General features: G+C 68.1%; 46 protein-coding genes, 1 tRNA gene and 2 pseudogenes. 21 read left to right on the forward strand and 28 right to left on the reverse strand.

The annotated features are described in order from the left end of the window. The coding region (locus tag VQ042_RS15995) for a YqaA family protein (RefSeq protein WP_331821045.1) at positions 1-381 on the forward strand (381 nt) is incomplete at its 5' end. Between the two features lie 919 nt (positions 382-1,300). On the opposite strand, the gene VQ042_RS16005 is transcribed toward VQ042_RS15995, so the two are convergent. Then, entirely contained in the window at positions 1,301-2,083 is a 783-nt protein-coding gene (locus tag VQ042_RS16005) for a glutaredoxin (RefSeq protein ID WP_331821049.1), read from the reverse strand. Positions 2,084-2,140: 57 nt separating this feature from the next. On the opposite strand from VQ042_RS16005, the gene VQ042_RS16010 reads away from it, so the two are divergent. Beyond that, entirely contained in the window at positions 2,141-2,566 is a 426-nt protein-coding gene (locus tag VQ042_RS16010; RefSeq protein WP_331821051.1) for a MerR family DNA-binding protein, read from the forward strand. A 29-nt stretch (positions 2,567-2,595) separates the two neighbouring features. On the opposite strand, the gene VQ042_RS16015 is transcribed toward VQ042_RS16010, so the two are convergent. The 4 genes and pseudogenes from VQ042_RS16015 to VQ042_RS16030 form a co-directional block, all read right to left on the reverse strand. After that, positions 2,596-3,069 (reverse strand): GlxA family transcriptional regulator, encoded by a 474-nt coding sequence (locus VQ042_RS16015; RefSeq protein WP_331821053.1) that lies wholly within the window; start codon positions 3,067-3,069, stop codon positions 2,596-2,598. A gap of 24 nt (positions 3,070-3,093) precedes the next feature. Beyond that, positions 3,094-3,276 (reverse strand): annotated as a pseudogene (locus VQ042_RS16020) (DJ-1/PfpI family protein); the annotation flags it as partial. Between the two features lie 176 nt (positions 3,277-3,452). Next, positions 3,453-4,100, reverse strand: a pseudogene (locus VQ042_RS16025) (magnesium chelatase domain-containing protein); the annotation flags it as partial. A gap of 196 nt (positions 4,101-4,296) precedes the next feature. Continuing rightward, the gene (locus VQ042_RS16030; protein ID WP_331821055.1) at positions 4,297-5,679 is read right to left on the reverse strand and encodes a hypothetical protein; all 1,383 of its coding nucleotides are present in this window, start codon (positions 5,677-5,679) and stop codon (positions 4,297-4,299) included. Between the two features lie 165 nt (positions 5,680-5,844). Here VQ042_RS16030 and trhO point away from each other — a divergent pair, with 165 nt between their 5' ends. Beyond that, a complete protein-coding gene (gene trhO / locus VQ042_RS16035; RefSeq protein ID WP_331821057.1) occupies positions 5,845-6,729 on the forward strand; it encodes an oxygen-dependent tRNA uridine(34) hydroxylase TrhO in 885 nt (294 codons plus the stop codon). Positions 6,730-6,745: 16 nt separating this feature from the next. On the opposite strand, the gene pobA is transcribed toward trhO, so the two are convergent. The 6 genes from pobA to pcaC are packed head-to-tail and all read right to left on the reverse strand — an operon-like array spanning position 6,746 to position 11,337. Beyond that, positions 6,746-7,927, reverse strand: coding sequence for a 4-hydroxybenzoate 3-monooxygenase (gene pobA, locus VQ042_RS16040; protein WP_331821059.1), 1,182 nt, complete (start codon positions 7,925-7,927; stop codon positions 6,746-6,748). Further along, positions 7,924-8,706 carry a CoA-transferase subunit beta gene (locus VQ042_RS16045; protein ID WP_331821061.1) on the reverse strand — a complete coding sequence of 261 codons (783 nt, stop codon included), beginning with the start codon at positions 8,704-8,706 and terminating at the stop codon, positions 7,924-7,926. The genes pobA and VQ042_RS16045 overlap by 4 nt, the downstream gene beginning before the upstream one ends. Further along, a complete protein-coding gene (locus tag VQ042_RS16050; protein ID WP_331821063.1) occupies positions 8,706-9,563 on the reverse strand; it encodes a CoA transferase subunit A in 858 nt (285 codons plus the stop codon). Before VQ042_RS16050 ends, VQ042_RS16045 begins: the two co-directional genes overlap by 1 nt. A 17-nt stretch (positions 9,564-9,580) precedes the next feature. After that, positions 9,581-10,207, reverse strand: a complete 627-nt coding sequence (gene pcaG, locus VQ042_RS16055) for a protocatechuate 3,4-dioxygenase subunit alpha (protein ID WP_331821065.1) — start codon at positions 10,205-10,207, stop codon at positions 9,581-9,583. After that, positions 10,208-10,933, reverse strand: coding sequence for a protocatechuate 3,4-dioxygenase subunit beta (gene pcaH / locus VQ042_RS16060; protein ID WP_331821067.1), 726 nt, complete (start codon positions 10,931-10,933; stop codon positions 10,208-10,210). It abuts the gene before it with no gap. After that, positions 10,930-11,337: a 4-carboxymuconolactone decarboxylase gene (pcaC, locus tag VQ042_RS16065; RefSeq protein ID WP_331821069.1), complete on the reverse strand. Its 408-nt coding sequence runs from the start codon at positions 11,335-11,337 to the stop codon at positions 10,930-10,932. Before pcaC ends, pcaH begins: the two co-directional genes overlap by 4 nt. Positions 11,338-11,435: 98 nt before the next feature. On the opposite strand from pcaC, the gene pcaQ reads away from it, so the two are divergent. Together pcaQ and VQ042_RS16075 are read left to right on the forward strand one after the other, a co-directional pair. After that, positions 11,436-12,359, forward strand: a complete 924-nt coding sequence (gene pcaQ, locus VQ042_RS16070; RefSeq protein ID WP_331821071.1) for a pca operon transcription factor PcaQ — start codon at positions 11,436-11,438, stop codon at positions 12,357-12,359. A 73-nt stretch (positions 12,360-12,432) separates the two neighbouring features. Further along, entirely contained in the window at positions 12,433-13,032 is a 600-nt protein-coding gene (locus tag VQ042_RS16075; protein ID WP_331821073.1) for a hypothetical protein, read from the forward strand. On the opposite strand, the gene VQ042_RS16080 is transcribed toward VQ042_RS16075, so the two are convergent. The 3 genes from VQ042_RS16080 to ribB all read right to left on the reverse strand — a co-directional run bounded on the left by VQ042_RS16080 (position 13,013) and on the right by ribB (position 15,227). Continuing rightward, a complete protein-coding gene (locus tag VQ042_RS16080; protein ID WP_331821075.1) occupies positions 13,013-13,432 on the reverse strand; it encodes a hypothetical protein in 420 nt (139 codons plus the stop codon). The genes VQ042_RS16075 and VQ042_RS16080 overlap by 20 nt on opposite strands. A gap of 71 nt (positions 13,433-13,503) precedes the next feature. Then, positions 13,504-13,809 carry a hypothetical protein gene (locus VQ042_RS16085; protein ID WP_331821077.1) on the reverse strand — a complete coding sequence of 102 codons (306 nt, stop codon included), beginning with the start codon at positions 13,807-13,809 and terminating at the stop codon, positions 13,504-13,506. Positions 13,810-14,099: 290 nt separating this feature from the next. Further along, positions 14,100-15,227: a 3,4-dihydroxy-2-butanone-4-phosphate synthase gene (gene ribB / locus VQ042_RS16090; protein ID WP_331821079.1), complete on the reverse strand. Its 1,128-nt coding sequence runs from the start codon at positions 15,225-15,227 to the stop codon at positions 14,100-14,102. 307 nt (positions 15,228-15,534) lie between these two features. Between ribB and VQ042_RS16095 the strand changes: the two genes are divergently transcribed. From VQ042_RS16095 to VQ042_RS16105, 3 genes are all read left to right on the forward strand, one after another. Next, the gene (locus VQ042_RS16095) at positions 15,535-16,419 is read left to right on the forward strand and encodes a LysR family transcriptional regulator (RefSeq protein WP_331821081.1); all 885 of its coding nucleotides are present in this window, start codon (positions 15,535-15,537) and stop codon (positions 16,417-16,419) included. 117 nt (positions 16,420-16,536) lie between these two features. Next, complete coding sequence (gene fdhD / locus VQ042_RS16100) at positions 16,537-17,385, forward strand: formate dehydrogenase accessory sulfurtransferase FdhD (protein ID WP_331821083.1); 849 nt, start codon at positions 16,537-16,539, stop codon at positions 17,383-17,385. Between the two features lie 111 nt (positions 17,386-17,496). Beyond that, positions 17,497-18,372 (forward strand): polysaccharide deacetylase family protein, encoded by an 876-nt coding sequence (locus VQ042_RS16105; RefSeq protein WP_331821085.1) that lies wholly within the window; start codon positions 17,497-17,499, stop codon positions 18,370-18,372. A gap of 19 nt (positions 18,373-18,391) precedes the next feature. Here the strand turns inward: VQ042_RS16105 and VQ042_RS16110 are convergent, their stop codons facing one another. The 10 genes from VQ042_RS16110 to VQ042_RS16155 all read right to left on the reverse strand — a co-directional run bounded on the left by VQ042_RS16110 (position 18,392) and on the right by VQ042_RS16155 (position 28,610). Continuing rightward, positions 18,392-18,808, reverse strand: coding sequence for a hypothetical protein (locus tag VQ042_RS16110; RefSeq protein ID WP_331821087.1), 417 nt, complete (start codon positions 18,806-18,808; stop codon positions 18,392-18,394). Between the two features lie 142 nt (positions 18,809-18,950). Then, the gene (locus tag VQ042_RS16115) at positions 18,951-20,105 is read right to left on the reverse strand and encodes an osmoprotectant NAGGN system M42 family peptidase (RefSeq protein ID WP_331821089.1); all 1,155 of its coding nucleotides are present in this window, start codon (positions 20,103-20,105) and stop codon (positions 18,951-18,953) included. After that, positions 20,105-21,916, reverse strand: a complete 1,812-nt coding sequence (gene ngg / locus VQ042_RS16120; RefSeq protein ID WP_331821091.1) for an N-acetylglutaminylglutamine synthetase — start codon at positions 21,914-21,916, stop codon at positions 20,105-20,107. Before ngg ends, VQ042_RS16115 begins: the two co-directional genes overlap by 1 nt. Before the next feature lie 7 nt (positions 21,917-21,923). Next, positions 21,924-23,699, reverse strand: a complete 1,776-nt coding sequence (locus VQ042_RS16125; RefSeq protein WP_331821094.1) for an N-acetylglutaminylglutamine amidotransferase — start codon at positions 23,697-23,699, stop codon at positions 21,924-21,926. 158 nt (positions 23,700-23,857) lie between these two features. After that, on the reverse strand, positions 23,858-24,904 hold the full coding sequence (locus tag VQ042_RS16130; protein ID WP_331821096.1) for an alcohol dehydrogenase catalytic domain-containing protein: 1,047 nt from the start codon (positions 24,902-24,904) through the stop codon (positions 23,858-23,860). 73 nt (positions 24,905-24,977) lie between these two features. Then, on the reverse strand, positions 24,978-25,946 hold the full coding sequence (locus tag VQ042_RS16135) for an NADPH:quinone oxidoreductase family protein (RefSeq protein WP_331821098.1): 969 nt from the start codon (positions 25,944-25,946) through the stop codon (positions 24,978-24,980). Positions 25,947-26,043: 97 nt separating this feature from the next. Further along, on the reverse strand, positions 26,044-26,259 hold the full coding sequence (gene brnA, locus VQ042_RS16140) for a type II toxin-antitoxin system BrnA family antitoxin (RefSeq protein ID WP_331821100.1): 216 nt from the start codon (positions 26,257-26,259) through the stop codon (positions 26,044-26,046). Beyond that, the gene (locus VQ042_RS16145) at positions 26,246-26,509 is read right to left on the reverse strand and encodes a BrnT family toxin (RefSeq protein ID WP_331821102.1); all 264 of its coding nucleotides are present in this window, start codon (positions 26,507-26,509) and stop codon (positions 26,246-26,248) included. The genes brnA and VQ042_RS16145 overlap by 14 nt, the downstream gene beginning before the upstream one ends. A 98-nt stretch (positions 26,510-26,607) precedes the next feature. Further along, complete coding sequence (locus VQ042_RS16150) at positions 26,608-27,837, reverse strand: acyl-CoA dehydrogenase family protein (RefSeq protein ID WP_442880102.1); 1,230 nt, start codon at positions 27,835-27,837, stop codon at positions 26,608-26,610. Positions 27,838-27,854: 17 nt separating this feature from the next. Then, a complete protein-coding gene (locus VQ042_RS16155) occupies positions 27,855-28,610 on the reverse strand; it encodes a TetR/AcrR family transcriptional regulator (RefSeq protein ID WP_331821106.1) in 756 nt (251 codons plus the stop codon). Between the two features lie 115 nt (positions 28,611-28,725). Here VQ042_RS16155 and VQ042_RS16160 point away from each other — a divergent pair, with 115 nt between their 5' ends. The 8 genes from VQ042_RS16160 to VQ042_RS16195 all read left to right on the forward strand — a co-directional run bounded on the left by VQ042_RS16160 (position 28,726) and on the right by VQ042_RS16195 (position 35,103). Then, the gene (locus VQ042_RS16160; RefSeq protein WP_331821133.1) at positions 28,726-29,544 is read left to right on the forward strand and encodes an SDR family oxidoreductase; all 819 of its coding nucleotides are present in this window, start codon (positions 28,726-28,728) and stop codon (positions 29,542-29,544) included. Next, positions 29,544-30,056, forward strand: coding sequence for a MaoC family dehydratase (locus VQ042_RS16165; RefSeq protein WP_442880101.1), 513 nt, complete (start codon positions 29,544-29,546; stop codon positions 30,054-30,056). The genes VQ042_RS16160 and VQ042_RS16165 overlap by 1 nt, the downstream gene beginning before the upstream one ends. A gap of 52 nt (positions 30,057-30,108) precedes the next feature. Next, positions 30,109-31,311: an acetyl-CoA C-acyltransferase gene (locus VQ042_RS16170; RefSeq protein WP_331821108.1), complete on the forward strand. Its 1,203-nt coding sequence runs from the start codon at positions 30,109-30,111 to the stop codon at positions 31,309-31,311. A 10-nt stretch (positions 31,312-31,321) separates the two neighbouring features. Beyond that, complete coding sequence (locus VQ042_RS16175; protein ID WP_331821110.1) at positions 31,322-32,368, forward strand: phosphotransferase family protein; 1,047 nt, start codon at positions 31,322-31,324, stop codon at positions 32,366-32,368. Next, a complete protein-coding gene (locus tag VQ042_RS16180) occupies positions 32,368-33,153 on the forward strand; it encodes an SDR family NAD(P)-dependent oxidoreductase (RefSeq protein WP_331821112.1) in 786 nt (261 codons plus the stop codon). Before VQ042_RS16175 ends, VQ042_RS16180 begins: the two co-directional genes overlap by 1 nt. A gap of 80 nt (positions 33,154-33,233) precedes the next feature. Next, entirely contained in the window at positions 33,234-33,791 is a 558-nt protein-coding gene (locus VQ042_RS16185) for a thioredoxin family protein (protein ID WP_331821114.1), read from the forward strand. After that, positions 33,791-34,495, forward strand: a complete 705-nt coding sequence (gene gph / locus VQ042_RS16190; protein ID WP_331821116.1) for a phosphoglycolate phosphatase — start codon at positions 33,791-33,793, stop codon at positions 34,493-34,495. The genes VQ042_RS16185 and gph overlap by 1 nt, the downstream gene beginning before the upstream one ends. A 248-nt stretch (positions 34,496-34,743) precedes the next feature. Further along, positions 34,744-35,103: a DUF2934 domain-containing protein gene (locus tag VQ042_RS16195; protein ID WP_331821118.1), complete on the forward strand. Its 360-nt coding sequence runs from the start codon at positions 34,744-34,746 to the stop codon at positions 35,101-35,103. Positions 35,104-35,186: 83 nt separating this feature from the next. Here VQ042_RS16195 and VQ042_RS16200 read toward each other — a convergent pair whose 3' ends face one another. The 3 genes from VQ042_RS16200 to VQ042_RS16210 form a co-directional block, all read right to left on the reverse strand. Next, positions 35,187-36,344: a GGDEF domain-containing protein gene (locus VQ042_RS16200; RefSeq protein WP_331821119.1), complete on the reverse strand. Its 1,158-nt coding sequence runs from the start codon at positions 36,342-36,344 to the stop codon at positions 35,187-35,189. Between the two features lie 336 nt (positions 36,345-36,680). Continuing rightward, positions 36,681-36,756: transfer RNA gene (locus VQ042_RS16205), tRNA-Thr, on the reverse strand. Between the two features lie 165 nt (positions 36,757-36,921). Further along, entirely contained in the window at positions 36,922-37,878 is a 957-nt protein-coding gene (locus VQ042_RS16210; protein WP_331821137.1) for an NAD(P)H-dependent flavin oxidoreductase, read from the reverse strand. 230 nt (positions 37,879-38,108) lie between these two features. On the opposite strand from VQ042_RS16210, the gene VQ042_RS16215 reads away from it, so the two are divergent. From VQ042_RS16215 to VQ042_RS16225, 3 genes are all read left to right on the forward strand, one after another. Beyond that, entirely contained in the window at positions 38,109-38,912 is an 804-nt protein-coding gene (locus VQ042_RS16215; RefSeq protein WP_331821121.1) for an exonuclease domain-containing protein, read from the forward strand. Between the two features lie 92 nt (positions 38,913-39,004). Then, complete coding sequence (locus VQ042_RS16220; RefSeq protein ID WP_331821123.1) at positions 39,005-40,681, forward strand: cisplatin damage response ATP-dependent DNA ligase; 1,677 nt, start codon at positions 39,005-39,007, stop codon at positions 40,679-40,681. A 104-nt stretch (positions 40,682-40,785) separates the two neighbouring features. Continuing rightward, on the forward strand, positions 40,786-41,055 hold the full coding sequence (locus tag VQ042_RS16225; protein ID WP_331821125.1) for a DUF6460 domain-containing protein: 270 nt from the start codon (positions 40,786-40,788) through the stop codon (positions 41,053-41,055). A 13-nt stretch (positions 41,056-41,068) separates the two neighbouring features. On the opposite strand, the gene VQ042_RS16230 is transcribed toward VQ042_RS16225, so the two are convergent. Continuing rightward, positions 41,069-41,971 (reverse strand): histone deacetylase family protein, encoded by a 903-nt coding sequence (locus VQ042_RS16230; RefSeq protein WP_331821127.1) that lies wholly within the window; start codon positions 41,969-41,971, stop codon positions 41,069-41,071. A gap of 87 nt (positions 41,972-42,058) precedes the next feature. Here VQ042_RS16230 and VQ042_RS16235 point away from each other — a divergent pair, with 87 nt between their 5' ends. Further along, the gene (locus VQ042_RS16235; RefSeq protein WP_331821129.1) at positions 42,059-43,477 is read left to right on the forward strand and encodes an MATE family efflux transporter; all 1,419 of its coding nucleotides are present in this window, start codon (positions 42,059-42,061) and stop codon (positions 43,475-43,477) included. A 167-nt stretch (positions 43,478-43,644) separates the two neighbouring features. After that, positions 43,645-44,682, forward strand: coding sequence for a PAS domain-containing protein (locus VQ042_RS16240; RefSeq protein ID WP_331821131.1), 1,038 nt, complete (start codon positions 43,645-43,647; stop codon positions 44,680-44,682). The last annotated feature ends 57 nt before the right edge of the window (positions 44,683-44,739 follow it).

Consider the following 44,739-nt stretch of genomic DNA (forward strand, 5'->3'; position numbering starts at 1 on the left):
GGGGTGTTCTGGTCGGCCTTTCTGGCCGCCAGCATCCTGCCGGGTGCCTCCGAGGTGCTGCTCGTCCGCGGGACGGGCGAGCCATTGTTCGTCATCGCCACCGCAACTGTCGGCAACACCCTCGGCTCCGTCACGAACTGGGCTTGCGGCCGCTTTCTCTTGCACTATTGCGACCATCGCTGGTTCCCGGTATCCCCACGGCAGATCGAGGGATCGCTCCTGTTCGCCTGGACGCCGGTCGTCGGCGACGCGCTGACCGTGATCGCCGGGACGCTGCGTGTCCCGATCGTGCAGTTCACGCTCCTCTTCGGAATCGGCAAGCTCGGGCGCTACCTCGTCGTCGCGGGCGGTGCGATGGCTATGGGTGGGAGCGAACCGTGAAGGCCGCCGGTCACGGTCGAGACAGTTCGGCCATCGCGATGACGATGAGGAACACCCCGGCAGCCGCCTCGATTCCCCGACCCGCCGCCACCCAACCTGCGCCACCGAGGATCGCGGCCGCCCGCTCTCGTAGGAAGACCGTCGCGAGCGCGACGACGGAAAGGGTGAACGCGACGCCGATCATCATCGCGAAGGCAAAGGCGATCCCCTCTTCCGGAACACCTCGGGTCACCGCGAAGGTCATGGCGAAGAGGGTCAGCGGGCAAGGGATCAGTCCAGCCGCCATCCCGACCCAGGCTCCGCCGCGCACGTGTCCACGCGGCCCCCGTGCGGCACGCCACAGCATCCAGAGGCCGACGGCGACGAGGATCCCGCGGCTGACGTTCATCAGGAGAGGGGCCTGCCCGGCATCGCGCCCGAAAGCGAACTTCACCAGGGGAAGCGACAGCCAGGCGATGGCGACCGCGGTCAACATGTGCGTGAACGCCAGCGCCAAGGTGACGCCGAGGCTGCGTAGCCATCCTATGGGCGATCCCGCCAGATAGGCGGGGAGGACCGTCTTGCTGTGGNTGTGCGTGAACGCCAGCGCCAAGGTGACGCCGAGGCTGCGTAGCCATCCTATGGGCGATCCCGCCAGATAGGCGGGGAGGACCGTCTTGCTGTGGCCGGGCGTCATCGCGTGGATCGCCCCGAACAGGATCCCCATTGGGAGGACGGACGCGAGCGAGAACCAGTCCCGGCTCTCGGCGAAAACTCTCAGGTAGTCGGCCAAGCTGGCGTGGAGTTGGGTCTGGATCTGAACGAGGTAGGGGAGCATCGCGCCCCCCTATAATACTGTTGCGGGATACTCGACAAATCGTCCGAGTTGCCGATGGACGCTTTAGGCACCACTGATGCTTTGGACGCCACGTCTGCCTCATTACATCACGTGGGTCGCACCGGCCCACACGCCCGACGCCGCGACGGCCATCCAGACCGCCATGGCGACCATCATCAAGTTCTCGGTGAGCGAGACGAAGCCGAGTGGGACGTTGCTCGACCCGCCGACGCAGGCGCATTTCAGCTCGCGCTTGTCGATGTAGACGGCCTTGAACACGGACACCGCCCCCACCGTGCCGATGAGCAGTGCGACCGGAATGGAGAGCCAGTTCAGCGCGCCGGCGATCATCAGAACGCCAGCCAACCCCTCGGCGAAGGGATAGATATAGGAGTAGGGCACCCATCGCTTCGCCAGCAGGTCATAGTTCAGGAACATGGTGGCGAAGCTCTCGACGTTCTGGAGCTTCAGGAGCGCCAGCACGACCATGCTGAAGGCAATGAACCACTCGGCGGCACGCAGCGTGAGGGGGGTGCCGTAGACGGCGTAGCTCGCCGCGAGCGCCATCAGGGCGGTCATCGAGAACAGCGCGATGACGGGCTTGTAGCTGGTGGCGTTCGGATCGGCGACCGCCTTCCCGAAATGGCGACGCACGTCGTCGTAGCCGCCGATCCGCTCGCCGTCGATGAAGGTCTGCGGAGTCGTCTTCACGCCATGCTCTGCCTTGAAGGCGTCGGTCGCCTCGCGAGAAGTCAGCCATTTGTCCTCAACGGCGTAGCCTTGCCGTCGCAAGAGATCCTTGGCTTTCAGCCCGTAGGGGCAGACGTGAGTGTCCATGACCATGCGGTAGAGCGTGGCGCGGCGGGGTTCGGACGTGGATGACATGGGAGCAGCTCTCTTATCTGTTGGTCGTGAGGCTGCATCCCATATAGGGTCCGTACCATGGTACGGAGTCAAGCGATGCGAGAACTGATGATTGCGGGGCTGGCGCGCGAAGGCGGGGTCGGTGTCGAAACGGTCCGGTACTACCAGCGGCGCGGGCTGCTGGAGACGCCCGAGCGACCCGAGACAGGCGGACACGGCGGGAGCGTTCGGCGCTATGGCGAAAGGGACGTACACAGGCTGCGGTTCATCCGTACCGCCCAGGCGGCGGGATTCACGCTGGAGGAGATCGCCGAGCTGCTCGCCCTCGACGCCACCGACGATCGAGCACGCGCCCGCCAGCTTGCCGCCGAGCGCGTAAGGGCGCTGAACGCCAGGATCGCGGAAATGGTGGCAGCGCGGGATGCACTCTCGCGCCTGGCGCGGGAGTGCGGGGCTGGGTCGTCCGGGCCTTGCCCGATCATCACGGCATTCGACCAATCGTAAGCCGAGATTCGAGATGACTTGTTTCCCGGTTATGCTCTCGTCCGGAAACGCCTGCGATACTCAGCGGGCGTCAGGCCTACGATCCTGGCGAACACCTTCCGGAAAGCACCGGGATCGGTGTAGCCAACCTCCCAGGCCACCTGATCACCCATGAGTTCTCCCTGCTGGAGCAACTCCCGGGCGTGGCCAACGCGCAAGCGTTGCGCATAGTCCGTCGTGGTCAGGCCCGTCGCCTTCTGAAAACGCCTGAGGAACGTGCGCTCTTCCAGCCCCGACTGCTCGACGAGACCCGCAAGGTCGAAGCTCCGCCCATCCGTCTCCTCCAACCAGCGCTGGACCTTCAGGATAGGCGCGTCGCCATGCTTCAGCCGCGGCGAGAAGGCGCTGTAGTAGCTCTGCTCGCGGCCGGGAGGATCGATCAGGAAGGCGCGCGCCGTATCGAGCATGGCCGCCGCACCCAGAAAGCGGTCCACGAGACGCAGGGCGAGGTCTGTCCAGGCCATCACGCCGCCCGCGGTGAGGATTTCGCCGTCATCGATCAGCAGACGGTCGACATCGACGGAGGTCTCCGGGAACCGAGCGTGGAACTCTTCCTCGTAGGTCCAATGGGTCGTGACGGTTCGTCCCGACAGGAGGCCCGTTTCCCCAAGCAGGAACGCGCCTTTGCAAATGGAGGCGAGGGCTGTTCCCGACGCGTGCCGGTCGCGCAGCCACTCGGCATAAGGCGGCGTCCTCGCGCTTCACCGGCTCGCCCAGTCCCGGAGGAGCGGTATCTGAGGATTGCCAGCACCACTTCCCCAATGTCTGCTTCCGGGGAGACATCCGGCAAGTCCGGACGTCTCGGAAGGGTCGGAAGCCGCCGCCTCCAGCCAATATTAATGTATCACAACATCAGGAGGTTGTGGCCACCGGCCGCGGCGATCTCCAGTGCCCGCTTGGCGACGATCTGGCCCTTGATCTCGGCCAGGTCGGGCAGGTCGGTCGGCGCGGCCCGGACCGCCGGTTCCGGCCGGGCGATGATCTGCGTGCCGCGGAAATGATTGGCGATCTGGATCAGGCTGCGGGCGGCCACGATGTCCATGTCGCGGCTGGCCCAGGCGGCCTCCGCGCCGCTCTCGGCCGGGCAGATCAGCCCGAGGCCGATGGCGTTGGCGCCCATGGCCGCCGGCAGGGCGCCGGCGACGGCGGTGGTCATGCCGTCGAGGGAGAGTTCGCCCAGCACCACGTAACCGGCGAGGGCATCGGACGGGATGGCGCCGAGCGCCGCCATCAGTCCGAGCGCGATCGGCAGGTCGTAATGGCTCCCCTCCTTGGGCAGGTCGGCCGGGGCGAGATTGACCGTGACCTTCTTGGGCGGCATCGACAGGCCGGATGCGTGCAGCGCCGCCTGGACGCGCTCGCGGCTCTCGGCCACCGCCTTGTCGGGCAGGCCGACGATCTGGATGCCGACCTTGCCGGGCGCCACCATCACCTGCACGTCGACGGGGATCGCCTCGATGCCCTGAAACGCCACGGTCTTGACCCGCGATACCATCCCATCACCCCTCGTGATGAACCCGGCGGCATCCGCGACGCCGGAAAGCGACGTCAGGTAAGCATGGAAATCGGAATGAAACAAGAACACGACGGGAACAAATCGTCGCCGAATCGAGTCGCGGAATCCGGATGGCCGAAGGGTTAAGGCTTCGTGAACGCCGCAGGCCTTTGTGCAGCGGGCGCGCGCGCTGACGTCAGAGCTGCGCCACCAGGAACACCGTCGCCGACAGCGCCAGCAGCCCGGCCACCATGAAGGCGCCGTTCCAGACCAGCCCGACCCTGAGTGCGCTGGTATGGCCGAGGCGGCCGATCAGCAGCGTCGTGGCGGTGAAGGGAGAGGAAGCGCCGGTGAGCGCCCAGCCGGCGGTGAGGGCGACCACCACGACATTCGGCGACACGCCCATCGACGCGGCCGACGGCAGCAGCGGCGCAAGCAGCGAGACCGACAGGATCGGGTTCATGCCGATCTGCCCGAGCAGCGGGATGATCCACACGATGGCGACGAGGATTGCCGAGGCCGGGATGGCGTTCAGCGCCGTCGCCTGGCCGGCGATCAGCGGCTGCAGCAGCGCGCCGCCGGTGGCACCGATGATTCCGGCCATGACCAGGAGGATCAGCTCGGACTGGAAGGACGGGATGTCCCGCAGGGCCAGCGTCTTCAGGCGCCCGGCGGTGCGCGCGGTCATCGCCTCCGGCCGGCGCGACTGGATGACGATCCAGCCGATGGAGATGCTCGGGACCAGCAGCATGACGACGGCGATGACCCGCAGGCCGGTGAAGAGTTCGATCACCGCCACGCCCGAGAACAGGAGCGCGAGCAGCGTCAGGAGCGGCTTCAGGTCGCGCCAGCTGCCGATCGGCTTGCGGCGTGCCGGAGACGGCTGGCTGAGCCTGGGCTTGTAGAGCGTGTCGAGCGACCAGCCGATGAAGGTGAGGAGGACGGCGTTGAAGATCGCGAACACCGCCGCGCCGCTCCAGGAGGAGCCGGGAACGACCGAGGTGGAGATCGCCATGGCGAAGGCGAGCGGCGACCAGGTGAGCGAGGCGACGAAGCCGCGCTGGATGGCCAGCAGCATGCGCCGGTTGCGGATCTCGCGGATCTCGGCGTTCTGCTCGCGGCTGGCGATGCTCTCGGTCAGCCCGCCGAGCAGCGAGATCGCGCCATAGCTGAGGATCAGCGCAAAGAGATGGCCGCCGGTAGTGAGCGCGAGATAGCGTTTGCCGGGGGGCTGGCTGGCGAGATACTGGCCGCATGTCTCGATCGCCGGCGAGGCGGAGGCGGGATTGCGCAGCGAGGCGAGCGCGATGAAGAAGGCCGCGATGAAGCCGCCCTGTTCGAGCCCCGTCACGGTGATGGCGAGCCAGTCGTCGCGGGTGACGAAGGCGATGGCGACCAGGCCGAGGCCGAGGGCGACGAAGGCTTGGCGCGACCAGCGCGCGCGCGGCGTGGCCAGAACGAGGAAGACGAGGATGCCGCAAGCCGCCACCAGGCCCGCGGCCTGGCTGCCGACCCATTCGCGCAGGAGGATGGCGAGGCCCGTGACGATCAGGACGACACCGATGAGACGGTCGATCAACGCTGGGACACTCCGCAGGCGATTGGGGCGGCGAAACAGTCTCCCTCTCTTAGCATCCCGGTGCGCGGCGTCACGCCTGACGGGCCGGTTTTCAACGGATGGTGGAGCGCCGGCCCGGGGCGCCGAAGGATTTGTCACGCGCGCCGCCCGGCGCTATGACGCGCCATGCTCCTGACCGTCGCCACCTTCTATCGCTTCGTCGCGCTGCACGACCTTCCCGCGCTGAAGGCCGCGTTGGCCGCCCTGTGCGCGCAGACCCGCACGCGGGGCACCATCCTGATCGCGCCCGAGGGGATCAACGGCACGCTGGCGGGCCCGCAGGCCGGCGTGGCGACCATGGTCGATCAGCTCGACCGGTCCTGCGGCATCCGGCAGGGCGAGCTGAAATATTCGACCGCCTACGACTGGCCCTTCGCCCGCGCCAAGGTGCGCATCCGGCCGGAGATCATCACCCTGCGGGCGCCCGAGGCCGACCCGTCGCAGCGCGTCGGCGCCTATGTTTCGCCGCGCGACTGGAACGCCCTGATCGACGATCCGCAGGTTCTCGTCCTGGACACGCGCAACCGCTACGAGACCAAGGTCGGCGGCTTTGCCGGGGCGGTGGACCCGGCGATCGACAGCTTCATCGACTTCAAGGCCTATGTGGATACGGCCCTCGACCCGGCCGAGCATCGCAAGGTGGCGATGTTCTGCACCGGCGGCATCCGCTGCGAGAAGGCCTCGGCCTACATGCTGTCGAAGGGCTTCGAGAGCGTCTTCCATCTCAAGGGCGGCATCCTGCAATATCTGGAGGACGTGCCGCAGGCCGACAGCCGTTGGCAGGGCGACTGCTATGTCTTCGACAGCCGGGTGGCCGTGGGGCACGGGCTGGCGGCCACCGACTGGGCGGCCTGCTATGGCTGCGGCCAGCCGCTGTCGGCGGACGAGCGCGCGAGCCCGGCCTTCGAGGAAGGCGTCTCCTGCGCCCATTGCATCGACCGCCTGACTGACGAGAAGGCCGCTGCCCTGCGCGAGCGCCAGCGCCAGATCATGCAGGTGCGCCAGGGCTGAGCAGCCTGCGGCCCGGTCAGTAGGGCAGCCCCACATAGTTTTCGGCGAGCGACGTCTGCGCCGCGACGGAATCGGTCAGATAGTCGAACTCCGCTTCCTGGATGCGCTGGGAGAAGGCGCCGTGCTCCTCGAAGCGGTGGATCATCGAGGTGAACCACCAGGAGAAACGCTCGGCCTTCCACACCCGGGCAAGGGCGGTCTCGGAATAGGTGTCGAGCAGCCCGTCGTCCTTGTCCTGATAATGGGCGATCAGCGCCTGCGACAGGTAATGGATGTCGGAGACCGCCAGGTTCAGGCCCTTGGCGCCGGTCGGCGGCACGATATGGGCGGCATCGCCGGCCAGGAACATGCGCCCGTAGCGCATCGGCTCGGCGACGAAGGAACGCAGGGGCGCCAGCGACTTCTCGATGGATGCGCCGCGCACGAGATTGCCGGCGACCGCGGGCGGCAGCCGCGCCTGCAGTTCGTCGAAGAAGCGCGCGTCCGGCCAGTTGGCGACGTCGTCGTTCGCGTCGCACTGGATGTAGTAGCGCGAGAGCTGCGGATTGCGCAGCGAGCAGAGGGCGAAGCCGCGGCTGTGATTGGCGTAGATGAGCTCGTCCTGGATCGGCGGCGTGCGGGTCAGGACGCCGAGCCAGGCGAAGGGATAGACCCGCTCGAAGGTCTCGATGCTGGCCGACGGGATCGTCTGGCGGCAGATGCCGTGGAAGCCGTCGCAGCCGGCGATGTAGTCGCATTCCAGCCGCTGCTCGCCCGCGGCCGTCCGGTAGGTCACGAAGGGGGCGTTGCCGGTGATGTCCTGGGGCGTGACGTCCTCGGCCTCGTGGACGACCGGCACGCCGGCCTCCTCCAGCGCGTCGTAGAGGTCGTGGGTGACCTCGGTCTGGCCGTAGACCATGACCGTCCGGCCACCGGTCAGGCCTCGGACGTCCAGATGCAGCGTTTCGCCGCGCCAGGCGATGTCGAAGCCGTCATGGACGAGGCCCTCGCGGTCCATGCGCCCGCCGACGCCCACGGTCCGCAACAGGTCCGCCGTGCCCTGCTCGAGCACGCCGGCGCGGATCCGCGACAGGACATACTCCCGGCTCTTGCGCTCCAGGACGACGCTCTCGATGCCAGCCCGATGGAGGATCAGCGCGAGCAGCAGCCCCGCCGGCCCGCCGCCGACGATGGCGATGCGGGTGCGGGTCGTCGTCACGCCGCGCTCCGCCGGTGCGCCGCCGCGGTGCGGGCCTTGATCTCGCGCAGGGTGGAGAGTTCCAGCTCGCTGGGGGGCGGGGTCTCGCCGACATCAGACGCATAGACCACGTCCCAGCCGCAGCTCGCCGCGATCGCCTCGCGCGAGGCGCCCGGATGGATGGACGCGACCTCGAATTCCTTGCTCACCGGGTTTGGCCGCCAGACCGCCATGTCCGTGACGAGCAGCGTCGGCCCCTTCGTGGTGATGCCGAGGTCCTGGCGGTCCGAGCCGCCCTTGCCGTGGCCGAAGGAGGTGAAGAAGTCGATCGCCTTCACCATGCCGCGCTTCGACTGCTTCATGGTGATGAACACCTCGCCGCAGGAGGACGCGATCTCGGGCGCGCCGCCGCCGCCCGGCAACCGGGTCTTCGGATGGGCGTAGTCGCCGATGATTGTGGTGTTGATGTTGCCGAAGGGATCGAGCTGCGCGGCGCCGAGGAACCCGATGGAGATCCGGCCGCCCTGCAGCCAGTAGCGGAACATCTCCGGCACCGAGACGGTGGTCAGCGCCGTCTCGCAGAGTTCGCCGTCGCCGATCGACAGCGGCAGGACGCTGGGCGCGGTGGCGATGGTGCCGCTCTCGTAAATCAGGGTGATGTCCGGCGCATGGGTCAGCCGGGCGACGTTGCAGGCAGCCGAGGGCGCGCCGATGCCCACGAAGCAGACATCCTCGTTCGACAGCGCCCGCGCCGCGGCGATGGTCATCATCTCGTCGGGCGTGAAATCCTGGCTCGCCATCACATCTTTCCCTTCACCGCGGCGACGCGGCCGGCGAAATCCTCCGGCCCGGCCTGCATCACATGGGTCTCGATCCAGGCCCTGAAGCGGTCCATGTCGGCGGCGATCTCGTCCCATTCCACGTAGGCCGCGTTGTCGCGGCCGTAATAGCCGCGGGCATAGGAGGGATGGGCCCCGCCCGGCACCACGGCGATCGCGCTGATCGTCCAGTGCGGCAGGATGGTCAGGTTGGGATGGGCATCGTCGAAATCGTCGACCATTTCCTCCACGGTTATGACGGCGCGCCTGGCCGCCAGCACCGCTTCCTTCTGGACGCCGAGAATGCCCTCGATCAGGACGTTGCCCTTGCGGTCGGCCTTCTGGGCATGGATGAAAGTCACGTCGGGCCGGATCGCCGGGACGGCGGCCAGTTCCTCGCCGGTGAACGGGCAGGTGATCGCGCGGATGTTCGGGTTGACCGCCTTCAGCCCGGCGCCCTTGTAGCCGCGGAACACCGCCAGCGGCAGGCCGGAGGCGCCGGCCTCGTAGGCGTTGGCGAGCGCCGCGTGGGAGTGTTCGTCGAGTTCCAGCGGCCGGGGCACGCCGTTCTCCACCGCGTCGCGGACGCGCCGCAGCAGCCCGACGCCGGGATTGCCCAGATAGGAGAAGATCATCTTCTTCACCAGCCCGCAGCCCACGAGCTGGTCGTAGATCAGGTCCGGCGTCAGCCGCACCAGCGTGAGCTCGCCGATCCCCTGGCGGATCACCTCGTGGGCCGCCGCATGGGGGATGAGATGGGTGAAGCCTTCGAAGGCTGCCGTGTCGCCGGGATTCAGATTGGCGGCAACGGCGTCTTTCAGTGTCGTGAACTGTGCCATGAAACTCCGTGCAGCCGTCAGATGTCGAAGAAGATCGTCTCGTTCTCGCCCTGCAGGTGGATGTCGAACCGGTAGGTCGGAACGCCGTCCTCCATGGTGCGGGGCGCGATCAGGGTGGGGACCCGCGAGCGGTGCTCGATCCGCGAAAGGATCGGGTCGGCCTCGTTGGCCGCCGCCTCGTCGGCGAAATACATGCGGGTGTGCAGGCCGAGATTGATGCCGCGCGCCACGATCCAGACCGTCACGTGCGGGGCCTGGGGTCGGCCGTCCTTGAACGGCACCGGGCCGGGCTTGATGGTCCGGAAGACGAACTCGCCGGTATTCATGTCGCCGGGCGAGCGGCCGAAGCCGGAAAAATGCGGGTCGGCCGCGCCGCGCGTCTCGGACGGGCCGGGATACAGCCCCGCCGCATCGGCCTGCCAGATCTCCACCATGGCGTCCTTCAGCGCGGTGCCGACGCCGTCGAAGACCCGGCCGACGATGCTGATGCGCTCGCCCTTCGTCTCGTCGTCGACCATGCGGGCGCCGAGGTCCTCGGGGAACACGCCCTCGATGCCGCAAAAATTCGGCGTGCAGCCGATATGGACATAGGGGCCGGCGGTCTGGGACGGCGATTCCTTCAGGTAGTCGAGGGGCTGCGCCATTCAGTTTCCCTCCGTCCGGTTCTCGAACAGGGTCGACCGGCGACCGCGCAGGACGATGTCGAAGCGATAGGCGCGGCTGTCCATCGGTACGGCGTTGTTCATGTCGAGGGGGGCGATCAGCCGTTCGACCGCGGCCCGGTCGGGAATGGTCGCCACGATCGGGCAGCGCCAGATCAGCGGGTCGCCCTCGAAATACATCTGGGTGATCAGCCGCTGGGCGAAGCCGAGGCCGAACACGGAAAAATGGATATGGGCCGGCCGCCAGTCGTTGACGCCGTTCGGCCAAGGATAGGCGCCCGGCTTGACGGTACGCAGGCGGTAGCTGCCGTCGACATCGGTGAGGGTACGCCCGCAGCCGCCGAAATTCGGGTCCAGCGCCGCCAGATAGGTTTCCTTCCTGTGGCGGTAGCGCCCGCCGGCATTGGCTTGCCAGAACTCCAGGAGCGCGCCCGGCACGCCGCGGCCGTTTTCGTCGAGCACCCGGCCATGGACGATGATGCGCTGGCCGATCGGATCGCCGTCATGGGCGAAATTGCGCAGCAGATCGTTGTCCAGTTCGCCGATCAGATCGTGGCCGAAGACCGGCCCGGTCATCTCGGAGATCGTGTTGTCGAGCGAGATGGGGGCCTTCCGGGGCGAGCGGGGCACGCTGGTCTTGTAGCCGGGGGTGAAGGCCGCCGGGTGCCAGTCGCGGTCGCGCTGGAAGAAGGAGCCGCCGCCGCTCATGCCGGGCCTGCCTCGGCCGCCCGGTCGATCTCGGCATAGACCGACCTGGCGATCTTGATGGCGTGGTTGGCGGCCGGCACGCCGGCATAGACGGCGACATGCAGCAGCGCTTCCAGGACGTCCTCGCGGGTCGCGCCGGTATTGGCGGTGGCGCGCACATGCATGGCGACCTCGTCGTCCTGGCCGAGGGCGGCCAGGAGCGCGATGGTGACGATGGAGCGCTCGCGATGGGAAAAATGCGGCCGCGACCACACCGTGCCCCAGGCGCCCTCGGTGATGAACGCCTGGAAGGCGGCATCGAAGCCGTCGCTCTGGGCCTGGGCGCGGTCGACATGGGCATCGCCCAGCACGGCACGACGCACCGCCATGCCGGTCCTGTAGCGGTCGCTGGGTTCCTGCTGCATGGTTCCTCCCGGTCGCCGTCAGCCTGGCACGCCCAGTATCGATCGCCGGAAAACTCATGTAAAATGATTTTCTGCGCTGTTCGCATAACCCAGAGGCCATGGATATCGACCCGCGGATCCGCCTGAGGCATCTGAAGACCTTCGTCGAGATTGCCCGCTCCGCCAGCATCGGCAAGGCGGCGGCGCGGCTGAACGTGTCGCAGCCGGCGGTCTCCAAGACCCTGTCCGAACTCGAGGCTATCCTGGGCGCGCGCCTCGTCAGCCGCGGACGCGGCGGCGCGGCGCTGACGCCGGTGGGACGGATGTTCCATTCCTATGCCTCGGCGAGCCTGGCCGCCCTCAGCCAGGGCATCGACGGCGTCGCCGAGACGCTGGCCGCATCCCAGCTGCGCCTGGCCGTCGGGGCGCTGCCGAGCGTGGCGGCGCGGATCGTGCCGGACGCGGCGATCGAGATGGCGCGGGTCGCGCCGGAGGCCGGCCTGACCATCGTCTCCGGCCCCAATGCCTATCTCCTGTCGCAGCTTGGTGCCGGTGCGCTGGACCTGGTGATCGGCCGGCTCGGCCAGCCCGAGGCGATGACCGGCTTCAGCTTCGCCCAGCTCTATTCCGAACGCGTCAGCCTCGTGGTGCGGCCCGGCCACCCGCTGCTGGCCAGCGCCGATCCCGGCCTGATCGCCGACTATCCGCTGATCTTTCCCGATGCGGATGCGGCGATCCGGAGCATCGCCGAGCGCTATTTCATTGCCCACGGCCTCACCCGGCGCCGCGACCGCATCGAGACCGTCGCCGACAGCTTCGGCCGCGCCTATGTCCGCAAGACCGACGCCGTGTGGTTCATCTCGTCGGGAGTGGTGGCGCTGGACGTGGCCGACGGCATGCTCGCCGAACTGCCGGTCGACATGTCCGGGACGGTGGGCCCGGTCGGCCTGACCATGCGCGGCGAGGGTGATCCGTCACCCGCCTTGCGGCTGTTCATCGAGGCCATCCGCACCACCGTCGCCGCGCACGGGCTCGCCCGCTGAGGCGGCGCGGCGCCGGCCGGCGTTAATCGCCTGCTAACCATAAACGCGGAAAGTTCGCAGCGAGGGACACCCGATGCGACCGATTCTGCCAATCGCCCTGATGACAGCACTGTTCGCGGGATGCACCAGCATCCCGACGCGTTGCTACGTCACGCTCGATCCCGGCGGCGGTCCGACGGCCGAAGCCTGCGAGACCGGCCCGCAGCTGGTCATCCGCCCGATCACCGAAACGAACGCGGCCTATTACGTGCCGCCCTATGTCATCGCCGCCTTGTCCTATGAAGGCTTTCTGGTGCCGCAGGACGCGGACGCCGATGCGGCGGGCGACGAACCGGACGATGGCGCGGCGGGCGCGGCGGCGTTCGACGATGGCGGGGCATCGCGATGGCACAGGCCCGACGACGCCGGTCCCACGCCCTGGCGGCGGACGATCGTCGGCACCGACAGCCTGGCCATCGCCTTTGCCAGCGACGACGGGGTGGTGACGCAGGACGATCTGGCCCGGTTCTGGGACGCTCAGTTGATGGTCACGCCGATCGGTGCGGCGCCTGCCGCCGAGATGCCGGAGAACCGGCTGCCGCAGGCGGACACGATCGACGGCGAGATCCGCTATCGCCGGCCCGACGCGCTGGCCGGCATGGCCTTCCCGATCGCTAGCGACCTGCTTCCATGAGCAGCGGAATGCCGTTCAGGATGGCATTGCCCGGCGCCAGCACCTTCACCTTGCGCGCCGGCCGGGCATCGGAGGCTTCGACGACGATCGCCGTGCCCTGGGTGTCGAAGACGTAGTTCACGCCGTCGCATCGCACGGGACTGCCGAACAGGCCTTCCGAGAAGCCGTCGATGTCGATCGCCTCGCACCGGTTGATCGTCGTGCTCTCCACGATCTGGGTGGCGCGATCCTGGACGAGGGCGTTCAGCGTATAGCCGCGCTCGTCTTCCACGAATTCGAAGGCGAGGCCGTATTCCGGCAGGGACGCCGGCGCGGGGACGGGGGGCGACTTTTCCCCGAAGGGAATGGTCAGGCCGGCGGCCAGAACCATGGCTGCCGTGAAGCCGGCGATGAGGGTCATCTGCGTCCGCTCCTTCCGGAAATGGGTGAAGGGGGAGCGATCGCGATGGCTCGCTCCCCCTTCGAAGGATGTCAGCAGGGGCCTTCGACGAGGGTGTAGTGATCCTGCTCGACCAGCTTCCGCGTCGTCTTGTAAACGGCGGGATTGCGGCGCTTGACGATCGTGGCGCCGTCGGCGAACTCGCCGACCCATGACCGGCTCTCGCCGACGACCTTCTTGCCACGGGTGTTGTAGAGGTAAGTGGAAGGCACGTACTCGACACAATATGCCTTCTCGTTGCTCTCGGAGATGTGCCGCTTGTAGGTCTTGTCGTCGGCTTTCACCGAAAACGCCAGCACTGCAGCGACTGCGGAAATGCTAAACAGGACCTTGCGCATGGAAAAAACGCTTCCGTTGTTTGATGTAGCGCAACGGAAGGTCAGAATCATATATGACGAATATCAACAGGATATTCATGACTTAAGGGAAGTTTTCCCTCGACGCGCGAATTGTATCATATTGGAACAGGTCATGTTCATTTATGAAACGCTTTCCCCGGAAAGTACGGATTCGCACCATGATGCGGCGCAAAAAAATGTAACTTCCTTTGGGGAAGCAGTGCAGCATGCCGGGTATGGGCGACCGCGTTCCGGCGGCTCAGTGCGGGGGCTGACGCCGTCTCCTCGTCTCAGTCCTCGACGAGAATGGTGCCCGCGACCTCGATGCCGAAGCCGGTGAGTCCGACATAGGCGCGTTCATGGGTCGCCACGACGGAAATCGACCGTACGCCGAGATCGCGCAGGATCTGGGCCCCGACGCCGATCTCGCGCCAGCGCTGCTGCCGCTTCAGCGCGCTGCCGTGGCGTTCGCCGTCGGCATGGTCGGCCACCGTCGCGCCGGCCTCGAAATCGTCGACATTGGGGGTGCGCAGCAGCATCAGGACGCCGGAGCCGTGGCTCTTCAGGCGGTCCACGGCAATCTCCACCCAGGTCTTGGTCTCCCGCGTCCGGCCGAACAGATCGAGCACCGGCTGCTCCCGGTGGATGCGGGTCGGCACCTTCTCGCCGGCCCGCACGTCGCCGAAGACCGCGACGACATGCTGCATCTGGTCGAAGGGCGTCTCGTAGATCCGCAGCATGGCGTCCACGCCGCCGACCTTCATCGGCTCCTCGCGCACGCAGGTCACGAAGGATTCCCGCCGGATGCGGTAGGAGATCAGGTCCTCGATGGAGATGATCTTGAGGCCATGCTCACGGGCGAAGACGAGGAGTTCCGGCAGCCGCTTGACCGTGCCGTCGTCATTGACGATCTCGGCGAGGACGCCGGCGGGCTCCAGCCCGGCAAGCCGGGCGAGATCGGTGCCGGCCTCGGTATGGCCCGAACGGGTGAGCACGCCGCCGTCGCGGGCGATCAGCGGGAAGATGTGCCCCGGCTTCAGGAAGTCGGAGCCCGAGCAATTGTCGTTGGCCAGCGCCCGCACCGTGTTGGTGCGCTCCTCGGCCGAAATGCCGGTGGTCATGCCGACCTTGTAGTCGACCGAGACCGTGAAGGCGGTCCGCATCGGGTCGAGGTTGTTGGCCACCATCGGCGGCAGGTTCAGCCGGTCGGCGCGGTCCGCCGTCATCGGCACGCAGATGATGCCGCTGGTGTGGCGGATCATGAAGGCCATCTTTTCCGGCGTCGCCCTGGACGCCGCCATGATCAGGTCGCCCTCGTTCTCCCGGTCGGTATCGTCGACGACGACGACGAGCTCGCCCTCCGCGATCGCCGCGATGGCCGATTCGATGCTGTCGAGCTTCGTGTCCTGGTCCGTCATGCTGTTCGTCCGCTCCGCTTGCGGGTCATGCGCCTCGGCATGCCGTCGTCGTCCCCGCGATGCTTCGCCGGCCGGCCTGCCGGCCGCGGCTCCGTCGCGTTCACTCCCGTCGATGCTTTAGGCGCGGGGCGGCCGGCGATCAATGCGGCTGGCCCGAACGCTCCGGTCAGCTCCCGGAGAGGTCGTCGGGGGGAATCATGGGCATGTCCGTCGCGGGCATCGGCAAGGAGGCCGCTCGGCTGGGGACAGCGGCGGCGCGACGGCGTTGGATGTAGGAGCCACGCCCGACGATTGATAGGGTGCCACCATGATCGACAAGCTCGAATATCTCATCATGCTGGCCGGCGAGAAGCATTTCGGCCGTGCCGCCGAAAAGCTCGGCATCACCCAGCCGACCCTGTCGGCGGGTATCCGCCAGCTGGAAGAACGGCTCGGCGTCACGCTGGTCAACCGCGGCTCGCGCTTCCAGGGCATGACCGGGGAGGGCGAGCGCGTGCTGGTCTGGGCGCGGCGGATCTCCGACGATCTGCGGACCATGCACGAGGAAATCCGCATGGTGCGGACCGGGCTGTCGGGCCATCTGCGCATCGGCGCGGTGCCGACGGCGCTGCCCGTGGTGGCGGGGCTGACGACGCCGTTCCTGGAGCGATACGGCAATGTCTCCTTCGAGGTGACGTCGCACACCTCCACCGAGATCGTGCAGGGCGTCGAGAATTTCGAGATCGATGTCGCCCTGACCTATCTCGACGACGACCGCCTGCGCCGGCTGGATACGCGGCCGCTCTATGTCGAGCGCTACTGCGTCGTGACGACGCGCGGCAGCCGCCTGTCGGATCGCGCGTCCGTCACCTGGGAGGAGGCCGCATCGCTGCCGCTCTGCCTCCTGTCGGGCGGCATGCAGAACCGCCAGATCCTCAACCGCCATCTGAGTCCCGACGGCCGGCCGTTCCGCACGGTGATGGAATCGAACTCGATGATCGCACTCCTGGCACAGGTGCGGGCCGCCGATCTGGCGACGATCATGCCCTGCCGCTCGGCCGACACGCTGGGCCTGGCCGAGCCGATGGTGGCGATCCCGATATCGGGCGCCGAGATCAGCTATCGCATCGGTCTGGTCACCGCCCGCCGCGATCCCCGGCCGCCGATCCTCACGGCGTTCTGGGAGGAAAGCCGCCTGCCGGACGAAGCCTGACCCGTCGCCGCGCGGACGAGCCGCTTGCGCCGGCCCTTGCCTGCCCCACTTCACTCGATCTGGCGGCGGGCCGTCGCCCGCACCCCTCCGCGGCCCTCATGGCGAACAGGAGCAGGCATGAACCGGACCCCGTCGACCGGCGTTGCGAGCCTTGCCTATCGTGGCGGCGTCTTTACTGCCGGAACCCGCCAGGTGCCCGCCGAAACCGCCGTCGCCATCTCGGTCGATGGCTCGACCCATGCGGTGATGATGGCGACACCGGCCGATATCCGCGAACTGGGCATAGGCCTCGCCCTGAACGAGCGGATCGTCGCCCATCGCGGGGAGATCGAGCGGATCGAGATCGCCGACGGCGACCTCGGCATCGATTGCCGTCTCTGGCTGTCCGAGGCACGCGGCGCCACCTACACCGCGCGGCGCCGGCAGATGACCGGGCCGGTCGGCTGCGGGCTTTGCGGCGTGGAATCGCTGGAACTGGCCGGCCGGGACCTGCCGGCCGTCGGTGCGCCTCAGCTGTCCGTCACCCCCGCCGAACTGACCGGGGCTGTCGCCGCGATGGCGCGGCAGCAGGAACTGACGCGGCTGACCCGGGCGGTCCATGCCGCAGCGTTTCACCGGCCGGGCGGCGACATGGTGGTCCTGCGCGAGGATGTCGGCCGGCACAATGCGCTGGACAAGGTGGCCGGGCACCTGGCCGAGGCGGGGATCGATCCGGCCACCGGCTTCCTGACCATCACCAGCCGGGTCTCGGTGGAACTGATCCAGAAGGCGGCAGTGATGGGTTGTGGCCTGCTGGCCGCGGCCTCGGCGCCCACCGAACTTGCCATCGGCGAGGCAAAGGCGGCGGGGATCACGCTGGTGGCGGTGGTGCGCGGCGAGGAATTCGAGATCTTCTCCCACGGCGCCCGCATCGCCGGAACCGACGCCACCGCCGGGCCGGACGACGCAAGCCCCGCGACGGCATGAACCGGCCCGCATAGGCGGTCGGCCGACAGCCTGCGAAGCGGAGACGGGCGCAACCGGGCGTTAACCATGGCGCCATACGATCGGAGCGTCGAAACTCTCCGGACCGCTGTCATGAAACTCTTCAATGTCGGGGTTGCCGTGCTGGCGGCCTGCCTGCTGGCGGGTTGTGCCCACAACGAGGCGACGAGCCTTGCGATCAAGGGGACGACGGCGTTCCCGGCCGTCTCGGCGCTGGGCTTCGCGGCCGATGCCGAAGACGGGGCATTCCCGCTGTTCCAGTCCTTTGCACCGGTCTCCACTTCGCCGCTGAACGGGCGGACGCTGGAGGTCGGGCACATCTCCGACATCGTCCTGCAACCCAAGGAGGTGGTCCTCACCTTCGACGATGGTCCGATCCCGGGCAAGACGCACCAGATCCTGCGCGCCCTCGACGAATACGGCGTCGACGCCACCTTCCTGATGGTCGGCCAGATGGCCCGCGCCTATCCGACGATCGCCCAGGACGTGGCGCTGCACGGCCATACGATCGGCACCCATACCGAGCGCCATCCCAATCTGCGCACGCTCAGCGCCGATGCGGCGATGGCCGAGATCCACCGCGGCCAGCGCAGCGTGTCGGCGGCGCTGGCGCCGATCGGGCGGAGCCCGGCGCCGTTCTTCCGCTTCCCCTATCTCGCCGACAGCCGCCCCTTGCGCGAGCGCCTGTCCGGGGAAGGCGTGGTGGCGATCGATGTCGACATCGATTCCAAGGATTATTTCCGCGACGTGCCCGCGATCGTGCGCGACCGCACGCTGCTGACCCTGGAAAAGCACGGACGCGGCATCGTCCTGTTCCACGACATCCAGTCGCGGACGGCCGCGATGCTGCCGGGGTTCCTGCAGGCGCTTCAGGAGCGCGGCTTCAAGGTGGTGCGGCTGGTCCCGGCCGAACCGCGCCTCGGTCCCCTGCTGATGTCGTCGAACCGCCCGGTGGCCGCCGGCTCCTGACGCGGGTGGGCCTCGCGGCTCAGGCGCCGGGCCGGTCGGTGCCTGCCGGCTCCAGGCTATCGCGGGAATCGCCGCCGGCCTGTCGCCAGCGGACCTCGTCGTCGTAGAGCCGGCGAAGCTCCGCCTCGCTCGCTTCGGCATGCCGCAGGCGATCGCGCGTGTCGCGCAGGCGCAGCCGCAGGGTCATCGCGACCAGCGAGACCAGCAGGATCGTGGCGAAGCAGCCATAGGCGAAGACGTGGCGCTTCAGCGGATCGTCCACCGGCTCGGTCCCGTAGACGGCGGCAATGGCAAGGAAGATCGCGGCGACGAACAGGATGATGCTGCGCGACAGGATCAGCGAGAGAAGCGCCAGCATCAGGCCCGCGGTGGCGATGACCGGGTGGCGCGTCGCGACAGCGAGCAGTTCGAGCCCCCAGGCGATCGCGATCGCCATCCCTGTGTCCGAAGTCACGCCGTCCTGCCTCCCCGTGTCCCGGCAGGCCCGTGAGGTGCCGGTCGGGCCATGCTAGCGCAGGCCGAAGCCTTGCGGAATGGGGGGCGGGATCGACGGGCCGCCCCTGGCAGGCCCGCCGCCGTCACTCCGCCGGCGAGGAATCCTCGGCCAGTTCCTGTTCGGCCTCAATCGCCGGCTGCCGGGTGAAGCCCTTGATGCCGGCATGCTGGTTGCGGTCGCGCTCGATTTCGACGGGCGAGGTAGCATAGGCGGTGATCAGCTCCGCCAGCGAGCGCAGCGCGTGCATGTGGATGCGCTCATAGCCGTGGGAGGCGTCGACGCCGAAGGTGATGAGCGCGGTGCGCACGTCGTGGCCGGCCTCGATCGCCGACGCCGAATCCGAGCGGTAGAACTTGAAGATGTCCTTCTGGTAGCTGATGTCCTCGTCGACGCAGAGCCGCACCAGCTTCTTGGTCAGATGGTAGTCGAACGGGCCCGACTGGTCGGACATGCCGATGGTCACGCCGAATTCCGACGAGTTCTGGCCGGGCGCCGAGGTGCCGTTGTCCACCGCGATCATCGAGGCGACGTCGGGGGTCAGGATCGAGGCGGCGCCGACGCCCACCTCCTCGGCGATGGTGAACAGCCAGTGGATGTCGACCGGCGTCGACACGCCTTCGCGCTCCATCGCCTCGATCGCCGCCAGCATCACCGCGACGCCCGCCTTGTTGTCGAGGTGGCGCGAAACGATGAAGCCGTTCTCCATGAACTCCGGCTGCGGATCGATGGCCACCGTGTCGCCGATCTCGATCTTCAGCTTGTCGAGCTCCGCGCGGTTGCGCGACAGCGCGTCGACCCGCATTTCGACATAGTCCCAGCCCACCGGCATGGTGTCGATTTCCATGTTGTAGGTGTGGCCGGAGGCCTTGAGCGGCAGGATGGTGCCGCGATAGGTGCCGGCCTCGGTGAACAGGGTGGCGCGGGCACCCTCGGCGAAGCGCGCCGACCACATGCCGATCGGCACCAGCTCCAGCCGGCCATTGTCCTTGAGCTGCTTCACCTGGGCGCCCAGCGTGTCGAGATGGCTGACGATGGCGCGGGCCGAGGCCCGGCGCGAGCCCTGCCGCACGGCGGAAATCGCGCCCCGGCGGGTCAGCTCCGGGGTCAGACCCAGCCGCTCCAGTTCCTTGGCCACGTGGCGCACGATCGTGTCCGTGTAGCCGGTCGGACTCGAGATGGTCAGGAGCGCCTTGAGCTGATCCGTCAGATAGTGGGCATCGATGACAAGCCGCGGCACTAGTCGTCCTTCCGTGATTTCTGCTGCTGATTCCTGGCTGCGCGCACTGAAAACGGTATCGACAGGGGAAACAAGAGGTCGACGAAACGCTCGGCCGTCGGCTGCGGCTCGTGATTGGCCAGGCCGGGGCGCTCGTTGGCCTCGATGAAGACGTAGTCCGGGCGCCGGGGATCCTTCACCATCAGGTCGATGCCGGTCACCGGGATCTCGATCGCGCGGGCCGCAGCCACGGCGGCCTGGACCAGTGTCGGGTGCACTTCGCCGGTGACGTCGTGGATGGTGCCGCCGGTGTGCAGATTGGCGGTCTTGCGGACCGCGATCCGCTCGTCCTTGGGCAGGACGTCGTCCATGGCGTAGCCGGCATTCTTCACGCAGCGCCGGGTCTCGGCGTCGTCGGGCACGCGGCTTTCGCCGCCGGTCGCCGCCGCGCGGCGCCGGGACAGATGCTCGATCAGCGCGCGAATGCTCGACCGCCCGTCGCCGGTGACGTGCGGCGGACGGCGCAGCGCCGCCGCCACGAGCCGGTAGTCGATGACGATGAGGCGCAGGTCCTCGCCGATGAAGCAGGCCTCCAGGAGCACGCGGTCCGATTGCTGGCGGGCGGCGGCGATCGCCGTCCGGGCATCCTCCAGATTGTCGATGCCCACGGCGATGCCGCGCCCCTGCTCGCCGCGCGCCGGCTTCACCACGATGCTGCCATGGGCCTCGATGAAGGCGGCGATCGCCGCATCGTCGACATCGGCGTCCATCTGCTCGGGCACCTTGACGCCGGCCGCCTCCACCATGCGGCGGGTCACCGACTTGTCGTCGCAGATCGACATGGCGATGGCGGTGGTCAGCTCCGACAGGCTTTCGCGGCACACGATCGTGCGGCCGCCCTGGGTCAGGCGGAAGAAGCCGCCCTGCGCGTCGGTGATTTCGGCATGGATGCCGCGCCGGCGGGCCTCGTCGACGATGATGCGGGCGTAGGGATTGAGCTGGTCGTAGTCTTCGCTGGAGCCGGTGAACAGCCTCTCGTTGATCTCGTTCTTGCGCTTCACCGCGAAATACGGGACCCGGTAGAAGCCGAGCTTCTCGTAGAGGGCGATCGCCTTCTCGTTGTCGTGCATCACCGACAGATCCATGTAGGCGCATTCGCGGGCCTGGAAATGCTCGGCCAGGTGGCGCACCAGCGCTTCGCCGATGCCCGGATGGGTGGCCTGCGGATCGACCGCCAGGCACCACAGCGACGAGCCGTTTTCCGGATCGCCGAAGGCGCGGCGGTTGTCGACCCCGGTGACCGTGCCGAGGATCGCGCCGGTCGTCTCGTCCTCGGCGACGAAATAGGTCAGGGCGCGATTGTCCCGGTTCGACCAGAAGAAACCCGGATGGACCTGCACCATGCCGCGGCTCTGGTAGATGCGGTTGACCTCGTTGGCGTCCTCTTCGGACGCCATGCGGCGGATGAAATAGCCGCGCGGCCGGCGCGGATCGCTGCGATAGGTCGCCAGGTCGAGCCGGTATGTATGGGACGGATCGAGGAAGATCTCCTGCGGGGCATGGCTGAGCAGCACATGCGGATCGCGCACGTAGAAGGCGATGTCGCGCCGCGCCGTGCCTTCCTCGCGCAGGCTGCTGACGAGCTCCTTGGGGTCGTCGAAGGTCTGGCCGAAGACCAGCCGGCCCCAGCCGCAATCGAGGATGGCGTTGTCGTCCGCCTGATGGGCCGCACCGCGGGGCTGGTCGATCGGCGGCTTCATGCCGTCGCGATGCATCCGCCGCAGGCGGTGCTGCTCGGCCCCGTGCGGCTGCTTGTCTTTCATGTCGGCCATGGCGCGATCACAGCTCCTGCTGCTGGAGCCACATTTCGAGGAGCGCGACCTGCCACAGTTCCGAGCCGCGCAACGGCGTGATGTGGGCCGACGGATCGGCGAAGAGCGTGTCGAGATAGTCGTCGCGGAACAGGCCGCGCGAGCGGGCGCTGTCGGAGCGCAGCGTGTCCTGCACCATGTCGAGATAGGGGCCGGAGATGTATTTGAGCTGCGGCACCGGGAAATAGCCCTTCTTGCGGTCGATCACCTCGGACGGGACGACCTGCCGGGCGACTTCCTTGAGGACGCCCTTGCCGTCCTGCTTGAGCTTTTCCTCGGCCGGCACCCGCGCGGCGAGCTCGACCAGCTCGTGGTCGAGGAACGGCACCCGGGCCTCCAGGCCCCAGGCCATGGTCATGTTGTCGACCCGCTTGACCGGGTCGTCCACCAGCATGATGTGGGCATCGACCCGCAGCGCCTTGTCGACCGGGTTGGTGGCGCCGGCCATGGCGAAATGGCGCTCGACGAATTCGCGGCTGACATCGCTGTCGGCATGCCATTCGGGCGAGACCTGCCGGCGCAGCGTCTCGTCGGACCGGTCGAAGAACGCCCGGCTGTAGGCGGCCAGGGGATCGTTGGCGCCGACCATCGGCGGATACCAGTGATAGCCGCCGAAGATCTCGTCGGCGCCCTGGCCCGACTGCACCACCTTGATGTGCTTGGAGACCTCGCGGGACAGGAGGTAGAAGCCGACATTGTCGTAGGAGACCATCGGCTCGGACATGGCGGCGATGGTGCCCGGCAGGTGCTCCATAAGCTCCGAGCCGGGCACGAAGATCTTGTGATGCTCGGTGCCGTAATGGTTGGCGATGAGGTCGGAGAATTCGAACTCGTTGCCGACCTCGCCATTGGCGTCCTCGAAGCCGATGGAGAAGGTGTTGAGGTTCTTCTGCCCCGCCTCGGCCAGCAGCCCGACGATCAGCGAGGAATCGACGCCCCCCGACAGAAGGACGCCGACCGGCACGTCCGCCACCATGCGGCGCGCGACCGCGGTCTTCAGCGATGCCATGACGAGGTCGCGCCAGTCGTCTGAGGACAGCTTCTCGTCGCCCGGCAGCGGGGCGAAATTCGGCGCCCAGAACGTCTCGTCGGTGAAGCGTCCATCGGCCTCGATCAGCCGCGTCGTCGCCGGCGGCAGCTTGCGCACGCCCTTGACGATGGTCAGCGGCGGCGGGACGACCGCATGGAAGGTCATGTAATGGTGCAGCGCCTCGCGGTCGATCGATGTGTCGACGTCGCCGGTGCGCAGGATCGCCTGCAGCGACGAGCCGACATACAGGCGCTTGTCGGTCTGCGAGAGATAGAGCGGCTTGATGCCGAAGCGGTCGCGCGCGAGCAGCACCCGGCCGGTCTCGCGCTCGTGCAGCGCGAAGGCGAACATGCCGTGGAAGCGTTTCACGCAGTCGCGGCCCCAGGCGTGATACGCCTTGAGGATCACTTCGGTGTCCCCATGGGAGAAGAAGCGGTAGCCCTTGCCCTCCAGCTCCTGGCGCAACTCGGGATAATTGTAGATGCAGCCGTTAAAGGCGATGGTCAGGCCGAGCTCGGGGTCGACCATCGGCTGCTCGGCCTTTTCCGACAGGTCGATGATCTTCAGCCGGCGGTGGCCGAGGCCCACCCGGCCGCGCACGACCTGGCCCGAGCCGTCCGGTCCGCGGCGTTCCAGGCAGGCAGACATCCTGGAAATGCGCTCCGGTGAAGCCGACGCCCCGTCGAACCGGATTTCACCGCAAATACCGCACATGTCGCCTCCAGAACCTGGTCTCTCGATCGTCTTCCGCCGCCTGCGAGGCGCGCGGATGCTCGGGTGACGGGAGCATATAGGCCGCTGCGGCCGGACATGAACCGAAGCGCGGCGAGATTCTGCCGCGGTGCAGCGAGCGGAATGGCGCCGAAGCCGGCTTACGGACGCAGGAGGATCTTGCCGCGGTTCATGCCCTCCAGCGCGTCGGCCAGCCGGTCCGGCGCCTCGTCGAGGGACAGCGTCTGTGCCACATCGGTCTTCCAGGCGCCGCTGATGAAGCGTTTCTGCACCTCGGTGAAGGCCTGCACCCGCTGCTCCGCCGTCGCCCGGCCGAGCCATTCGGTCAGCCAGAAGCCCTCGATCACCTTCTTCATGAAGACCATCTGGCCGAGGGAGGGCAAGCGGGGCGCCTCCTGCGAGAGCTTGCCGTAGATCACCCAGCGCGCGCCGGCCGGCATAGCCGAGAAGATCGTCGCCGAATGATTGTCGGCCACGGCGTCGAGCAGCATCTTCGGCTGGTTCTGCTTCATCGCCTGCAGCAGCATGTCCTCGAAATCCTCGCGGGCGGTGTTCAGCACCGTGCCGGCGCCCAGGCCTTCCAGCATGCCGCGATGCTCCTCGCGGCGCACGACGGCGATGGCGTGCATGCCCATGTCGCGGGCGAGCGAGGCCATCAGCTTGCAGAGCTGGCTGGCGCCGGCCGTCATGACGAAGGCATTGGCACCATATTCGCGGGCCAGATGCACCATCGCCCAGGCGCTGAGCGGATTGACGATCAGTGCCGCCGCGTCCTCGTCGCGCATCTCCCTGGCAAGCGGGACGACCGCGCCAGCGTCCGTCAGGGCGTATTGGGCCCAGGCGCCGGTGCCGTTGCGCGCGATCGAGACGGCGACGCGCTGGCCGACCAGCTGGGCCGCGGCCGGATCGTCGCCGGCCGCCACGACTTCGCCCATCGCCTCGAAGCCGGCGGCCACGCCCTTGCGCCGCGGCTGGCCGTATTCGCCCTTGATGTAGTGGAGGTCGGACGGATTGACGTTGGCAAGGCCGATCCGCACCAGCACCTGCCGGCCGTCCGGCTTCGGCACGGCGATCCGTTCCAGCGACACCCAGTCCTTCAGGTCCGCGATGGTGGGACCCTCCGCGGTGCCGGAATAGCCGTCATGCTTCAGGACGAGCGCCTGCATCGTGTCGGGAAGTGCGGACATGGAGGTCTCCGTGATCGGGGTCTGCTGTGCCAACGCGCAGGTCGCCGGACGGTTTCGCCGCCGCGTCGCACCGCTACGGGACGAGGACGATCTTGCCGGTGGTCTTGCGGTCGTGCATGCGGCGCAGGACATCGGCAGCGTCGCTGAGCTTTGCGCGCTCGGAGACGTGCGGACGCACGCTGCCTTCCACGGCCCAGCCCATCAGTTCGCGCATGTTGTCGGCAAACGCCGCCGGCTCCTTGCGGGTGAAGGCGCCCCAGAACACGCCGACGAGGCTGTAGCCCTTCACCAGAGCGAGATTGACCGGCAGCTTCGGGATGGTGCCCGAGGCAAAGCCGATGACGAGGAGCCGTCCGTTCCACGCCATCGACCGCGCCAGCGCATCGAAGGCCTCGCCGCCGACGGGATCGAAGGCGACGTCGACGCCGGCACCGTCCGTCAGCCGCTTGATGTCGCCCCGCAGGTCATCGTAGCCGATCGCCTCGTCGGCGCCTTCGGCTTTCGCCAGCGCCTGCTTTTCGGCCGACGAAGCGACGGCGATCACCCGGGCGCCCATGGTCTTGCCGATCTGGATGGCGGCGAGGCCGGTCGCGCCGGCGGCGCCCAGGACGAGCAGCGTCTCCCCGGGCTTCAGCGCGGCGCGCTGCTTCAAGGCGTGATGCGCCGTGCCGTAGCCGCAGACCAGGGCACAGGCGATTGCGGCATCGAAGCCCTCGGGCAGGGGCATGGCTGCCGCCTCGTCGACCGCGACCGTCTCGGCATAGGCGCCGAGCTGCATGGAGGCGACAACCCGGTCGCCGACCTTCAGCCGCTTCACGTCGGGGCCGACCGCCACGATGCGGCCGGCGCTCTCCATGCCGGGAACGAAGGGCACGTCGGGCTTGGCCTGATAAAGACCCTGGACGAGCAGGCCGTCCGGATAGTTCACCCCGACCGCTTCGGCTGCGATGACGATCTCGCTGCCCTTGGGCGACGGCTCGTCGATGTCCTTGTAGGCGAGGGACTCGATCGGCCCGTATGCGTCGCAGACGATGGCTTTCATGGGATGTTCCTTGCACATTCGGACCCGCACCGGCGCCCCATCGTCCGGCAAGCGGTTTCCCGGAAGTGCCTTGGCGCGAAGGGCCGTCTTCAGAGATTTACGAGAGGCGTTCGGCGATCCACAGCTTGATCAGTGCCTGACGGGTGACGCCTAGGCGTCGCGCCTGCTGGTCGAGCCCGGCCACGACCCAGGCGGGAAAATCGACATTGACGCGGCGGGTTTCGACATTGGGGCGCCGGGCCTTCGACCAGTCGATCTGGTCGCTGACATCCGCGCCGGCATCGAATGCCTCGTCGAGTTCATGCGCCTTCATAGAATGCGACCTCCTGCTGTCTGGCTCGCCGCACGGAAATCAGCCGGAGCCGGCCTTCCCGTTCGACATAGACCGCTGCCCAGTGCTTGCCGCCGATCTGCCCGATCGCCAGACACCGCGGTTCGTCGTCGGTGCGGGCCGGCGCCTCGATCATCCAGGGATCGTCCCAGATACGCTGGGCGTCCTCGAAGTCGAACCCATGCTTGGCCTTGTTCGCCGCACTCTTGTTAGGGTCGAATTCGAACTTCATGCGCTATAATGGTATGTAATTGACGCTGTTTCCATACCTTTCGCGCGCGGTGCTGACCGAGGCGGCGTAGCACCGCCCCGGTCCTGCCTGTCGTCGCGTCACACCTTTTCCTGGGTGTGCTTGGCCAGTTCCCAGCGTGCCACCTGGCGGCGATGCACCGCGTCCGGGCCGTCGGCGAGCCGCAACGTGCGCACATGGGTCCACATGCGGGCCAGCGGCTGGTCCTGGGAAATGCCTTCGCCGCCGAACATCTGCACCGCCTCGTCGATCACCGTCAGCGCCACGTTGGGCGCGACGACCTTGATCTGGCTGATCCACGGGGCGGCGGCCCGCTGGTCGCCCTGGTCCATCATCCAGGCCGCCTTCAGGCACAGGAGCCGCGCCATCTCGATATCCATCCGGCATTTGGCGATGATGTCGTAATTGGCGCCGAGCTGGGACAGCGGCTTGCCGAAGGCCTCGCGGCGCAGCGAGCGCGTGCACATCATCTCCAGCGCCGCCTCGGCATGGCCGATGGCGCGCATGCAATGGTGGATGCGGCCGGGTCCCAGACGGCCCTGGGCCACCTCGAAGCCGCGCCCTTCCTCCAGGATCATCGCCGATTTCGGCACCCGCACATCGGTGAAGCGGATATGCATGTGGCCATGCGGCGCGTCGTCGTCGCCATAGACGGTCATGGCGCGCAGCACCTCGATGCCCGGCGTGTCCGCCGGCACCAGCACCATCGAATGGCGCCGGTGCTTGGGCATGTCGTCGCCGCCGGTCTTGACCATGACGATGTAGATCTCGCAGCGCGGATCGCCGGCGCCGGAGGACCACCATTTCTCGCCATTGAGGACATAATGGTCGCCGTCGGCCACGCAGGGCATCTCGACATTGGTGGCGTCGGAGGATGCCACGTCCGGCTCTGTCATCAGATAGGCCGAGCGGATCTGGCCATCGAGCAGGCGCGGCAGCCACGGCGCCTGCTGCTCGGGCGTGCAATAGCGCTCGAAGACTTCCATGTTGCCGGTGTCGGGGGCGGAACAGTTGAAGGTCTCGGCGCCCAGATGCGTCTTGCCCATCTCCTCGGCGAGATAGGCGTATTCGACGGTGGACAGGCCGTAGCCGCGGTCCGAATCCGTCAGCCAGAAATTCCACAGATTGCGGCTACGGGCCGTCGCCTTCAGGCCTTCGAGGATCTCGCTCTGCCGGGCGGTGTAGATCCAGCGGCCTTCCTTCGGCACCTCGGCGAGGAACTCCTCGCCGGCCGGCGTGATCTCGTTGCGGACCATGTCGCGCACCGCTGCGTGGATCGGCTTCAGCCGCTCGGTCATGCCCAGCGCCATCGCGCCATTGTGTTCGCTCATCGGTCGAATTCCTCCTCGAGAATGCTGTCGTCGGCGCCGGCGCCGCGCAATGCGAAATAGGCCAGGTCGCGGGCGATGGCCTTGCGGTCGCGTGCCGTCTCGCCGTCCCGCTCCCGATACCAGAAGACCGGCGAGTTGATCACCGCCAGGAACGTCTTTCCCGCCAGCGAGATGTCGCTGGTCGCCGGCAGGTCGCCCTGGGTGCGGGCCTCGGCGATGACGCCGCGAAATAGCGCCTCGTAGCGGTCGCGCTCGGCGATCAGCTTCTCCAGCGAGGCCTTGTCCTGGGGCGTCGACGGGCTGTTCATGTGCCGCGACACGCCCTGCAGGATGACGAGCTGGAAATGCACCTCGTCCATCATCGTCATGATGTGCGCCTCGGCCATGGCGCGCAGCCGCGTCACCGCCCGGTCGCGCGACTGCGCATGCGGGGTGACCGCCGCGAAATCCAGCGCCATGCCGTGCTGGCAGACATCGAAGAACAGATCGTTCTTGGAGCGGTAGTAATGATAGACGATGCCCTTGGTCGCGCCCATGCCGCGCGCCACATCGTCGATGGAGGCGGCGGCATAGCCGCGCTCTCCGAAGGCCCGGGCCGCCGCCGCCAGGATCGCCGCGCGGGCGCCGTCCGGGTCGCCTTCGCCGCCCCGTGCCGCCACGAAGTCCCGGTCGCGGCGCGAACGCGGCGGTGGCGCCCGGCGCTGCCGCACCCCGCTCTCCTCCGTCTCGCCTGTGGTTCGCTCGCTCGCCATCGTTCCACCACTGGACATACTCGCGCGTATGATGTCAATTGCGGCCCGAAGGTTTTTCGCCGGATCGCCATTGTCGGCGGTGCGGCGCCAGGAAGGGAGGGACCACCCGATGACCATGTCGATGCTGGAACGCCTGTTCTCCGTCGAGGGCAAGACGGCCCTCGTCACCGGCGGTGCAACGGGCATCGGACGGATGATCGCCACGGCGCTCGCCGGGGGCGGGGCGCGGGTGCTGATCGCGTCGCGCAAGGCGGAGGCCTGCGAGGCGACCGCCACCGAGATCAATGCCGAAGGCCATCCGGGCACGGTCGAGGGCTTTGCCGGCGACGTGGGGAGCGAAGCCGGCGTCGCGGCGCTGGCGGACGCGGTGAAGGCGCGCACGGACCGGCTCGACATCCTGTTCAACAATGCCGGCGTGTCCTGGGGTGCGCCGCTGGAAGAGTTTCCCTACAGCGCCTGGGCGAAGGTCATGGGCGTCAACGTGGCGGGCCTGTTCACGGTGACCCAGCATCTCCTGCCGCTGCTCGAAAAGGCGGCGAGCGCCGAGAACCCGGCCCGGATCGTCAACCTCGGCTCGGTGATGGGTGCGGCGCCGCTGGCCGAGAACGTCTATTCCTACGCGGCCTCCAAGGCGGCCGTGCACCATCTGACCCGTTGTCTCGCCAAGGAATTTGCCGGCCGGCACATCACCGTCAACGCGTTTGCGCCCGGCCCCTTCCAGTCGAAGATGACGGCCTTTGCGACCGGCACGGACGAGAAGGCGGCGGCCGTGGGCCGCGGCGTCCCGATGGGCCGGATCGGTGCGCCCGACGATATTGCCGGCGCCGCGCTGTTCCTTTGCGGCCGCGGCGGCGCATATACGACGGGGGCGATCCTGCCGCTGGACGGCGGGATCGGGGTCGAGACCGGGCACGAATTGTTCGAGGAGCACTGATGGCGCTGGATTCCGTCGCCGCGACCGAGGCGGTCCTCAGGGCCCGGCTGGTCTCGATGGAGGCGTATCGCGCCCATCTGGACGGCGAGCCGCTGGTTTCCGACTGGCTGACCGTCGACCAGACCATGATCGACGGCTTCGCCGCCGCGACCCACGACCATCAGTTCATCCATGTGGATCCGGAGCGGGCCAAGGCCGCAACCCCCTTCGGCGGCACCATCGCCCACGGTTTCCTGACTATCTCGCTCCTGTCGCCGCTCGCCTATGACGCGCTGCCGGGCGTGAAGACGACGAAGATGGGCATCAATTACGGCTTCGATCGCGTGCGGTTCCTCAACCCCGTCAAGGCGGGGGCACGGGTGCGCGGCGTCTTCAGGATGGTCGGCCTCACCGAGCGCGCGGTCAGCCTGCAGACCACCTGGGATGCCGCGATCGAGATCGAAGGCGCCACCAAGCCGGCGCTGACGGCGCAATGGATCACACTGGCGGTGCTGGAGCCACCGACGGACTGAGCCGACGCGCACCGCCCCACGCTCGCACCTAACCGGGAGAACACCCATACCCATGAGAGAAGCGGTCATCGTCTCGACGGCGCGCACGCCGATCGGCAAGGCCTATCGCGGCGCCTTCAACGACACCCAGGCGCAGGCCCTGGGTGGCCACGCCATCCGGCATGCGGTCGAGCGCGCGGGCATCGACCCGGCCGAGATCGAGGACGTGGTGATGGGGGCGGCCCTGCAGCAGGGCTCCACCGGCACCAACATCGCCCGCCAGTGCGCGCTGCGCGCCGGACTTCCGACGCAGGTCGCCGGCATGTCGGTCGACCGCCAGTGCGCCTCCGGCCTGATGGGCATCGCCATCGCCGCCAAGCAGATCGTCCAGGACAACATGACCGCGGCGGTCGGTGGCGGCCTGGAATCGGTGTCGCTGGTCCAGAACGACAAGATGAACATGTTCCGCGCCGCCGATCCGTGGCTGCGCGAGCACCGGCCCGACCTCTACATGTCGATGCTGGAGACTGCCGAGATCGTCGCCGAGCGCTACGGCATCTCCCGCGAGGCGCAGGACGAATACGCATTGCAGTCGCAGCAGCGCACGGCCGCGGCCCAGGCGGCCGGCCGCTACGACAGCGAAATCGTGCCGATGACCGTGACGATGAAGGTCAAGGACCGGGACACCGGCGAGGTCTCCGACCGCGAGATCACGATCGACCGCGACGAGGGCAACCGGCCGCAGACGACGCTGGCCGACCTTCAGAAGCTTCAGCCGGTCTTCAAGAACGGCCAGGCCGTCGCCGAGGGCCGCTTCATCACCGCCGGCAACGCCTCGCAGCTGTCCGACGGCGCCTCCGCCGCGGTGCTGATGGAAGCCCGGGACGCCGAGCGCCGCGGCCTGCAGCCGCTGGGCCGCTATGCGGGCATGGCGGTCGCCGGCTGCGACCCGGACGAAATGGGCATCGGCCCGGTCTTTGCCGTGCCCAAGCTCCTGGAGAAGAACGGCCTCAAGATCGGCGACATCGGCCTGTGGGAACTGAACGAGGCATTCGCCTCCCAGGCGCTCTATTGCCGCGACCGTCTCGGCATTTCCGGCGAGATCCTCAATGTCGACGGCGGCGCGATCTCGATCGGCCACCCCTATGGCATGTCCGGCGCCCGCATGGCCGGCCACGCGCTGATCGAGGGACGGCGGCGCGGCGTGCGCTGGGTCGTCGTGACCATGTGCGTCGGCGGCGGCATGGGCGCGGCCGGTCTCTTCGAGGTCCTGTGAGAGGCATGCCATGACGACGGACGGGGACGACCAGACGATCGACGAGGCAGCCCTCGGCCATTACCTGGAAGAGCATGTGGAGGGGTTCCACGGGCTCGAGCAGATGGTCAAGTTCCAGGCGGGGCAGTCGAACCCCACCTGGCGGCTGGATGCGGACAGCCGCACCTATGTGCTGCGCGCCAAGCCGCCGGGCGAATTGCTGAAATCGGCGCATCAGGTGGACCGCGAGTTCCGCGTCATGCAGGCCCTGGCGGGCACCGACGTGCCGGTGCCGCGCATGCTGCACCTGGCCGAGGAGAGCCACTCGCCGCTCGGCCGGACCTTCTTCGTGATGGAGCACTGCGACGGCCGCATCTTCTGGGATCCGGCCCTGCCGGAGATCGAATCCGGCGAGGAACGCGGCGCGGTCTACGATGCCATGAACGCTGCGCTGGCGGCGCTGCACTCGGTTGACGTCGACTCCGTGGGCTTGGCCGATTTCGGCCGCCCGGGCAATTATTTCGAGCGCCAGCTGTCGCGCTGGACCGAGCAGTACCGCCAGTCGAAGACCGACCCCATCCCGGCCATGGACGAACTGATCGCCTGGCTGGAGCAGAACCTGCCGGACGATGACGGCGTCACCAGCCTCGTCCATGGGGATTTCCGCCTCGACAACATGATCTTCGACAAGCAGAAGCCGGAGATCCTGGCGATCCTCGACTGGGAATTGTCGACCCTCGGCCATCCGCTGGCGGACCTGTCCTACCAGTGCATGCAGTGGCGCCTGCCCCATTCGGGCTCCTTCAAGGGGCTGGGCGATCTCGACCGGACGGCGCTGGGCATTCCCACCGAGGAGCAGTATGTGGCGCGCTACTGCGAGCGGCGCGGCCTCGACGGCATCGACCACTGGCCCTTCTACGTGGCCTTCTCCTTCTTCCGGCTGGCGGCGATCCTGCAGGGCGTGTTCAAGCGCTACATCCAGGGCAATGCGTCCAACCCGGACAAGGCCAAGGTCTATGGCCGCAACGTGCCCGTCCTGGCGCAGCTCGCCGTCGACCTGATCAAGAAAGAGGCCTGATGGCGCGCTTCGCCGGCAAGGCCGTCCTCGTCTCGGGGGCCGCGGGCGGCTTCGGGCGGGAGATCGCCAGGGCCTTCGCCGCAGAAGGGGCACGGCTGATCCTGACCGACCGGGAGGCCGGCCCGCTGGAGACCTTCGCCGCCGAGATCACCGGGACCGAGGCCGTCACGGTCGCCGGCGACGTCTCCAGCGAGGCGACGGCCGCCGCGTTGGTCGAGACGGCGGTGGAGCGTTTCGGCGGCCTCGACGTCGCCATCAACAATGCCGGCATCGTCCATGACTACAAGCGGCTGCAGGAGATCACGGCGGCGGAGGCCGAACGGGTGATCGCGGTGGATTTGATGGGCGTGTTTTTCGCCATGAAGCACCAGATCGCGGCGATGAGCGCGCGCTTTGCCCGCGACGGCACCCGTGGCGCGATCGTCAATGTCGCCTCGGTGGCGGGGCTGGGCGGGGCGCCGCTCCTGTCGGTCTATGCCGCCGCCAAGCATGGCGTCGTCGGCCTGACGAAATCTGCCGCGGCCGAGAATGCCCGGCGCGGGCTGCGCATCAACGCCGTCTGCCCCTCTTTTGCCCGCACCGCCATGGTCCTGGGCGAGCCCGGCTCGCTCGCCGGTGGCGCAGAGGCCGGGGAGGCGGAACAGGCGATCGTGCGCGGCATCCCGATGCGCCGGCTCGCGGAAGTCGGCGAGGTGGTGACGGCGGTGCTCTTCGCCGCCGATCCGGCCAATGGCTTCATGACCGGGGCGGCCATTCCCGTCGATGGCGGCCTGTCGGCGATCTGAGGGGCTGGCGTCCCGCACTCGATTTTCGCCGCGCACTTGCCTAGGTTTTTGCCGGGCGCGTGAAGCGAAAGGGACCAACCATGGCGGCACAGCCACCGATCTGCGACTTCGGGTGGAAGGCGGTCGATGCCGAACTCCCCGGCGTCGACGGCAAGGACCACCGCATCTTCGACCACACGGGCGAGAACTGCCTGCTCGTCGTCTTCATCTGCAACCACTGTCCCTATGTGAAGGCGGTAATCGACCGGCTGGTGCGCGACGCCAGGGATCTGGCGGCGCTGGGCATCGGCACGGTGGCGATCTCGTCCAACGATGCCGAGCGCTACCCGGAGGATTCCTTCGAGCGGATGCAGGATTTCGCCCGCCAGCACGATTTTCCGTTCCCCTATCTCTACGACGCCGACCAGAGCGTGGCGCGCGCCTATGGCGCGGTCTGCACGCCAGACTTCTTCGGCTTCGACGGCGATCTCGGGCTGCAATATCGCGGCCGCATCGACGCCTCGCGCAAGGCGGCGGCGCCCGAGGGCACGGCGCGCGACCTGTTCGAGGCGATGCGCCGGGTCGCCGAGACCGGAAAGGGGCCGGCCGAGCAGATCCCCTCCATCGGCTGTTCGATCAAATGGAAGGAAACCGCCTGATGGCCGACACTGCCTGGCCGAAAGCGGTCCTCTTCGATCTTGACGGCACCCTCGTCGATTCGGCGCCCGACATCCACGCCGCGCTGAACGAGACGCTGGCGAGCTACGGCGAGCCGCCCTTCACGCTGGAGGCGGTGACCCGCATGGTGGGCCGCGGCGTCCCGACGCTCATCGACCGGGCCTATGAGGGGCTCGGCAAGACGCTCGACCCGGCCGAGCGCGACCGGGTGGTAACGCGCTTCCTGGCGATCTACGAGCCGCGGGCGACCGAACTGACGACGCTGACCGCCGGCGCGAGCGAGGCGACGCGCGCTCTGGTGGATGCCGGCACGCCGATCGGCGTCGTCACCAACAAGCCCGAGGCTGCCACGCGCGAGATCCTCACCCATTTCGGCCTGTCGGACCTCATGCAGGTGGTGGTGGGCGGCGATGCAGGACCGCCCAAGAAGCCCGAGCCGGGGCTCCTGCTGCTGGCCTGCGAGCGGCTCGGCCTAGATGCCGGCGATGTCGTCTTTGTCGGCGACAGCGAAAACGACGTGGCCGCCGCCCAGGCGGCCGGCATGGCCGTCGTCGTCCTGCGCGGCGGCTATACCAGCATCGCCGCCGAGGATCTGGGGGCCGGCGCCGTGGTCGACCGGCTCGACGCGGTGCCATCGGTCTTCGCCGCGCTGCGGGCAGACGCGCCCGGATCGGGCTGCCGATAGCCCGATAAAGCCTGCATCGGGCATCGCTGTCGGACCTTTTCCGGACCGGCGCCTGCACTATCTATTCAGGTGTGGGCACGACGCGTCGATCCGGTCCGGGTTCGGCGCCGGGTGACCGCACGCGTAGCCTTTGGTGTCGGCGTTGCAGCGCGCGATGGATGCGCGGCTAAATTCATTTCGCCGTTGCATGCTGCTGTCGCGCCGACCGCGAATCCTAGTTTCGTTTCAACGCTATCGGGAGACGGGAAATGGTCAGGATCGACAATGCGGAGGCCGTGCGCAGGCTGGCCTACGAGGTCTGGGAGCGCGAGGGACGGCCGAGCGGCCGCGAGCACGAGCACTGGGCCGAGGCCAACCGGATCATGGCCGCGCGCTACCCCGAGACGGTGACCGAAACGGCGAGCGAGCCGCGCTGGAACCGCATCGAGGCAGAGCGCGCCGAAGCCGAGGCGCTGCGCCGCGCCCTGTGGACGCCCGAGCCCTTCTCGACCGAACTGTTCGGCCAGCGCAGCCCCGCGCCCAAGCCCCGCAACTGGTCACGCCGCACGTCCGCAACGCCGTTGCCGACGGCGCAGGGCATGGCGAACTCGGGAAGCGCGCAGGGGTGACAGCGCAGGCGCGGGCGATGCGTCCGCGCCAACCTTTCAGAAGCGAACACAGACACGTCGCCGACTTTTGTCATGCGAGGCTTTCAAGCTGCGGCAATTGCCTTCCGCGGGGCCAGGTCGCTGTCCGGCAAGACGGACGGCGCGCGTGGTGATCGATGGGGCCGAAAGCCGCCGCCGTTTCGCTTGACCTTGTAGGATGTCGCGTCCGCGTCGCGCAGCAGTGTGTCCAGGGATGCGGTGCCGGCGGGGGCGATGCTGTAGCCGAGACGGAGACCCACCCTGAGCGGCCGATCGGTGCCCACGTCACAGGGCTCGGTCAGCTGGCGATGGATCCGCTGGGCGAGCAGCCCCGGGTCGGCCTTATCGTCCAGGCCCGGCTGCAGGACCACGAACTCGTCACCGCCTACGCGAGCAACGACGTCGTCTTCACCGACAAGCCGGCGCAGCCTTTCGGCGAGTGCCTGCAGGAGCCGATCCCCCGTCGCGTGGCCGAATTGGTCGTTGACCGCCTTGAAGCCGTCCAGGTCGAAGGCATGGATCGCGACCGAGCGGCCCGTGTCACGCGGCAGTTCGTCGAATGCCTCGCGCAGTCCCAGGCGGTTGGACAACGCGGTCAAGGGATCGAGCCGCGCCAGCTTCGCCATCTGCAGACGCATCGTGATGAGGCGGCAGGCGCTTCGGTGGAGATGCGTGATGGTCTCCATCGCGCTGACGAGGAACAGCACGAACACGGCGCCGGTCAGGAGCCGGGCATCCTCGATGAACAGCGCCGCAGAGGCGATCGCCGGTCCCGCGGCGAGGATGACCGCACCCATCGCGATCTTCGGGCGGACCGAGATGCGGGTCGCGACACCCGCGCAATATCCGAACAGCAGGGCGGTGGCGACCACGTGCAGGGAGAGCGCGGGCAGCGAGAACAGGAGGGCGCACAGGGCGCCGATCGGCGCCGCCATGCCCAACGTCGTGATGGTATGGCCGGCCTCGAACCGCCTGATGACCGCAAGCGTCGACGGTCGATGCACCAGGGTCCGACGATGAAAGAAGATGAAAAGGGCCTTGAGCACCGAGGCCACGACCCCGGCGATCGTGATGGCGAGGGCCGCCGCGACGCCGGTCTCGCTGTAGGCGTACAGCCCGATGCCGAAAAACGTCACGCCGATTGCCGTGGTGGGAAGCAGATTGTCGGCCAGAGCCGATACCAGGGCCTTGTAGACGTCGATCGGTTCGGTTTGGCGCAGCATCAGGTGACGATCGTTATTGCGGCGATCGGTTCGATATCACAACAGTCGTTTACGGGACCTTTAGCTGCGACCGTTTCGGTCTGGGCATCGCGGATATGGCGTGACTGGATGCCCGGCACCGGGCGCGTGAAGCGACCCGCCCCTGCAGAAGGTGGCGGTGACCGTAGCCAGGGCAGAGATCGCTCTAGCGGCCATGCCATGCCCGTTGACTGCCGAGAATGTCGACTGCGCCCGCGGAACGGGCCGCTGTGAGACATCTGTGACGGGGATCCGTCACACGGCGTAACAAACGCTCTCTGGCCGTTCACGTCCGGTGTCTGTAAGTCGTTGGGATAGTGGTGCCGCTTGCAGGACTCGAACCTGCGACCCCATCATTACGAATGATGTGCTCTACCACCTGAGCTAAAGCGGCTTGGTCCGGCTCGGATCGAAATCCGCGGACGGCGTCCTGATAGCGGGAAACCGGGCCGGGTTCAAGCGGTAAAGCGATGCCCGGCGGCAGGCGCGGGCACGAACGCGTGCCTTGGTCCGTGCCAAACGCGTGCCATGGTCGACGCGGGCGGCGGACTGGGGTGCGTCAGCCGCAGATGCGGCGCCGGGCGGCCTCGTATTCCGCGGCCAGCCGGTCGACGAGGGCGCTGGCCGGGCCCACGGCGCCGACCGCGCCGATGCCCTGGCCCGAGCCCCAGATCTCCTTCCAGGCCTTGGGCTTGGCGCTGCCGCCGAAATCCATCTGGCTGGGATCGCTGCCGGGCAGGGCATCGGGGTCGAGCCCGGCCGCCACGATCGACTCGCGCAGATAATTGCCGTGAATGCCGGTGAAGAGGTCGGTGTAGACGATGTCGCTGGCCCGGCCGCTGACGATGGCCTGCTTGTAGTCCGCAGCCGCCCGCGCCTCGTCCGTGGCGATGAAGGCCGAGCCGACATAGCCGCCGTCGGCGCCCATTGCCTGCGCCGCCAGCACCGCGTCGCCGGTCGCGATGGCGCCGGACAGGAACAGCGGTCCGTCGAACCAGGCGCGGATCTCCTGGATCAGCGCGAAGGGCGACAGCGTCCCGGCATGACCGCCGGCGCCCGCCGCCACGGCGATCAGGCCGTCGGCGCCCTTCTCGATCGCCTTGCGGGCGAAGCGGTCGTCGATCACGTCGTGCAGCACGATGCCGCCATAGGAATGCACCGCCTCGTTGACCTCCGGGCGGGCGCCCAGCGAGGTGATGACGATTGGCACCTCGTGCTTGACGCAGACCGCCAGGTCCTGCTCCAGCCGCGTGTTGGAGCGGTGGACGATCTGGTTGACGGCGAAGGGCGCGGCGCGCCGCTCGGGATGGTCGCGATCATGGGCGGCCAGCGCCGCCTCGATCTCGCAGAGCCATTCGTCGAGCTGGGCGGCGGGGCGGGCGTTCAGCGCCGGAAAGGCGCCGACGATGCCGGCCTTCGCCTGGGCGATGACCAGCGCCGGATTCGAGATGACGAACAGCGGTGCGGCGATCACCGGCAGCCGCAGCCGACCGTGGAGAAGCTTGGGAAGGGCCAGGATCGCACCTCTGATTTTGACGTAAACGTAAGAATACGGGCTCGTAGCAGATCGGCCGCGCTCTGCAAAGGCGCCGACGGTACCGGCGCGACAACCGGCAAGGCATCTTAGGACAGGCGCGGTGCGCTAGGCCCCATCCCGGCGTGTCCGACATGCCAGCGGTCGACAGGCGGCCGCACCATCTTGCCACGTCTTGCGCCGGGTCGTGCCAGGACCGATCTTGTGCGGCGATGTCCGACCTCTTTCCGCCCGTCCCTTCCACGCCCTCGCTCTTTGCCGAGCCGTGCGCCACCCGCGTGCGGGTCATCGACGTGGAGACGGCCGGCCAGCGCCTCGAGGAGGATGCGGTCATCGAGATCGGCTCGGTCGATCTGGATCTGGCCACCGGGGCAATCGGCAACCCGATGCAGACCCTGTGCGATCCCGGCGGCGTCGCGATCAATCCCCATGCGCGCAAGGTCCACCAGATCAGCGACGCGATGCTGGCGGGGGCGCCGTCCTTTGCCCAGGCGCTGCCGCCTTTCGCCGGCGCCGGCATCTACGCCGCCCAGCGCGCCAGCTTCGACCGCTCCCGGCTGCGCCTGACCGGCCGCTGGCTGTGCACCCACAAGCTGGCATTGCGGGCGTTTCCGCAGGTGCGGGCCCATGGGCTGCAGAGCCTGGTGAAATACCTGCCCCTCGACCTGGCGCCGGTCCGGCCGATGCTGGAGGGGCTGCATCCGCACCGGGCGCTGTACGACGCGGTCTGCACGGCGGTGCTGCTGCGCACGATCGCGGCAACGCTGATGCCCCGCTGCCAGGACGTGGCCGACTTCCTGGAGCGGGCCGAGCGGGCGTCGGCCGAGCCGGCGCTGCTGGCGCGGCTGCGGTTCGGCCGCCACAAGGGCGTGGCCCTTGCCGAGGTGCCGGACGCCTATCTGGAATGGCTGCTGCGCGAGCCGGGCATGGATGCCGACGCGGTCTTTACCGCGCGCTACCACCTGAAGCGCCGCAGCCTGCGCGGCGCGCGGCCGATGCCGTCGCCCAGCGTCTGAGCCCGTTGCCGCGGCGCGCACGCCCAGGCCGATGCACCGCTGCGGTCTCGCCCTATGTCTCCCCGACATCGCCGCAGCCTTGCCGGGACCCCATGAAGCGCTTTGCCGAACTTCTCGACCGCCTAGTCCTGACGCCGTCGCGCAACGGCAAGCTGCGCCTGATGGTGGATTTCTTTCGCCGGGTGCCCGATCCCGAGCGCGGCTATGCGCTGGCGGCGATCACCGGCGATCTCGACGTGCGCAGCGTCAAGCCGGCCATGCTGCGCGAATTGATGGCGAGCCGCATGGATGCGGTGCTGTTCGGCTATTCCTACGACTATGTCGGCGACCTAGCCGAGACCATCGCCCTGGTCTGGCCGTCGCCCCACGATGGCGGCGCGCGGCCCGCCGATCCGCCGACGCTGGCGGACGTCGTCGAGACTCTGGACGCCGCGACCCGCAAGGACGGGCCGGCGCTGGTCGAGGCATGGCTCGATCGTCTGGATTCCTCCGGCCGCTACGCGCTGCTGAAGCTGGTGACCGGCGCGATGCGCATCGGCGTCTCCTCGCGGCTCGCCAAGCAGGCGCTGGCCGAGTTCGGCGAGCGGCCGGTGGCCGAGATCGAGGAGCTCTGGCACGGGCTGGAACGGCCCTACGAGACGCTCTTCGCCTGGCTGGAGGGGCGCGGTGACAAGCCGGTCTCGGCGGCGGCCTCGCCGTTTCGGCCGGTGATGCTGTCGCAGGCGCTGGAGGAGCCCGATTACGGCCGCATTGACGCCGAGACCTATGCGGCGGAATGGAAATGGGACGGCATCCGCGTCCAGGCGACGGCCGAGAACGGCATCCGCCGGCTCTATTCGCGCACCGGCGACGACATCTCCAACGCCTTTCCCGACCTTCTCGACTTCATGACCTATGAGGGCGCGCTCGACGGCGAACTCCTCGTGGCGACGCCGCAGCCGCGCACGGGCGGAACGCCGAAGGTGCGGACGCATGACGGGGCGCCGGGCGACGACATCGTCGTCGGCACCTTCTCGGACCTGCAGCAGCGGCTGAACCGCAAGACCGTGTCGGCGGCCATCCTCAAGCGCTATCCGGTGTTCCTGCGGACCTACGACCTGCTGCAGGAGGGCGAAACGGATCTGCGCGCGCTGCCCTTCGCCGAGCGGCGCCAGCGTCTCGACCGCTTCGTCGCAACGCTCGAGCCGACCCGTTTCGACGTCTCGCCCTTCCTCCCCTTTGCCGATTTCGACGAACTGGCGCGCTTACGCGCCGGCCCGCCCCATCCGGTGATCGAGGGCGTGATGCTGAAGCGCTGGGATTCCACCTATGTGCCGGGCCGCCCGAAAGGGCCGTGGTTCAAGTGGAAGCAGGACCCGCATCTGATAGACGCGGTGCTGATGTATGCCCAGCGCGGCCACGGCAAGCGGTCGAGCTTCTATTCCGACTACACCTTCGGCGTATGGACCGGGCCCATGGACGACCCGGAACTGGTGCCGGTGGGCAAGGCCTATTTCGGCTTCACCGACGAGGAGCTGAAGCAGCTCGACAAATATGTCCGCGACAACACCATCGAGCGCTTCGGCCCGGTGCGTTCGGTCCGCGCCGAGCCCGACCATGGCCTCGTCCTGGAGGTGGCCTTCGAGGGGCTGGCCCGTTCCAGTCGCCACAAGAGCGGCGTGGCCATGCGCTTTCCGCGCGTCTCGCGCCTGCGTTGGGACAAGCCGGCCTTCGAGGCGGACCGGCTGGAGACGCTGCAGGCGATGCTGCCCGAGCCGATGCCGCAATAGGGCGGCGCGCGACGGAGTCGGCTTGTCGGTGCGGGAATGCGGGCTTGTGCCGCACGGATCTTCGGCCTACCTGCCGTGACAGGGACGCAGCGGAGCATTGCAACATGTCGGAACGGGTGAACAGGTTTCTCGGCGGCTCGCCGCTCGGCGTGATCATGCGGCTGATCCTGCTCTCGATCGTCGTCGGCGTGATCCTGTCGTGGCTGTCCTGGAGCCCGGCCGACGTCATCGACTGGTTCGTCGACCTCTTCGACTGGCTCTGGTTCAACATCTTCGGCTCGCTGGACCGGGCGTTCGACTATTTCCTGCTCGGCGCGGCGATCGTCATCCCGATCTTCATTATCTCGCGGCTGTTCACCATGGGGCGGCGCTAGGGCGATTACCGGCTCAGGCGAACTCCCAGGCCACCCGGTGCAGGAGGGAATGGCGCCGGGCGAGCCTTTCGATGTCGGTGAGATAGCCGCCGCCGATCACGCAGGCGACCGGGATCGCGCGGTCGCGGCAGGTGCCGATCACCGTGCGGTCGCGTTCGGCTAGGCCCGCCTCGCTGAGCGCCAGCCGGCCCAGCCGGTCGTCCTCGTGCGGATCGACGCCGGCATTGTAGAAGACGATGTCCGGCCGCGACCGGTCGATCGCCGCCGCCAGCGCCGGACGCAGGGCGGCGAGGTATTCGGCATCGCCGGTATTGTCCGGAAGCGCCACGTCGAGATCGGACGAGGCCTTGCGGACCGGGTAGTTCCGGGCGCCGTGCAGGGACAGGGTGAAGACCCGCGGCTCGGTCGCGAAGATGCGCGCCGTCCCGTCGCCCTGATGGACGTCGCAATCGACGACCAGGACGCGGCCGGCATCGCCATCGGCCAGGAGCAGTGACGCGGCCACCGCCACGTCGTTGAAGACCGAGAACCCAGCGCCGCCGGCCCGCGCCGCATGATGGCTGCCCCCGGCGGTGTTGCAGGCCAGCCCCTCGGCCAGTGCCATCCGGGCGGTCAGCACCGTGCCGCCGGTCGCGCAGCGCGAGCGCAGGGCGACCTTCTCGTCCACCCGGAAGCCGATCGCCTTCTCCATCGCCGCCGGCACGGCGGAAAACAGTACCTGGTCGACATAGAGCGGATCATGCGCCAGCCGCAGCCAGGCCGCGGGTGCCGGCACCGGCTGGTGATAGCCGCCGGGGGCGACCAGCCCGTCCTCGACGAGGATCTCGGCCAGCCGCGAGAATTTCGACATCGGGAACCGGTGCCGGGCGTCGAAATCCGCGTCGAAGGCAGGGTGGTGGATGATCGCAAGCGGCATGTCGGCTCAAGCTAGGGCGTCCTGGCGCGGAGGCACCGCGACAAGGTTTCGCTTGCCAGCAGCCATGCCGGGTGCGACTGGCCGCGGATGCGTGGACACATCGACCACACGGTGAGCCGGACGAACGATCCGGGCGGGGACGACCCGGCCGGCGGACCGCATCCCGACGGGGCGGCGCCGGGCGTGCGCCCCTTCGCGGTGACCCACCGCGACGTCTGGAAGATCACCCTTCCGATGACGCTGGCCTTCCTGACGACGCCGCTGATCGGTCTGACCGACACGGCCGTTGTCGGCCGGATCGGCGACGCCACGGCGCTGGGCGGCCTGGCCGTGGGCGCGCTGATCTTCGATTTCGCCTTCGCGACCTTCAACTTCCTGCGCTCGGGCACGACCGGGCTGACCGCGCAGGCGGCGGGGGAGGAGAACGGCCGCGAGATCCAGGCGGTGTTCTGGCGGGCCGTGGTGCTGTCGCTGGCGATCGGTGCCGGGCTGATCCTGGCCGAGCCGCTGATCACCGGCCTCGGCCTGCTGGCCATCGCGCCGGGGCCCGGCGTCGTCGCGGCGACGGGCCTGTATGTCTTCGTGCGGATGTTCTCGGCGCCCTTTGCCTTCCTCAACTACGCCATTCTCGGCCATGTGCTGGGCTCCGGCCGGGGCGGGCTCGGCCTGGCCCTGCAGGTCGTCGTCAACGGCACCAACATCGCCCTGTCGATCCTCTTCGGGCTGGTCATGGAATACGGCATCGCCGGCGTCGCCTTCGGCACGATCTGCGGCGAGGCCATCGGCGCCCTGGTCGGCCTCGTCGTCGTCGTGGCGCGGTTCGACGGGCGCGACCGGCCGTCCCGGGCGCGGGTCTTCGAGCGGCGCGGCTTCGTGCGGATGATCGCGGTCAATCGCGACATCATGATCCGGTCCTTCTGCCTGCTCGGCGCCTTCATGCTGTTTGCCCGGCTCGGCGCCCAGTTCGGCACGCTGGTCCTGGCGGCCAACGGCATCCTGATGAACTTCTTCGCGGTCGGCGGCTATTTCCTGGACGGCATGGCGACGGCATCCGAACAGCTCGTCGGCCGCGCCGTCGGCGCCCGCTACCGGCCGGCCTTCGACCGGGCCGTCCGCCTGACCATGTTCTGGGGCATCATCCTGTCGCTGGGGCTGTCGGCGGTCTTCCTGTTCGGCGGTACCTGGCTGATCGCGGGCCTGATGACGGACGAGGCGGTCCGCGGCATGGCGAGCGACTATCTGCTCTTTGCGGCGCTGACCCCGGCAGCCGGGGCGCTGGCCTTCATCATGGACGGGGTATTCATCGGCGCCACGTGGTCGCGCACCATGCGCGACATGATGATCGTCTCGTTCCTGGCCTTTGCGGCGGCGGCCCATGCGCTGACGCCGCTTTTCGGCAATGCCGGGCTCTGGGCAGCGTTGCTGGGCTTTCTCGGTCTTCGCGGCATCAGCCTGCTTGCCCTCGTTCCACGCCGGCGCGCCGAGACCTTTCCGCCCTCCGCCTGACCTTGCCAGGGCCATGACGAACGGTGCGCCAGCGCGCTTGTCCACAGGCGGCGCGGCCGGCCGAGGGAACCAAGATCCGGGGTATTCCGTTTGCCGTCCACCTTTCGACATGATCGGTGTGCGCGCAGTTTGCCGACCGAACTCCATGAGACCGACGGCAGAGTGGCATGAAGCAGCGCGACGACTGGCATCTTACCGAAATCATTGGCCATGAGCTGGGACGGGGAGATCCGTTCGCGGCCGCCATTCGCGGAACGCGGATGCCGATGATCATCACCGATCCCCGGCAGGACGACAATCCGATCGTCTTCGCCAATGCTGCCTTCCAGGATCTGGTGGGTTATGAGCGCGACGAGATCATCGGCCGCAACTGCCGGTTCCTGCAGGGGCCCGACACCGATCAGGATGCCCTGCAGCGTCTTCGCCAGGCGATCGCGGACGAAACGGCGATCAACGTCGAATTGCGCAATTACCGCAAGGATGGCTCGGCCTTCTGGAATTCGCTCTTCGTCAGCCCGGTCCGCAGCGAAGGCGGGGAGGTGCAGTTCTTCTTCGCCTCGCAGATCGACATCACCCATCGCGTCGAGGCCGAACAGGCGCTGGCGCGCCAGAAGGAAGAGGTCGAGGCGCAGGTCCGCGCCCGCACCCAGGACCTGGAAACGGCGCTCGAGGCCAAGACCCTGCTGCTCAACGAGGTCGACCACCGGGTCAAGAACAACCTGACCATGATCGGCTCGCTCCTGCGCCTGCAGATGCGCTCCATTCCGGATCCGAAATTCCGCGAGACGCTGGAAACTATGCTGGAGCGCATCGACGCTCTGGCGGCGGTGCATCGCCGGCTCTACCAGGCCGACGACGTCACCCGCTTCGATGTGGGCGCCTTCGCCGAAAGCCTCGCCTCCGACGTCCTGGGGGCCAGCGGACGCGGAGACATCCGCCTGCGCAGCAATTGCGAGGCGGTTGCGATTTCCGCCGACAAGGCGGCGCCTGTCGGCCTGATCCTCAACGAACTCATCACCAATGCGGTCAAGCACGCCTATGGCGATGGCCGCGGCGGTGAACTCTCGCTCGACGTGCGGCAAAGTGACGGCCACGCGCTGATCGACCTGCGCGACGACGGCCCGGGCTTCGACGAGGCGCAGATCGCGCGTAAGCCCACGCGGTGTACCGCCTTCACAGCGTTCGCCGTATCGGTGAAGTCCTAGGAATAATCCTAGGAGCAGCACTATGACGATAGCAAAGTTCGAGGTGATTACCGGCGG

Origin of the sequence: Aurantimonas sp. A2-1-M11 (genome assembly GCF_036549475.1) — a bacterium.
Lineage (GTDB): Bacteria > Pseudomonadota > Alphaproteobacteria > Rhizobiales > Rhizobiaceae > Aurantimonas.

Excerpts from the sequence above, each read along its gene's own strand:
- ngg (WP_331821091.1), bottom strand. The coding sequence starts at position 21,916 with ATGGCCGACATGAAAGACAAGCAGCCGCACGGGGCCGAGCAGCACCGC.
- trhO (WP_331821057.1), top strand. The coding sequence starts at position 5,845 with ATGCTCCTGACCGTCGCCACCTTCTATCGCTTCGTCGCGCTGCACGAC.
- VQ042_RS16010 (WP_331821051.1), top strand. The coding sequence starts at position 2,141 with ATGGTACGGAGTCAAGCGATGCGAGAACTGATGATTGCGGGGCTGGCG.
- VQ042_RS16085 (WP_331821077.1), bottom strand. The coding sequence starts at position 13,809 with ATGCGCAAGGTCCTGTTTAGCATTTCCGCAGTCGCTGCAGTGCTGGCG.
- VQ042_RS16200 (WP_331821119.1), bottom strand. The coding sequence starts at position 36,344 with ATGCTGCGCCAAACCGAACCGATCGACGTCTACAAGGCCCTGGTATCG.
- gph (WP_331821116.1), top strand. The coding sequence starts at position 33,791 with ATGGCCGACACTGCCTGGCCGAAAGCGGTCCTCTTCGATCTTGACGGC.
- VQ042_RS16195 (WP_331821118.1), top strand. The coding sequence starts at position 34,744 with ATGGTCAGGATCGACAATGCGGAGGCCGTGCGCAGGCTGGCCTACGAG.
- VQ042_RS16080 (WP_331821075.1), bottom strand. The coding sequence starts at position 13,432 with ATGACCCTCATCGCCGGCTTCACGGCAGCCATGGTTCTGGCCGCCGGC.
- VQ042_RS16110 (WP_331821087.1), bottom strand. The coding sequence starts at position 18,808 with ATGGCGATCGCGATCGCCTGGGGGCTCGAACTGCTCGCTGTCGCGACG.
- VQ042_RS16185 (WP_331821114.1), top strand. The coding sequence starts at position 33,234 with ATGGCGGCACAGCCACCGATCTGCGACTTCGGGTGGAAGGCGGTCGAT.
- VQ042_RS16225 (WP_331821125.1), top strand. The coding sequence starts at position 40,786 with ATGTCGGAACGGGTGAACAGGTTTCTCGGCGGCTCGCCGCTCGGCGTG.
- VQ042_RS16165 (WP_442880101.1), top strand. The coding sequence starts at position 29,544 with ATGGCGCTGGATTCCGTCGCCGCGACCGAGGCGGTCCTCAGGGCCCGG.
- VQ042_RS16230 (WP_331821127.1), bottom strand. The coding sequence starts at position 41,971 with ATGCCGCTTGCGATCATCCACCACCCTGCCTTCGACGCGGATTTCGAC.
- VQ042_RS16150 (WP_442880102.1), bottom strand. The coding sequence starts at position 27,837 with ATGGCGCTGGGCATGACCGAGCGGCTGAAGCCGATCCACGCAGCGGTG.
- VQ042_RS16050 (WP_331821063.1), bottom strand. The coding sequence starts at position 9,563 with ATGGCACAGTTCACGACACTGAAAGACGCCGTTGCCGCCAATCTGAAT.
- VQ042_RS16180 (WP_331821112.1), top strand. The coding sequence starts at position 32,368 with ATGGCGCGCTTCGCCGGCAAGGCCGTCCTCGTCTCGGGGGCCGCGGGC.
- VQ042_RS16160 (WP_331821133.1), top strand. The coding sequence starts at position 28,726 with ATGTCGATGCTGGAACGCCTGTTCTCCGTCGAGGGCAAGACGGCCCTC.
- pcaC (WP_331821069.1), bottom strand. The coding sequence starts at position 11,337 with ATGCAGCAGGAACCCAGCGACCGCTACAGGACCGGCATGGCGGTGCGT.
- VQ042_RS16015 (WP_331821053.1), bottom strand. The coding sequence starts at position 3,069 with ATGGCCTGGACAGACCTCGCCCTGCGTCTCGTGGACCGCTTTCTGGGT.
- VQ042_RS16135 (WP_331821098.1), bottom strand. The coding sequence starts at position 25,946 with ATGAAAGCCATCGTCTGCGACGCATACGGGCCGATCGAGTCCCTCGCC.
- VQ042_RS16155 (WP_331821106.1), bottom strand. The coding sequence starts at position 28,610 with ATGGCGAGCGAGCGAACCACAGGCGAGACGGAGGAGAGCGGGGTGCGG.
- VQ042_RS16220 (WP_331821123.1), top strand. The coding sequence starts at position 39,005 with ATGAAGCGCTTTGCCGAACTTCTCGACCGCCTAGTCCTGACGCCGTCG.
- VQ042_RS16215 (WP_331821121.1), top strand. The coding sequence starts at position 38,109 with ATGTCCGACCTCTTTCCGCCCGTCCCTTCCACGCCCTCGCTCTTTGCC.
- VQ042_RS16235 (WP_331821129.1), top strand. The coding sequence starts at position 42,059 with ATGCGTGGACACATCGACCACACGGTGAGCCGGACGAACGATCCGGGC.
- VQ042_RS16240 (WP_331821131.1), top strand. The coding sequence starts at position 43,645 with ATGAAGCAGCGCGACGACTGGCATCTTACCGAAATCATTGGCCATGAG.
- fdhD (WP_331821083.1), top strand. The coding sequence starts at position 16,537 with ATGAACCGGACCCCGTCGACCGGCGTTGCGAGCCTTGCCTATCGTGGC.
- VQ042_RS16175 (WP_331821110.1), top strand. The coding sequence starts at position 31,322 with ATGACGACGGACGGGGACGACCAGACGATCGACGAGGCAGCCCTCGGC.
- VQ042_RS16095 (WP_331821081.1), top strand. The coding sequence starts at position 15,535 with ATGATCGACAAGCTCGAATATCTCATCATGCTGGCCGGCGAGAAGCAT.
- VQ042_RS16170 (WP_331821108.1), top strand. The coding sequence starts at position 30,109 with ATGAGAGAAGCGGTCATCGTCTCGACGGCGCGCACGCCGATCGGCAAG.
- VQ042_RS16005 (WP_331821049.1), bottom strand. The coding sequence starts at position 2,083 with ATGTCATCCACGTCCGAACCCCGCCGCGCCACGCTCTACCGCATGGTC.
- ribB (WP_331821079.1), bottom strand. The coding sequence starts at position 15,227 with ATGACGGACCAGGACACGAAGCTCGACAGCATCGAATCGGCCATCGCG.
- pcaG (WP_331821065.1), bottom strand. The coding sequence starts at position 10,207 with ATGGCGCAGCCCCTCGACTACCTGAAGGAATCGCCGTCCCAGACCGCC.
- VQ042_RS16130 (WP_331821096.1), bottom strand. The coding sequence starts at position 24,904 with ATGTCCGCACTTCCCGACACGATGCAGGCGCTCGTCCTGAAGCATGAC.
- VQ042_RS16145 (WP_331821102.1), bottom strand. The coding sequence starts at position 26,509 with ATGAAGTTCGAATTCGACCCTAACAAGAGTGCGGCGAACAAGGCCAAG.
- pcaQ (WP_331821071.1), top strand. The coding sequence starts at position 11,436 with ATGGATATCGACCCGCGGATCCGCCTGAGGCATCTGAAGACCTTCGTC.
- VQ042_RS16105 (WP_331821085.1), top strand. The coding sequence starts at position 17,497 with ATGAAACTCTTCAATGTCGGGGTTGCCGTGCTGGCGGCCTGCCTGCTG.
- VQ042_RS16125 (WP_331821094.1), bottom strand. The coding sequence starts at position 23,699 with ATGTGCGGTATTTGCGGTGAAATCCGGTTCGACGGGGCGTCGGCTTCA.
- VQ042_RS16075 (WP_331821073.1), top strand. The coding sequence starts at position 12,433 with ATGCGACCGATTCTGCCAATCGCCCTGATGACAGCACTGTTCGCGGGA.
- pcaH (WP_331821067.1), bottom strand. The coding sequence starts at position 10,933 with ATGAGCGGCGGCGGCTCCTTCTTCCAGCGCGACCGCGACTGGCACCCG.
- brnA (WP_331821100.1), bottom strand. The coding sequence starts at position 26,259 with ATGAAGGCGCATGAACTCGACGAGGCATTCGATGCCGGCGCGGATGTC.
- VQ042_RS16045 (WP_331821061.1), bottom strand. The coding sequence starts at position 8,706 with ATGGCGAGCCAGGATTTCACGCCCGACGAGATGATGACCATCGCCGCG.